The following is a 57671-nucleotide window of genomic DNA, read 5'->3' as shown; positions in this document are numbered from 1 at the left end:
CTCATGACCTGGTACGGGAACGTAACGGAAGTGATCGGCGTCCCGCAACCCGAGTCCGGATCGCGGGACGGCCGTCGGCCGACGCTAGGCGTTGCTGGCCGCCACCCAGCGCTCCAGTGTGCGCTTGGCCGAGCCCGAGTCGATGGACCGGGCCGCCTTCGCCATGGCGGCCCGGATCTGCTCGGCCAGCGGTGCGCCGGTCGGCTCCAGAGCGACCAGCGCGGCCGCCGAGTTGAGCACGACGGCGTCCCGGACGGGCCCGGGCTCGCCGTCCAGCAGGCGCCGGGCCACCTCGGCGTTGTAGGAGGCGTCGGCGCCGCGCAGGGCCTCCACGGGGGCCAGGTCGATGCCGACCTCCCGCGGGTCGAAGGTCTCCTCGGTGACCTTGCCCTCCCGGACGATCCAGACCCGGGACGTGGAGGTGATCGTCAGCTCGTCCAGGCCGTCGTCACCCCGGAAGACCAGGGAGGAGTTGCCGCGTTCGGCGAAGACGCCGGCGACGATGGGCGCCATCCTGGCGTCGGCGACGCCGACGGCCTGCGCCCGCACCTTCGCCGGGTTGGTCAGCGGGCCCAGCACGTTGAAGGTGGTGCGGATGCCCAACTGGCCGCGCGCGGCGGCCACATGGCGCAGCGCCGGATGGAACTTCACCGCGAAGCAGAAGGTGATCCCGGCCTCCTCGGCGACCTGGGGCACCCGGTGCAGCGGCAGGTTGAGGTTGACGCCGAGCTTCTCCAGCACGTCGGAGGCGCCGGAGGCCGAGGAGGCGGCCCGGTTGCCGTGCTTGACGACCTTCGCGCCCGTGCCGGCCACGACGATCGAGGACATGGTGGAGATGTTCACCGTCTTCGCGCCGTCGCCGCCCGTGCCGACGATGTCGACGGTGGGGCCGGGGACCTCGATGACGTTGGCGTGGTCGTACATCGCCCGGACCAGACCGGTGATCTCCTCGACCGTCTCGCCCTTGGCGCGCAGCGCGACCGCGAACCCGGCGATCTGCGCGTCGGTGGCCTCGCCGCGCATGATCTGGTCCATCGCCCAGGCGGTGTCCTCGGCGCTCTGGTCGTGGCCTTCCAGCAGGCTGTTCAGCACGCGGGGCCAGGAACGGCCCGCCGCGGTGTCGCCTCCAGCGGGGGTCACAGCGCTCATCAGCCGCTCCTGGTCGTCGTACGCATCGAATGACGTCTCCACCCTATCCAGCCCGGCGCACGGCGAAGGGCCCCGTCCGCACACCGGACGGGGCCCCGCCCACGCACGACAAGCCCGCCCGGGCCGCCGCCGCACGGCCCGACGCCCCCGGCCCCCGGCCTCCCTCCGGCCGGCTTATTGCCCCGCGACCGCACGCTCGGCCTCGCCGGACCAGCGCCACTCACAACGGCCCTCGCCGGACCACCGCTCCTCACGACGGCCGGCCGAAGACCGCCCGCGCACGGCGAAGGGCCCCGTCCGAACACCGGACGGGGCCCTTCGACCGTGGCGTGGCTGACGCAGCGATCAGTGGTGGCCGTGGCCGCTCGTGATCTCCCTGTACTCCTCGGCGGTCGGCTTCGGAATCTGCGCCTCCTCGCCGAAGTACGCCTCGCTGAGCTTGGCGCGCAGCTTCTCGGCGCCCTTCACCTTGCGCTCGACACCGTTCTCGTCGACCGTGGGGCCGATCTCGAGCGGCTTGTACTGCTCGTGCGCGGTGAGGGTGTGCAGCGCCTCCTGGCTGAGCGGCTCGTGGACCTCGATGAACTCACCGTGCGGCAGGCGCTTGATGGTGCCGGTCTCGCGACCGTGCAGCACCTTCTCCTTGTCCCGGCGCTGCAGGCCGAGGCAGATCCGCTTGGTGAGGAGGAAGGCCAGCACCGGGCCGACGAAGAAGCCGATCCGGACGAACCAGGTGACCGCGTTGATCGACAGGTGGAAGTGGGTGGCCCACAGGTCGTTGCCACCGCCGACCAGCGTGATCATGTAGATCGTGATCCAGGCGACACCGAACGCGGTACGCGTCGGGGCGTTGCGCGGACGGTCCAGGATGTGGTGCTCGCGCTTGTCGCCGGTGATCCAGGACTCGATGAACGGGTAGACCGCGATCGCCGCCAGGACCAGCGGGAAGAGCACCAGCGGGATGAACACGCCCAGGACCAGCGTGTGGCCCCAGAAGTTGACCTCCCAGCCCGGCATGAAGCGGATCAGACCCTCGGCGAAGCCCATGTACCAGTCCGGCTGGGCGCCCGTGGACACCTGGTCCGGCCGGTAGGGGCCCATGGCCCAGATCGGGTTGATCTGCGCGACCGCGGCGATGACCGCGATGACACCGAAGACCAGGAAGAAGAAGCCGCCCGCCTTCGCCATGTACACCGGAAGCAGCGGCATGCCGACGACGTTCTTGTTCGACTTGCCGGGACCCGCGAACTGGGTGTGCTTGTGGTAGAAGACCAGGATCAGGTGGGCCACCATCAGGCCCAGCATGATGCCCGGCAGCAGCAGGATGTGGATCGAGTAGAAGCGGGCCACGAAGTCGCCGCCCGGGAACTCGCCGCCGAAGAGGAAGAACGAGATGTACGTGCCGACGATCGGCACGGACAGGATCGCACCCTCCATGAAGCGGACACCGGTGCCGGAGAGCAGGTCGTCCGGCAGCGAGTAACCGGTGAAGCCGGTGAACATGCCCAGGACGAACAGCAGGAAGCCGAACAGCCAGTTGATCTCACGCGGCTTGCGGAACGCGCCCGTGAAGAACACGCGCATCATGTGCACGAACATGCCCGCGAGGAAGATCAGCGCGGCCCAGTGGTGGATCTGCCGGATCAGCAGACCACCGCGCACGTCGAAGGAGATGTGCAGGGTCGACCTGAACGCCTCGGACATCATCTGCCCCTGGAGCGGGACATACGTGCCGTGGTACTCGACCTCGTTCATCGACGGGTGGAAGAACAGCGTCAGATAGACACCCGTCAGGATGATGATGAGGAAGCTGTACATGCACACTTCGCCCAACATGAACGACCAGTGGTCGGGGAAGATCTTGCGCATGTTCGACTTGGCGAGGGAGTAGATCCCCAGCCGGCCGTCGGCCCAGTCGGCGACGCGTTCGCCGGCCGGTGCCTTCCCGCGAGAGCGGGGTGATCCGTTCGCTGCAGTACTCATCCGCGCTCCCAGAAAGCAGGACCGACGGGCTCTTCGAAGTCGCCGAGCGCCTCGAGGTAGCCCTCGTCGTTCACACCGATGCGCAGCTGCGGCAGGGCGTGACCGGCGGGACCGAAGATCACACGGGCACCGTCGGACAGGTCGAAGGTGGACTGGTGGCAGGGGCACAGCACGTGGTGCGTCTGCTGCTCGTACAGCGAGATCGGACAACCGACGTGGGTGCAGATCTTGGAGTACGCCACGATGCCCTCGTGCGACCACTCCAGCTCGCGCTTGTCCTTGATGTTCTCCGGCTGGAGCCGGACGATCATCAGGGCCGCCTTGGCGATCTCGGTCTGGAAGTCCTCGTCGTGCTCCTCCAGGCCCTCGGGCTTGGCGAAGGTGAGCGAACCGACCGCGACGTCCTCGGGACGCAGCGGCTCGTTCGTGTTCACGTTGACGAGGAGCTTGCCCTTGGACCACAGCGTGTGGCGCAGCTTCTCACCGGGCAGCGGACCGAGATCGCGCAGCAGGAACAGACCCGACAGCGGGACCAGGGTCAGCGCTCCGAACATCGTGTTGCGGATCAGCTTGCGCCGGCCGAGCGCCGACTCCTTGGCGCCCTGGCGGAAGTCCGCGTGGACCTTCGCCCGGACCTCCGGGGAGGCCTCGATCGGGTGCCGCTCGTCGGCGACCTCCACGTCGGACATCAGGGTGCGGGCCCAGTGGACCGCGCCCGCGCCGATGCAGAACAGCGCCGTGCCGAGGGTCAGACCCAGCGCGAAGTTCATCGCGCTGAGGTGGCCGATCGGGAAGACGAAGATCGACTTGTGATGCGGGATCGTCACGTACGCGGCGATGAAGCCGAGGGTGGCCAGCATCGACACCGTGAACAGCAGGGCCACCACACGCTCGGACCGCTTGGCGGCCCGCTCGTCGATGTCCTGGATCCGGTGCTCGTGGGGCGGCAGGCCGGGGTCGGCGAACGGGTTCTCGTCCGCGACGCCTACCGCGCCGTGCGCGTGGTCCTGCTCTGCGGGCAGGTTCTCTTCAGGAATGTCTTGGCTACTCATGACTTCTTGGCCTTTGCGGTCCGAGCGGCGACCCAGACGGCGACCGCGATCAGGGCGCCGAGGCCGAAGATCCAGGCGAACAGACCCTCGCTGACCGGCCCGAGGCCGCCCAGCTCGAGACCGCCCGGGTTCTCCGTCTCATCGCTGTTGACCGCGTGCAGGTACGCGATGATGTCCTTCTTGTTCTGCTCCGACATGGTGGTGTCGGGGAACGACGGCATGTTCTGCGGGCCCGTCTGCATGGCCTCGTAGATGTGCTTGGGGTCCACGCCCTCGAGCGTCGGGGCGTACTTGCCGTTCGTCAGCGCGCCGCCCTTGCCGGTGAAGTTGTGGCACTGCGCGCAGTTGGTACGGAACAGCTCGCCACCCTTGGCGATGTCCGCGCCCTCCGGGCCGTACTGCTGCTTCGTCGGGACGGCCGGGCCGGCGCCGAGCGAGGCCACGTAGGCCGCGAGCTGGTCGATCTGGGCCTGCGTGTAGATGTTCTTCTTGCTCGGGATCTGGGCCATCTGCGAGGTGGAGGCCGGCATACGGCCGGTTCCCACCTGGAAGTCGACCGCGGCGGCGCCCACGCCGACCAGGCTCGGACCGTCGGAGGTGCCCTGACCGCCGGTGCCGTGGCAGCTGGCGCAGCCCACGGTGTAGAGCTTCTTGCCCTCGTCGATGGCGAGGGACTGGGAGGAGTCGTCGGCCTGCGCCTTGCCCGCGGGCGCGAACGCGGCGTACAGACCCCCCGTGGCCGCCAGCGCGAAGAGTAGGACGACGACCGCCGCCAGCGGATGGCGTCGTCGTGCGGAAAGCTTTTTCACGGATTACCCCGGTGTCAGGATCTTCAGCGTCGATGCTTCTGGGTGGTGCGTTGCGAGAACGCGCGTGGGATCTTCTCGCTACTTGATCAGGTAGATCGTGGCGAAGAGGCCGATCCAGACGACATCGACGAAGTGCCAGTAGTAGGACACGACGATGGCGGCGGTCGCCTGCTCGTGCGTGAACCTCTTGGCCGCGTAGGTACGGCCGAGGACCAGCAGGAAGGCGATGAGACCGCCCGTCACGTGCAGGCCGTGGAAGCCGGTGGTCAGGTAGAACACCGAACCGTACGGGTCCGAGGACAGCGAGATGCCGTCCCTCTTCACCAGCTCGGTGTACTCGTAGATCTGACCGCCGATGAAGATCGCACCCATGATGAAGGTGACGATGAACCAGCCCCGGAGCTTCTTCACGTCACCGCGCTCGGCCGCGAACACGCCGAGCTGGCAGGTGAGGGAGGAGAGCACCAGGATCGTGGTGTTCGTCGCGGAGAAGGGCACGTTCAGGGCATGCGCCATCTCCTTCCAATGATCGGCACCCGTCACCGAACGCAGGGTGAAGTACATCGCGAAGAGGGCCGCGAAGAACATCAGCTCGGAACTCAGCCAGATGATGGTTCCGACACTGGTGAGGTTCGGCCGATTGACCGACGGGTGCGCGTGCCCGGTATCTACTGTCGTTGCTGTCGCCACGACCGACATTATGTCGGTCGCTTATCCCGCCCTCACTCCGGGGGGTGCCGTTCGGAGTGTTCCCCGCATGTGTACTGCCCGTATGGCCCATCGCAGAGGTGTTCCAACAGGTGTTGACGGGCTGCGCGAGGGAGTAGCATCCGCCGCAACGGGCTTGTCTCTACGACGCTGACGTCTCGGAGGAACCATGCGGCCGACCGCCACGGTGCTGGTCTACAGCGACGACTCCAACACACGGGAGCAGGTACGGCTCGCGACCGGGCGGCGCCCCGCGCCCGACGCCCCGGTGGTGGAATTCATCGAGTGCGCGACGCCCGAGGCGGTCCTGCGGGAGATGGACAAGGGCGGCATCGACGTCTGTGTGCTGGACGGTGAGGCCGTGCCGATGGGCGGCATGGGGATGTGCCGGCAGCTCAAGGACGAGATCTTCCAGTGCCCGCCGGTGCTGGTGCTGATCGCCCGGCCCCAGGACGCGTGGCTGGCGACGTGGAGCCGGGCCGATGCGGCGGTGGCGCTGCCGGTGGAGCCGGTCGAGTTCGCGTCGGCGTTGGCGTCCTTGCTGCGGCAGGAGCGGTTGCAGAGCGCCTAGGAGCTCGGGGCGCGAGGTGGTCGCGCGGGTGCGGGCCTTTGGCGGCCGGTCGCGCAGTTCCCCGCGCCCCTGGGTCGGTCAGAGTGCCCTGGGCTGGAGCCTTGCCGCATCCTGCGTCACCGTCGTGTTGGTCTTGGCTCCGGTGACGGCGCTGCCTGTGCGCCATTTCCTCCAGTCCAGGTTCCAGTCGCCGAAGCCGTTGCCGAAGGGTTCCATCGTCTCGCCGCCCGAGTTCACGACCTGGACGACGTCGCCCTCGCGGACGTGGTCGAAGAACCACTCGGCGTTGGCGGTGCTCATGCCGGTGCAGCCGTGGGAGACGTTGGCGTAGCCCTGGGAGCCGACGGACCAGGGCGCGGCGTGGACGTACTCGCCGCTCCAGGTCACCCGGGTGGCGTAGTAGACCGGCAGGTCGTAGGAGTCCGCGCTGCCCTCGGCGATGCCGATGGTGGTGCCGCGCATCCGTACGAAGTACTCCTTGCCGAGTACGACCTTGACGCCGTTACGGGTGTCGAAGCCGGGCTTGCCGGTGGTGACGGGGAACTGTTCGACCTCCTCACCGTTCTTGTAGTACGTCAGCGTGTGGGCCGCGGCGTCCGTGACCGCGATGACCCGGTCGCCCGTGGAGAGCTTCACGGAGGCGGACTTGCCGCCCCAGAGCCGGTCGCCGATCTTGATGCCGTCCAGGTTGCTGCGCACCTCGATGGTGGCGTGGGCGGGCCAGAACTCCTCGGGCCGGTAGTGGAGCTGCTTGTCGTCGACCCAGTACCAGGAGCCCTGCACCGCGGGGGTGGAGGTCACCTTCAGGGCGCGTTCGACGACGGCCCGCTGGTTCTTGTCCTTGATGGGCTGGCTCAGCTCGGCGGTGATGGGCTGTCCGACGCCGTAGGTGCCGGACTTGGGGCCGAACTTCACCGTGAGTGTCTTCTTGGAGGTGGGCTTGCCGGTGTCGAAGGAGAGGACCTTGCGCCCGGGGGCGCCGTCGTCGTCCTCGGTGCTCACCCGGACCGTGTAGTGGGCGCCTGCGGCCAGCGGCTCGGTGCTGTGCCAGCGGGTGCCGTCTGCGGAGAGTTCGCCCGCCACGAAGCGCCCTGTGGCGTCCACGGCGGTGACGTCCGTGATCCGGTCGTCGTCCTCGGCGGTGACTTCCAGTGGTTTGTCGGGGTCGGCCTTCTTCCCGTCCCCTGAGGGTCCGTTGAAGGCGATCTGGTCGGCCGCGTCGTAGGGGCGGTCGGCGAGCGGGTTGCCGTCCGAGCCACAGGCGGTGGCGGCCGCGCTCAGGGCGATCACCAGCAGCGTGCAGCCGACGGCTGTGCGGGGGCGGGAAGGCGTGCTCATGACTTCACGCTAGGAAGCTTCGTCAATGATGGCGCGCGGGGTCACTCCCCCGAGTGAAAAGGATTACGGCGAACGGACACTGGAACCGCTCCGAACGCGTGAGCCCGGACGCTCCGTGAGGAGTGTCCGGGCTCAGCGGCGTCCGGCGCGTGTTACTGGGTGCGGTTCTCACCGCGGTAGTACTCGAAGACCCAGCCCCAGATGCCGATCAGGATGATCGGGGCGGAGAAGTAGAGCAGCCACCAGCCGACCGCGACACCGAGGAAGGCGATCGCACCGCCGATGCCGAGGGCGAGCGGCTGCCAGCTGTGCGGGCTGAAGAAGCCCAGCTCGCCGGCGTCGTCCGCGACGTCGGCCTCCTTGTTGTCCTGCGCACCGGTGTCGACCCGCTTGGCCGTGAAGCCGAGGTAGAAGCCGATCATGATGGACAGGCCGAAGGCCAGGAAGAGCGCCGTGGTACCGGCCGGCTCCTTCGACCACACGCCATAGACACACGCCATGACGAGGATGAAGACGGCCAGCCAGATGAACATCTTGCCCTGGATCTTCACTTGCCGGCCTCCTTGCCGCCCGCGATGGCCTTCTCACCGTGGCCGGCGTGCGCCAGCTGGTCGAGCTCGGCGATCTCCGGGTGGTGCAGGTCGAACGCCGGGGATTCGCTGCGGATCCGCGGCAGGGTGAGGAAGTTGTGGCGCGGCGGCGGGCAGGAGGTGGCCCACTCCAGGGAGCGGCCGTAGCCCCACGGGTCGTCGACGCCGACCGGCTTGCCGTACTTGGCCGTCTTCCACACGTTGTAGAGGAACGGCAGGATCGACAGGCCGAGCACGAAGGAGGCGATCGTCGAGATCGTGTTCAGGGCCGTGAAGCCGTCCGCGGCCAGGTAGTCGGCGTAACGGCGCGGCATGCCCTCGGCGCCCAGCCAGTGCTGGATCAGGAAGGTGCCGTGGAAGCCGACGAACAGCAGCCAGAACGTGATCTTGCCGAGGCGCTCGTCGAGCATCTTGCCGGTCATCTTCGGCCACCAGAAGTGGAAGCCGGAGAACATCGCGAAGACGACGGTGCCGAACACGACGTAGTGGAAGTGCGCCACCACGAAGTACGAGTCCGAGATGTGGAAGTCCATCGGCGGCGAGGCCAGGATGACACCGGTCAGACCACCGAAGGTGAAGGTGATCAGGAAGCCGGTCGCCCACAGCATCGGCGTCTCGAAGGACAGGCTGCCCTTCCACATCGTGCCGATCCAGTTGAAGAACTTCACACCGGTCGGGACGGCGATCAGGAAGGTCATGAAGGAGAAGAACGGCAGCAGCACACCGCCGGTGACGTACATGTGGTGCGCCCACACCGTCACGGACAGACCGGCGATCGCGATGGTGGCCGCGATCAGACCCATGTAGCCGAACATCGGCTTACGCGAGAAGACCGGGATGACCTCGGAGATGATGCCGAAGAACGGCAAGGCGATGATGTACACCTCTGGGTGTCCGAAGAACCAGAAGAGGTGTTGCCACAGCAGTGCGCCGCCGTTGGTGGCGTCGAAGACATGGGCGCCGAACTTGCGGTCCGCCTCCAGGGCGAACAGCGCGGCCGCCAGGACCGGGAAGGCCAGCAGGACCAGGACACCGGTCAGCAGCACGTTCCACACGAAGATCGGCATGCGGAACATGGTCATGCCCGGAGCGCGCATGCAGATGATCGTGGTGATGAAGTTGACCGAGCCGAGGATGGTGCCGAAGCCCGAGAAGGCCAGACCCATGATCCACATGTCGGCGCCGATGCCCGGCGAGCGGACCGCGTCCGACAGCGGGGAGTAGGCGAACCAGCCGAAGTCGGCCGCACCCTGCGGGGTGAGGAAGCCACCCACGGCGATCGTCGAGCCGAACAGGTACAGCCAGTAGGCGAACATGTTCAGCCGCGGGAAGGCGACGTCGGGCGCACCGATCTGGAGCGGCATGATCCAGTTGGCGAAGCCCGCGAACAGCGGCGTCGCGAACATCAGCAGCATGATCGTGCCGTGCATCGTGAACGCCTGGTTGAACTGCTCGTTCGACATGATCTGCAGACCTGGACGGGCCAGCTCGGCGCGCATGAGCAGCGCCATGACGCCACCGATGCAGAAGAACACGAACGACGTGACCAGGTACAGCGTTCCGATGGTCTTGTGGTCGGTGGTGGTGAGCCACTTGACCACGACGTTGCCGGGCTGCTTGCGCCGCACCGGCAGCTCGTCCTCGTAGTACGGCTTGTCGGCCGCCGAGGAACCCTGGGGTTCGTTGACGATGCTCACAGGACGTTCGACTCCCGGTTCTTCTCGTGCCCCGTCTGCGCGATGCCGGCGGGAACGTAACCGGTCTGCCCCTTCTTGACGAGGTCCTTCAGGTGCTGCTCGTAGCGCTCGGGCGAGACGACCTTCACGTTGAACAGCATCCGGGAGTGGTCGACGCCGCAGAGCTCGGCGCACTTGCCCCGGAAGGTGCCCTCCGCGTTGGGGGTCACCTGGAACGCGTTGGTGTGGCCCGGGATGACGTCCTGCTTCATCAGGAACGGCAGCACCCAGAACGAGTGGATGACGTCCCGCGAGGTGAGGACGAACCGGACCGTCTTGCCCTTGGGCAGCCACAGGGTCGGGCCGGGGTTGTTGTTCTGCGGGTTCCGGGTGCCCGGCGTGCCGCAGTCGTAGACGCCTCCGGCGTTGGCCGGGAACGCCTTGGTGAACCGCTCCGGGATCGCGTTCAGTTCCGGGGCGGTCTTGGCGTCACCGGAGGAACCGTTGACGCTCTCGATGTAGTTGAAGCACCAGCTCCACTGGAAGCCGACCACGTTGACCGTGACGTCGGGCTTCTTGTCGAGGCTGAGCAGCTTCGACTCGTCGCGGGCCGTGAAGTAGAACAGCACCGAGACGATGAGGATCGGAACGACCGTGTAAAGGGCCTCGATGGGGAGGTTGTACCGGGTCTGCGGAGGAACCTCGATCTTGGTCCGGCTGCGCCGGTGGAAGAAAGCACTCCACAGAATCAGACCCCACACCAGCACGCCAACGGCGAGCGCGGCAGCCCAGGAGCCCTGCCACAGGGAGAGGATCCGCGGAGCCTCTTCCGTGGTCGGGGTGGGCATACCAAGGCGGGGGAAGTCCTTGTATGTGCAACCGGTTGCGGTCGCCAGGACCAGGCCCGCGGTCAGTGCCTGCAGCAGCTTCCGCCGCATCGGGCGCCGCGGCGAGCGGTCGGAGCCGTTGGGACTCACGTAGCGCCTTCCCGAGAGTCTCGCCCGCGCTGTTCGGCTGCGGCCTTCTCGCTGGTCGGTCGCCGCCCTGCGTCGGGCAGGGGTTTGGATGTTTATGCGGACCAAACCCTAGCCGACGCGTTTTGCGGCTGCGCGAGGAGGGGTGCCTACTGACTCGGGTGGTTCGCTGGATTGGCGGCTGCGGCATCGTCGTGGCTTGTCGCGCAGTTCCCCGCGCCCCTTATGTCGGTCGACCCACCCGGGGTTCTACCGTTGCACTGTGCCCTACTTCGACGCTGCGTCCGCCGTCCCCCTCCACCCTGTCGCCCGTCAGGCGCTGTTGGCCTCTCTGGATGAGGGGTGGGCGGATCCTGCGCGGCTGTACCGGGAAGGGCGCAGGGCGCGGATGCTGTTGGACGCCTCACGGGAGGCGGCTGCCGAGGTCGTGGGGTGCCGGGCCGACGAGCTGGTGTTCACCTCGTCGGGAACCCGGGCCGTCCATGCGGGTGTCGCGGGGGCCCTGGCCGGGCGGCGGCGGGTCGGACGTCACCTGATCGTGTCCGCCGTCGAACACTCCTCCGTCCTCCATTCGGCCGAGGCGCACCAGGCGGACGGGGGCACGGTGACCGAGGTGCCCGTGAACCGGGGCGGGCGGGTGGACGCTTCTGCGTACGCCGCGGCCCTGCGGGAGGACACTGCCCTGGCCTGTCTGCAGACGGCGAACCACGAGGTGGGGACCGCGCAGCCGGTCGCCGAGGTGGCCGGGGCGTGCCGGGCGGCCGGGGTGCCGTTGCTGGTGGACGCGGCCCAGTCACTGGCGTGGGGGCCCGTCGAGGGCGACTGGTCGCTGCTGGCGGCGAGCGCGCACAAGTGGGGCGGGCCGTCCGGGGTGGGGCTGCTCGCGGTGCGCAAGGGGGTGCGGTTCGCGGCGCAAGGGCCGGTGGACGAGCGGGAGTCGGGGCGGGCGGCCGGCTTCGAGAACATTCCGGCGATCGTGGCGGCGGCGGCCTCCCTGCGGGCCGTGCGCGCCGAGGCGGCCCAGGAGGCGGTACGACTGCGGGAGCTGACGGAGCGGATCCGGGCGGCGGTGCCGCGGCTGGTGCCGGACGCCGAGGTGGTCGGCGACGGGGAGCGGCGGCTGCCGCACATCGTCACCTTCTCCTGTCTCTATGTGGACGGAGAGGCGCTGCTGCACGCATTGGACCGGGCCGGCTTCTCCGTCTCGTCCGGTTCGTCCTGCACGTCGAGCACGCTGACGCCGAGCCATGTCCTGAAGGCGATGGGCGTACTCAGCGAGGGCAACGTCCGGGTGTCGCTGCCGCCGGGGACGCGGGAGGAGGACGTCGAACGGTTCCTGCAGGTGCTGCCGGAGGCGGTGGCGGGGGTACGGGAACGGCTCGGGGCGCCGACGCCGGCCGCGGCGGCGGTGGCCGGGGACGAACTGGTCGTCGACGCCCTCGGCAAGCGCTGCCCCATCCCGGTGATCGAGCTGGCCAAGGTCATCGGCACCGTGCCGGTGGGCGGCACGGTCCGCGTCCTGTCCGACGACGAGGCGGCCCGCCTGGACATCCCGGCCTGGTGCGAGATGCGGGGTCAGGAGTACGCGGGCGAGGAGCCGGCGGAGAAGGGGACGGCATACCTGGTGCGCCGGGTGACCTGAAGGCGGTCCGGGGGCGCGGCCCCCGAAGGGGCGCGGGCCGTGTCGGTCTGCGGCTCCGCCGCGCGGGCGCGGCCGGCCCCCGCAAACCCGCACCCGGCGACGACGGAACCTGGGCGGACGAGGAGCCGCCCACCCAGGTCACCCCAGGTGCTTCTGGACCTCCGAGGCCGCCTCGTCGCCGTACGCCTTGGTGAACCGCTCCATGAAGTGCCCGCGCCGCAGCTGGTACTCCTGCGTACCCACCGTCTCGATGACGAGAGTCGCCAGCATGCAGCCCACCTGCGCGGCCCGCTCCAGGGACACGCCCCACACCAGTCCCGACAGGAAGCCCGCCCGGAACGCGTCGCCGACACCGGTCGGGTCGGCCTTGCGGTCCTCCTCCGGGCAGCCGACCTCGATCGCGTCCTCGCCGGCCTTCTCGATGCGCACGCCGCGCGCGCCGAGCGTGGTGACGCGATGGCCGACGCGGGAGAGGATCTCCTCGTCGCTCCAGCCGGTCTTGCTCTCGATGAGGCCCTTCTCGTACTCGTTGGAGAACAGGTACGTCGCGCCGTCCAGCAGTATCCGGATCTCGTCGCCGCTCATCCGGGCGATCTGCTGCGAGAAGTCGGCCGCGAAGGGGATCGCGCGGGAGCGGCACTCCTCCGTGTGGCGCAGCATCGCCTCGGGGTCGTCGGCGCCGATGAGGACGAGGTCGAGGCCGCCGACGCGGTCGGCGACGGTCTTGAGCTCGATGAGGCGGGCCTCGCTCATGGCGCCGGTGTAGAAGGAGCCGATCTGGTTGTGGTCGGCGTCGGTGGTGCACACGAAGCGGGCGGTGTGCAGGGTCTCGGAGATGCGGACGGAGCCGGTGTCGACGCCGTGCCGGTCCAGCCAGGCGCGGTACTCGTCGAAGTCGGCGCCGGCCGCACCGACGAGGACGGGCCGGGTGCCGAGCTGGCCCATGCCGAAGGCGATGTTCGCGCCGACCCCTCCGCGCCGTACGTCCAGCTGGTCGACCAGGAAGGAGAGGGAGACCGTGTGCAGCTGGTCCGCGACCAACTGGTCGGCGAAGCGGCCGGGGAAGGTCATGAGGTGGTCGGTGGCGATGGAGCCGGTGACTGCGATGCGCACGGCGTGGACGCTCCTGTGTGGAGGGGGATTGACAGTTCACGCTACCCGCTGGAGGACCGCCTGCGCAGCGGACGAAACTACCCGATAGTAGATCTTTCCCGGCCGCGCGGCCGGTGCCTACGGTTCCGCTATGACGAACCTCGAGCTCTCGCGGACCGCGCCGGCCGACCCGGAGGGCGGCCTGGCCTCGCTGATCGCTGACAGCGCCCGGATGGCTCCGCACTGGACGGCCCCCGAGCGGGCCGCGTCCCGTCCGGTACCGCCGTCGCACATCCACGGCGTGCGGGTTCCGGACACCTCCGCCAGGCTGCTGGAGGCGATGCCGGACTACGGCGACTGAACGCGCGGGGCCCTGCGCGACCGGTGCGGCGTACGGCCGCGACCCGTACGGCGTACGGAAGGGAACCGTACGCTCCCCCGCTGCGTCCCATCGCTGTCCCCCAGGAAGGGGACGAGCGGTACGACTCTGGAGCAGGCGGCTTTGACAGGGCCTGGTCACGGGTTGAGGGACAGCTTGCAGCCGAAGGAGCGATGCGGTGAACACCGAGCGACCCGACAACGACGACGCGCCGGCCGGGCCCGAGGAGCACGGGGCTGCCGGGGAGCGGGGTGCCGCGCGACGGCGGTCTCCGCTGGCCGTCGCCTCCGTGGCGGCCGCCGTGCTGCTGGTCGGGGGCGGCGGGGCGTACATGGCGGCGAACGCCGCCGGTGGCTCGCACGGGGCCGGCGCGTCCGGCAAGAACGGCTCGCCGACGCCCCTGGCGCTCGACGACTACGCGGCCGGTACGGGTCCGGGGTCCACGGGACCCGGCGGGACGAACGGGATCGCGCCCGGGGAGCCCAATCCGTACGGCGTGACCTATCGGGCCGGCGGCAAGCTGCCGGCCGGGCCCGGTTCGGCCCCGGCGTACCGGGCGACGGGCGAGGTGTCCCGCCAGGACGTGGCCCGGCTGGCGAAGGCGCTCGGCGTGGACGGGGCGCCGGTGGCCGAGGGGCAGACCTGGCGGGTCGGCACCGGCAAGGACGGCGCCGGACCGATGCTCCAGGTGAACCGGCAGGCGCCGGGGACATGGACGTTCACCCGGTTCGCGCCGGGCACCGACAACTGCAAGGGCACGGTGTGCGCCCCGGGTCCGGCCGATACCTCCGGGGACCCGGTGAGCGTGGCGGTGGCCGAGAAGGCGGCCGCGCCCGTGCTGAAGGCGGTCGGCCAGGACGACGCGAAGCTGGACGCGAGCCAGGTGATGGGCGTCCGCCGGGTGGTGAACGCCGATCCGGAGATCGGCGGGCTGCCCACCTACGGCTGGACGACAGGGGTGATCGTCGACGCGCAGGGGCAGGTGGTCGGCGGCAGCGGGATGCTGCGCACGCCGGTCAAGGCCGACACGTATCCCGTGCTGAGCGCGGAGCGGACGCTGGCGCTGATGAACGCGGCGCCGGGCACGAGCACCGAGCACCGGATGGGCATCGGCGGCTGCGCCAGTCCCATGCCGCTGAAGGACCGGCTGGAGACGCCTTGCGGGCGGTCCTCCGGCGCGGGGCAGCGGGAGGTGGTCACCGTGCGCAAGGCGGTGTTCGGGCTGGCCACGCACTACTCCGCCGGACGGCAGGTGCTGGTGCCGTCCTGGCTGTTCGAGGTGCGGCCGCCGGGCGCCAAGGCGGACTTCACGGTGACGTATCCGGCGCTCGACCCGAAGTACCTGACCTCGGCCCGGCCGTCGACGCCGCCGTCGGCACCGCCCGGTGAGCCGACCGGGCGGCCGAGCCCCCGGCCGACGGGTCCCGCGAGCGGCTCGGCTCCGGCGCCGTACGGCGTGCGGGCCGACGGCTACACGGCCGAGGGCAGGGAGCTGACCGTGACGTTCACGGGCGGGGTGTGCGCGTCGTACGAGGTGAAGGCGCAGGAGAGCGCCGACCGGGTCACGGTGACGGTGACCGCGCATCCGGGGAAGGACAAGATCTGCCCGATGATCGCGAAGTTCTACCACCGCACGGTGCAGCTGAAGGAGCCGCTGGGCGATCGCAGGGTGGTCGGGCCGGACGGCCGGGGCATTGCGCTGGTCAAGCCCGGGGCGCGGCTGCCGGCCGACCCGCGGTAGCCGGTTGCCGGTGCATTACCGGCACAGGTGCGTTACCGGTACAAAGGAAGGCGGCGACCCCCTGTCCGGGGGTCGCCGCCTTCCACTGTGTCAGCTGTGCGGGTGCGGCTCAGCTGAAGGAGTCACCGCAGGCACAGGAGCCGGTGGCGTTCGGGTTGTCGATCGTGAAGCCCTGCTTCTCGATGGTGTCCACGAAGTCGATGGTGGCGCCGCCGAGGTACGGAGCGCTCATCCGGTCGGTGACGACCTTGACCCCGTCGAAGTCCTTCTCCACGTCGCCGTCGAGGGACCGCTCGTCGAAGAAGAGCTGGTAGCGCAGGCCGGAGCAGCCGCCGGGCTGGACGGCGACGCGCAGCGCGAGGTCGTCGCGGCCTTCCTGGTCGAGCAGGGCCTTGACCTTGGACGCGGCGGCGTCGGTCAGGACGATGCCGTCGGTCACGGTGCTGGTCTCGTCCGATACGGACATCTACATCTCTCCCGGGTTGTACGGAGACTGCTTGCCGACGTGTGCAACCGGCAGGGCCGCGGATTCATTCCGGGTGCCCCCGGTGCTTTCGTCCTCGGCTCTTTTCATGCTCGCACACGCGCCGGTGAGCGCACAGCGGCCCGGGACGCGAGAGACAGCCGGGCACCGGGATTCATGTCACATCGACACGATGGCCGTCGTCAAAGTGACGTGAAGCCGTTATGATATATAGCGTCAGTTCGACGAAAAGTAGAAAGGGTGCGTGTCGTGACCACCGCCCAGACCCCGGAGCTCGACGTGCAGCCGACTCCCCTCGCCCTGCTGCTGCTCGGCCGCGAGGCCGACCCGAAGAGCGAGCGGGGCGTCGAGTGCCCCGGCGACCTGCCGTCTCCCTCCGACCCCGACCTGGTCGAACGGGCCCGTGCCGCCAAGGCCCGGCTCGGTGACAAGGTCTTCGTGCTCGGTCACCACTACCAGCGTGACGAGGTGATCCAGTTCGCGGACGTCACGGGCGACTCCTTCAAGCTGGCCCGCGACGCCGCCGCCCGGCCGGAGGCCGAGTACATCGTCTTCTGCGGTGTGCACTTCATGGCGGAGTCCGCGGACATCCTCACCTCCGACGACCAGAAGGTGGTCCTGCCCGACCTCGCCGCCGGCTGCTCGATGGCCGACATGGCTACGGCCGAGCAGGTGGCCGAGTGCTGGGACGTACTGACCGAGGCCGGGATCGCCGAGCAGGTGGTGCCCGTCTCGTACATGAACTCCTCCGCCGACATCAAGGCCTTCACCGGCAAGCACGGCGGCACCATCTGCACTTCGTCGAACGCGCAGCGGGCCCTGGAGTGGGCCTTCGAGCAGGGGGAGAAGGTCCTCTTCCTGCCGGACCAGCACCTGGGCCGCAACACCGCGGTGCGGGACATGGGCATGTCGCTGGACGACTGCGTGGTCTACAACCCGCACAAGCCGAACGGCGGGCTGACCGCCGAGGAGCTGCGCGCGGCGAAGATGATCCTGTGGCGCGGCCACTGCTCGGTGCACGGCCGCTTCAGCCTGGACTCGGTCAACGACGTGCGCGAGCGCGTCCCCGGCGTGAACGTGCTCGTCCACCCCGAGTGCCGGCACGAGGTCGTCGCCGCCGCCGACTACGTCGGCTCGACCGAGTACATCATCAAGACGCTGGAGGCGGCCCCGGCCGGCTCCAAGTGGGCCATCGGCACGGAGCTGAACCTGGTCCGCCGCCTGGCGAACCGTTTCGCCTCCGAGGGCAAGGAGATCGTCTTCCTCGACCGCACGGTCTGCTTCTGCTCCACGATGAACCGCATCGACCTGCCCCACCTCGTGTGGGCGCTGGAGTCCCTCGCCGACGGCAATCTCGTCAACCGCATCGAGGTCGACAAGGAGACCGAGACGTTCGCGAAGCTGGCGCTGGAGCGGATGCTGGCGCTGCCGTAGCGGCTGCCGCCGGACCGGGTCACTTCGCCGCACCGGTGCGGTCGGGGTGGCCCGGTTCGAGGGAGAAAACGGTGCCGTCCGGGGTGTCGACGACCTGGGCACCGTCGTTCACCACCACCTCGGGCTCGCTCCAGCCCTCACCGACGACACGGTCCGCCTGCGCCTCGGACTCCCCCAGCAAGGCGCCGCTGCGGGGCTTGAGGTCGCGGTGCACCACCCCGGCGCGGTGGATGTCCCGCAGCGCCTCCACCAGACCCAGCGCCAGGCTCCGCAACGCCGGCCCCGGCACCGTGCCCTGACTGCGGATCAGCCGGGCCAGCGAGGGCCCCGGCACATACTGCGTGGCCATCCACGGCCGCGCGGCCTCCGGGTCGGCGTCCACCACGGGCGCGGTGAACGCGCCGCTCACCCTGCGGACGGCCGCGATCTCCTGCCGGAAACGGGCCCGGAACACGCCGTCCGCGGCGTACTGGGCGTGCGCCACCTTGACGGCGACCTCACGGCCCGAACGCGACCGGCCGCGGTAGACGGCACCCATGCCCCCGCCCCGAGCCGGTCGACGATCCGGTACCCGCCGACCGACCTGGGGTTCGTCCTTGCGCAGTGGCACCGCTCCCCCGACTCCCCTTCCCCGTAGAGCAGTTCAGGGTCACAGGACAGGCAGCGGTGCCGCGGCGACGGCCGCGGATCAGACCCCGGCCGGCTCCAGCGTCTCCTGCGCCTTCGCCTCCCGCCTGGCCGCGCGCTTCTTCGCGCGGCGCTCCTTGCGCAGTTCCAGCATCGCGTAGAGCGTCGGGACGAGGAGAAGGGTCAGCAGGGTGGAGGTGATCAGGCCGCCGATGACGACCACGGCGAGCGGCTGGGCGATGAAACCGCCCTCGCCGGTGACGCCGAGGGCCATCGGGAGCAGGGCGAAGATCGTCGCCAGTGCCGTCATCAGGATGGGGCGCAGGCGGTGCCGGCCACCCTCGATCACGGCCTCGACGACGCCGTATCCCTGACCGCGGTACTGGTTGATCAGGTCGATCAGGACGATCGCGTTCGTCACCACGATGCCGATCAGCATCAGCATGCCGATCATCGCGGGGACGCCCATCGGGGTGCCGGTGACGATCAGCAGGCCGAGCGCGCCCGTGGCCGCGAACGGGATGGACACCAGCAGGATCAGCGGCTGGGCCAGCGAACGGAACGTCGCGACCAGCAGCATGAACACGATCGCGATCGCGGCGAGCATGGCCAGGCCGAGGTTCTTGAACGCGTCGTCCTGGTCCTGCGTCACGCCGCCGATCTCGGCCGTCGCCCCCGCCGGGAGCCTCAGCGCCCTGATCTTCGACTGCAGGTCCGCGCTGACCGCGCCGGTGTTGTCGGCGGTCGGCTTGGCGGTGACGGTCGCCGCGCGCTGCCCGTCGATCCGGGTCATGGAGACCGGTCCGTCCACCAGCTTCACCTCGGCGATGTCACCGAGCTTCACCGGGCCGAGGCGCAGGTTGCGCAGTTCGTCGAGGGTCCGCGCCGGCTTGGCGGATGTGATGACGACGTCCCGCTCGGTGTCGCCCAGGACCGCCTTGGCCGCCGGGGTGCCGCGTACGGCCTGCCCGACCGCCGCGCCGAGCGTCTGGTCGTCGAAGCCGGCCGCGGCCGCCTTGGCGTTCGCCTTCACCGAGATGCGCGGCACGCTCTGCGAGAGGTCGCTGGTGACGTCGGTGACGTCGTCCAGGGCGGCGACGGTCTTGCGGACCTGCTCCGCCGCGGTGCGCAGCGCACCGGCGTCGGCCGCCTTCACGACCACGCTGAGGTCCTGGCTGCCGAAGCCGTCGCCGGCGGAAACGGTGGTCGTGCCGATGCCGTGGAGCTTCTTCAGGCCGGCCTCGATGCGGTCCTGTACGTCGTCGTACGTCGCGGAGTCCTCCAGCATGACCTGGTACGAGGCCTGATTGCTGTCGGTGCTGCCGCCGAAGGCCGCCATGAAGCCGGAGGAGCCGACGGTGACCTGGTAGTCCTTGACGCCCTCGGTGGAGCCGAGCAATCGCTCGACCTTCTTCGCCTGCGCGTCGGTGGCGGCCAGGCTGGTGCCCGGCTGCAGCTTCTGCTTGAGGGTGAGGACCTTCTGGTCGCCGGAGTCGAAGAAGTTCGTCTTCAGCAGCGGCGCCATGCCGAAGGTGGCGACGAGGACGACGACGGCGATGGCCACGCTGGTGAGGCGGCGGCGGGTGGCGAAGCGCAGGACGGGGACGTAGAAGCGCTGGAGGCGGCTGTTCGCCTCCTTCTCCTCGGCCTTGCGGCGGGCCTCCTCGGCGTCCTCCGGCGTGCCCTTCGGGGGGCGCAGGAACCAGTACGACAGCACCGGTACGACCGTCAGCGAGACCACGAGCGAGGCCAGCAGGGCCGCCGTCACCGTGATGCTGAACGAGCCGAACAGCGCGCCCACCATGCCGCCGACCAGGCCGATCGGCAGGAACACCGCGACCGTGGTGAGCGTCGAGGAGGTGACCGCGCCGGCGACCTCGCGCACCGCGTTCAGGATCGCGTCCTGGCGCTCCTCGCCGTAGCCGAGGTGGCGCTTGATGTTCTCCAGGACCACGATCGAGTCGTCGACGACCCGGCCGATGGCGATGGTCAGCGCACCCAGGGTGAGCATGTTCAGGGACAGGTCGCGCGTCCACAGCACGATCAGGGCCAGGACGACGGAGAGCGGGATGCTGACCGCCGTGACCAGGGTGGAGCGGATCGACGCCAGGAAGACCAGGATCACGAGGACCGCGAAGAGCAGGCCGAGCACGCCTTCGGTGGTCAGGCCGGAGATGGACTTGGACACCGCCGGGCCCTGGTCGCTGACGACGGTGATCTTCGCGTCCTTGCCGAGGTCCTCGCGGAGTTGCGGGAGCTTGTCGGCCACGGCGTCGGAGATCGCCACCGCGCTGCCGTCGTGGTCCATGGTGGCCATCACGGCGAGGCTGGGCTTGCCGTCGGTGCGGGTGATGGAGTCCGCGGGGGCCTCCTGCTGCTGCACCGTCGCCACGTCGCCGAGCCGGGCCGGCCGGTGGCCGTCCCGGGCGGGGATCGTCAGGTTCTGGATCTGCTCGACGGACGTGAAGCCGCCGCCGACCTGGACGGTGCGGTTGCGGCCGCCCTCGTCGAAGGCACCGGCCGGCATGGTGGCGCCGCCCGCCTGGAGCGCCTGCGCGAGGGACTGCACGGTCAGGCCCGCCGCGGCCAGCTTGGCGTCGTCCGGGGTGACGGCGACCCGGAGGTCGCGCACGCCGCTGACGGTGACCTGGCCGACGCCGTCGATGTCCTTCAGCGCCGGTACCACCGTCTTGTCGAGCTGGTCGGCGAGGGCCTGCTGGTCCTTGCCGGAGGTGACGGCGAGGACGACGGTCGGCATGTCGTCGGTGGAACCGGCGACGACCTGCGGGTCGACGGCGTCCGGGAGCTGGACGCGGGCGCGGTTCACGGCCTGCTGGACGTCGGCGACGATCCGCTTGGTGTCGTTGCCGTAGTCGAAGGACGCCATGATCACGGCGTTGCCCTCGCCGGCCTTGGAGGTGACGCCGGTGATGCCGTCGACGCCGTTCAGGCGGTCCTCGATCGGCTCGACGACCTGCTTCTCGACGACGTCCGGGGAGGCGCCCTGGTAGGGAGCGATGATGGAGACCATCGGCAGTTCGATGGTGGGCAGCAGCTGCTGTTTCAGCTGCGGGACGGCGATCGCGCCGAACACGAGCGCGATGAGGGATATCAGGCCTATCAGGGCACGTTGTGCCAGGCTGAATCGGGACAGCCAGGACATGGGCGTCAGGGTCTTCCTTCTGTGAGCCGGCAGAAGCGTGGCCCTTTCACCCTGTGCCATGCCGGGTGCCGTTCCGTAGGCCCCAGGTCCCGTTTCCTTGCCCGGCACATACTCCGGGTGCAGTACGAGCGGGTTGAGCTCACTCCACCCTCGGACGGACCAGGCCGGATTCGTAGGCGATCACCACGAGCTGGGCGCGGTCGCGGGCGCCGAGCTTGGCCATGGCACGGTTGACGTGCGTCTTCACGGTGAGCGGGCTGACCTCGAGGCGCTCGGCGATCTCGTCGTTGGAGTGGCCTCCTGCGACCTGCACCAGCACCTCGCGCTCGCGGACCGTGAGGGCGGCGAGGCGGTCGGCGCGGACGGGGTCGCGGTCGCCGTCGTCAGGGTCGCCCTGGGCGAGGAAACGGGCGATGAGGCCGCGGGTAGCGGCCGGGGAGAGCAGGGCCTCGCCGGCGGCGGCGACGCGGATGGCGTTGAGCAGTTCGTCGGGTTCGGAGCCCTTGCCGAGGAAGCCGGAGGCTCCGGCGCGCAGGGACTGCACGACGTAGTCGTCGACCTCGAAGGTCGTGAGGATCACGACGCGGACGCCGGCCAGGTCGGGGTCGGCGCTGATCAGGCGGGTGGCGGCGAGGCCGTCGGTGCCGGGCATGCGGATGTCCATGAGGACGACGTCGGCGCGGTGCTGCTTGGCGAGGGTCACGGCTTCGGCGCCGTCGGATGCCTCGCCGACGACCTCCATGTCGGGCTCGGAGTCGACGAGCACGCGGAAGGCGCTGCGGAGCAGGGCCTGGTCGTCGGCGAGGAGGACGCGGATGGGGGTCGTCATGGGGGAAGGATCGCATGGGGGCCGGGGGGTGGGGGTGCCTGCGGCGGCCTGTCCGGGTTGCGTTGTGGCTGGTCGCGTCCAAGCTCTTCGAGCAGGGGGGACCCCCAGGGCGGCACGGGAGGGCGCGGCGGCGCAGGGGGACACGTCACCCGGGGTCAGAGGTCCCTGGCGGCTCCAGCGGCAGCGTGGCGTGCACTCGGAAGCCTCCTCCGTAGCGGGGGGCCGTGGTCAGGGTGCCGCCCAGGGCCGTTGTGCGTTCGCGCATGCCCAGGAGGCCGTGGCCGCCTTCGGAGGCGGGGGCCGTGGTGTCCTTGCCCGCGCCGTCGTCGAGGACCGTGATTTCGATGCGGGGGCCGACCCGGACCACGCTGACCTCGGCCTTCGCCCCGGAACCCGCGTGTTTGTGGACGTTGGTGAGGGCTTCCTGGATGACCCGGTAGGCGGCCAGGCCGACGGCGGCGGGCAGGGTGGTGTCCTGGTCCGCGCGGACCACCTCCACGCGCAGGCCCGCGCTGCGGAACGTGCCGGCGAGTTCGTCGAGGCGGTCCAGGCCGGGCGCCGGCTCGGTCGGGGCCTCGGGGTCGCCGGACTGCCGCAGCAGCCCGACCGTGGCGCGGAGTTCGTTCAGCGCGCTGCGGCTGGCCTCGCGGACGTGGGACAGGGCTTCCTTGGCCTGGTCGGGGCGCTTGTCCATGACGTGGGCGGCGACTCCGGCCTGGACGTTGACCAGGGCGATGTGGTGGGCGACCACGTCGTGCAGGTCGCGGGCGATGCGCAGGCGTTCCTCGGCGACGCGGCGGCGGGCTTCCTCCTCGCGGGTGCGTTCCGCCCGTTCGGCCCGCTCCCGGATCGCGTGGACGAAGGCGCGCCGGCTGCGCACCGCGTCGCCTGCGGCCGCGGCCATGCCGGTCCAGGCGAAGATGCCGAGGTTCTCCTGGGCGTACCAGGGCAGCGGGCCGGCGAGCATCGCCGCGCCGGTGAGGACGGTCATCGTCAGCAGGCCGACCCGCCAGGTCGTGGGGCGGTCCGTGGTGGAGGCGACCGTGTAGAGGGCCACTACCGCGGACATCGCGACGGGGGCGCGCGGGTCGCCGGTGACGCATTCGACGACCGCGACCGTGCCCGTGACGAGCAGGACTCTCATCGGGGCCCGGCGGCGGGCAACCAGCGCCGCCGCACCGACGGTCATGAGCAGCAGGCTGAGCGGGCCGGGGCTTCGCACGCCCCAGGTCACGCCGTTCTCGCCGTGCGGGTCCACGAAGGATCCGGCGACCATGCAGATCAGCACCCCGGCGGCCAGCGCCGCGTCGAACGCCGCGGGGTGCGCCTTGAGCCGGCATCGGGCGCGGTCGAGGGTACGCGGGGTGCTCACGCCTGAGTACGGTACGGCGTCCCGGTGCCGGGCGGCAGCGGGACGCCGTGGCCGGTCGTCGTCAGCCGGGGATCAGGCCGTCGTCGCTGAGCAGCTCGCGAACCTCCTCCAGCGTCGCCTCGGCCGCGGGCAGGATCAGGTCCGACGGCTCCAGGGACTCGTCGGGCAGCGGTGTGCCCAGCTCGCGCACCTTGGTCAGCAGGGCCGTCAGGGTGCGGCGGAAGCCGGGCCCGTCGCCGTTCTCCATCTCGGCCAGGAGCTCGTCGTCCAGCTTGTTGAGTTCGGCGAGGTGGCTGTCCGCCAGCCTCACCTGCCCCTCCCCCATGATCCGTACGATCATGTCGGCCATGTCGCCCTCCGGGCTCTCGGCGCTCACCTACTGCTTGTCGAAGCGCGGGGTGTCCTGCGGCTGCTGCTGGGGCTGCGCCTGGCCGCTGCCGCCCTCGAGCGCCTGCCGGTCGGCGGACGTGCCGCCGGCCAGTTCGGCCTTCATGCGCTGCAGCTCCAGCTCTACATCCGTACCACCGGAGAGCCGGTCCAGCTCGGCCTGGAGGTCGTCCTTGTGCATGCCCGAGGGGTCGTCCAGCGCGCCGGAGGCCATCAGCTCGTCGAGCGCGCCGGCGCGGGCCTGCAGCTGCGCGGTCTTGTCCTCGGCCCGCTGGATGGCCAGGCCGACGTCGCCCATCTCCTCGGAGATGCCGGAGAACGCCTCGCCGATCCGGGTCTGGGCCTGGGCGGCGGTGTAGGTGGCCTTGATGGTCTCCTTCTTGGTGCGGAAGGCGTCGACCTTGGCCTGCAGGCGCTGGGCCGCCAGGGTGAGCTTCTCCTCCTCGCCCTGGAGCGTCGCGTGCTGGGTTTCGAGGTCCGTCACCTGCTGCTGCAGGGCGGCCTTGCGGGACAGCGCCTCACGGGCGAGGTCCTCGCGGCCCAGGGCGAGCGCCTTGCGGCCCTGGTCCTCCAGCTTGGTGGACTGCTGCTGCAGCTGGTTGAGCTGGAGTTCCAGGCGCTTGCGGGAGGTGGCCACGTCGGCGACGCCGCGGCGGACCTTCTGCAGCAGCTCCAGCTGCTTCTGGTACGAGTAATCGAGGGTCTCGCGCGGGTCCTCGGCCCGGTCAAGGGCCTTGTTCGCCTTCGCGCGGAAGATCATCCCCATACGCTTCATGACACCGCTCATGGGCTTCGCGCGCCCCCTTCTGACGGACTCCGGCTCCAGCTCTGCGACAAGACCCACAGTACGGGCCCTGCCTCCATTGACGCACTGTTCGGGGACGGATGCGCTCATCCCCAAGGACGACTGCGGCCGACTCCGCTCCGGCGGAGGGAGGAGAGCGGACCCCGACCGCGGCGCCCCACGGCGCCCCTTCTGTCCTTGTAGAGACGTCTGGCGTTGCGGGATCGTTCCCCGCCGGGCTGGGGTCCATGCGGGTCATGCCCTTACCCTTGGTTTTTGTGTTCCGTAGCCGTGCCAAGGAAGAGAAGGCCCCCGGCGCCGATCAGGCGGCGGTAGACCTCTCCAAGCAGCCCCGCGACCCGCAGGCCCCGAAGGGCAGGCCCACTCCCAAGCGGAGTGAGGCCCGTTCCCAGCGCCGCAGTGTCGCCACCACGCCGACGAATCGCAAGGAGGCCGCCAAGCGGCAGCGCGAGGAGCGCCGCGTCACGATGGAGCGCCAGCGCCAGGCGCTGGCCAGCGGTGACGAGCGCTATCTGCCGGCCCGGGACAAGGGCCCGGTGCGTCGTTTCGCGCGCGACTTCATCGACTCCCGCTTCAACATCGCGGAGTTCTTCCTCCCGATGGCCGTGGTCATCCTCGTGCTGAGCATGGTGCGCGTGGGGGCCCTTCAGAGCATCGCGCTGCTGCTCTGGCTGATCGTGATCGTGCTGATCGTGCTCGACTCGATCGTCACGGGCTTCCGGCTGAAGAAGCGGCTGGCCGAGCGCTTCCCCGACCAGAACAAGCGCGGCGCGGTGGCCTACGGGCTGATGCGCTCGCTTCAGATGCGCCGGCTCCGGCTGCCCAAGCCGCAGGTCAAGCGCGGAGAGCGGCCCTGAGCACGACACCGTTCACCGGGGGCGCGGCCGAGGCCTGGCTGAGCAAGCTGGGCGGGCTGCGGGACGTCGTCCGCCAGGAACTGGTGGCACGGCAGCTGGACGAGCAGATAGCCGGGCGGTTCCCGATCGGGCAGCGGCTGCGGGTGCTCGACGTGGGGATGGGGCAGGGCACGCAGGCGCTGCGACTGGTCCGGGCCGGGCACAAGGTGACCGGTCTGGAGCAGGACCGCACGATGATCGCCGCGGCCCGGGAGATGCTCGCCGGTGAGCCGGAGGGCATCCGGGAGCGGATGCGGATCATCGAGGGCGACGGCCGGGACACCGGCGTGCACTTCCTGCCCGGCAGCTTCGACGTGGTGCTGTGCCATGGCGTGCTGATGTACGTCGAGGAGCCCGACCCGCTGGTGGCGGGGCTGGCCCGGATGCTCGCCCCGGGCGGGCTGCTGTCGCTGCTGGTGCGCAACGGCGACGCGCTGGCGATGCGGCCGGGGCTGTCCGGCGACTGGGCCGGGGCGCTGGCCGCGTTCGACACGACCGCCTATCGCAACCGCCTCGGCATGGACGTACGCGCCGACCGGCTGGCGACGCTGACGGCCACGCTCGCCGGGATCGGCGCGCCCCTGCACAGCTGGTACGGGGTGCGGGTCTTCACCGACACGGCGGCGGACGGCGCCGAGGCGCCCGCCGACCTCGACACCCTCCTCACGGTCGAGGAGAAGGCCGGCCGCACGGACCCCTACCGGGGCGTCGCGGCGCTGCTGCATCTGTGCGGGGTGCGCGGCTGACGGTTTCGGTCCGTTGCGTCGGGTGGGCCGCTCGTTCGGGTGAGCTGCGCGGGCCGGGGGGCCGCCCGGGCGTGAGACTCGGGCCATGGACGTTTCCCGTGCCGCTGCCGCCCGTCTCCGGTTCGCAGTCGCCGTCTGTGTGTGCGGCGTCCTGCTGTTGTCCGGGTGCTCCGGCGTCACCTCGTCCCGCGAGGAGAACGCGACGGCACAGGCGGCGCAGCCCGCCGCGGCCGGCCGGGCGGGGACCGACCTCCAGTCCGCCTATCTGAAGGTGATCCGGGAGGTACTGCCCTCCGTCGTGCAGATCCAGGCGAGCAACGACCTCGGCTCGGGCGTGGTGTACGACGACAAGGGGCACATCGTCACCAACGCGCACGTCGTCGGCGACGAGAAGACCTTCAAGGTGACGACGGCCAACAGCGGCGAACCGCTCACCGCGACCCTGGTCTCCTCCTACCCGCAGCAGGATCTCGCCGTCGTCAAGCTGGACAAGGTGCCGGCCGGGCTGCGGGCCGCGACGTTCGGCGACTCGGCCAAGGTGGAGGTGGGGCAGATCGTGCTCGCCATGGGCTCGCCGCTCGGTCTGTCGTCCAGCGTGACGCAGGGCATCGTCTCGGCGACCGGACGGACCGTCACCGAGAACAGCAGCGGCGGGGGTACGGGCGCCACCATCGCCAACATGGTGCAGACGTCGGCGGCCATCAACCCCGGCAACAGCGGCGGCGCGCTGGTCAATCTGGAGGGTCAGGTCGTCGGCATCCCGACGCTGGCCGCCGTCGACCCGCAGCTCGGCGGCAGTTCGGCGCCCGGCATCGGCTTCGCGATCCCCGCGTCGATGGTGAAGACGATCGCGGGTCAGATCGTCAGCAGCGGCAAGGTGACCGACTCGGGCCGCGCGGCGCTGGGCATCACGGCCCGCACGTTCGTCGACGACAGCTTCCAGCCCGCCGGGGTCGTGGTCGTCGACGTCGTCAGCGGCGGCGCCGCCGACACGGCGGGCCTGCAGGCCGGGGACGTCATCACCAAGGTGGGCACCACCACCATCACCACCATCACCTCGCTCGCCGAGGCGCTGGCCACGGACAAGCCGGGCCAGAAGACGACGGTGACGTACAAGCGGGAGGGCCGTGAGAAGACGGTGGACGTGACGCTCGGCGAGCAGTGACACGGCGCCCGGGGGCGGTCGGCCCGCCCCCCGGGCGCCGCTTTCCTACGACTCGTCCGCGTGCAGGCTCATCGGGCCGTAGATCTCCGTGGCGTCCTCGAACAGCCGAACCTGGTCCGCGCCGCCCTCCGCCAGGGCCTTCCAGTTCTCCCCGATCCAGGACTCCGCGTCGCCCTGGGTGGTGAACTCCTCCGGCTGCACCGCGGGCTGGACCTCCGTCCCGTCGGCCTTCTCGAACCGCCACGTCCATGCCGCCATGTACGCCTCCCGGGTGTGAGTACCTGCTCCGGCGGACGCCGGATCTTGGTCCGGCTCCTGCCCGCAGCGTATGCGCTCCGCCGGGTGAGCCGCCAAGAGACCGCAGGTGATTGGTCAAAATGCGGGTGGTGGGCTGGTCTCGCCCACGCGGCCGAGCCGCGTATCGAGCGGGCCCCGAGCCCCCTGGGGGGCTCCGTGACGCGAGCCGGGCGAAGACCGGAGAAAATCATGGCGTGGACGTGACTCTGCTCGGTACCGGTGCCCCCGCGGGACTGCCCCGCCCCGACTGTCCCTGCGCCGGCTGCGCGACCTCGCTCGGCGGCGACGCGCGGGCGGCGACCGCTGTCCTGGTGAACGGCACCCTGCTGCTGGATCTCACCCCGGGCGCGGCGTTCGCGGCGGCCCGGGCCGGGCATTCGCTGGGCGGGGTACGGCAGGTGCTGCTGTCGCATCCGCACGACGGGCCGCCGGTGGAGGTGCCGGCCGGGCTGCCGCAGCCCGGGCGGGTGCCGGACGGGCGGGAGCTGGCGCTGCTGACGGGGCATCGGGTGCGGGCGCTGGCGATGGACACGCCGGGCACGGGATACGCGGTGACCGGTCCCGAGGGGCAGCGGCTGCTGTATCTGCCGCCGGGCTGCGCGCCGGCCGGGCTGGAGGCGGCTTCCGGTCCGGCGGCGCCGTACGACATGGTGCTGGCGGACGTCGTGGGGCGGCCGGACGCGCTGGCGCGGCTGCGGGCGGTGGGCGCGGTGGGGCCGACCACGGACGTCGTCGCGGTCCACCTCGACCACGATGTGCCGCCGGGCCGCGAGCTGTCGCGGCGGCTCGCGGCGGCGGGCGCGCGGGCGGTGCCGGACGGGACGACGCTGGTGGTCGGGGCGTACGAGGACGTACCCGACGTACCGCGGCGGACGCTGGTGCTGGGCGGGGCCCGGTCGGGCAAGTCGGTGGAGGCGGAGCGGCGTCTGGAGGCGTTCCCGGACGTGCTGTACGTGGCGACGGGCGGCGCCCGGGACGGGGACGCGGAGTGGGCGGCGCGGGTGGCGCTGCACCGGGAGCGGCGGCCGGGGTCGTGGCGCACGGCGGAGACGGTCGACCTGGTGCCGCTGCTGCAGGAGGGGGGGCCGCCGGTGCTGATCGACTGTCTGTCGCTGTGGCTGGCCCACGCGATGGACTCGGTCGGGGCGTGGGAGGACGGGACGTGGGCCGGTGGCGGTGAGCGGGCCCTGCGTGAGCGGGTGGCGGCGCTGGCTCGGGCGGTGCGCACGGCGCGGCGGACGGTGGTACTGGTGTCCAACGAGGTCGGCTCCGGCGTGGTGCCGGCCACGGCGTCGGGGCGGCGCTACCGGGACGAACTGGGCCGGCTGAACGCGGCGGTCGCCGGCGAGTGCGAGCAGGTGGTGCTGGTCGTGGCCGGGCAGGCGCTGGTGCTGCGCGGCTGAGCCCGGGTCAGTTCTTCCGGGCGATGACGCGGTACGTCGGTGACCAGGCGCGGGGTCTCTTCGTCAGCAGGGTGCAGCCCCGGTCCGTCAGTTCGGTGTGCACGTCGGCGGGTCTGAAAGGGCTGTTGCGGGTGTGGAGTTCGACGACGAGGTGGCCACCGGGGCGCAGGGCGGTGAGGGCGGCGGTCAGTTCCCGGCGCGGGTCGGCGCTGTGTTCCAGGTGGTGGAGCAGGGTGACGACGTCGTAGCGGCCGGTCAGCCCGGTGTCGGTGAGCCGGCCGACGTAGGCTTCCTCGACGCGTTCCGCGGCGCGCGCCCACAGCACGCGGGGGGCGGGGCCGACGCCGTCGAAGGAGGTGTACGGGAAGAACTCCCGTGCCGCGTCCGGGAACGCGCCGTCGCCGGTGCCCACGTCGAGCCAGCTCTCGGGCTCCGCGACGAGGCGGGCGAGGCGGCGGGCCAGAGCCCGCAGGCGGTGCCGGCCGGTCAGCAGCGCCGAGCCGCACCACGGGCACTGCGCGCGCGGTGCCGGTGGCTGCAGCGGGGTGGGCGGGAGGCTCGGCATGGGTGGAACGGCCGGCAGGGGCGGAACGGTCGACATCGGCGCCTCCCAGACGACAATCCGTGGCAAAACGGAACGTACGGGACCGCCTTCCGGGGTGCAACGACGCCATGCCCGCGGGGTCACGGCGTGGCGCGGTCGTGTTCGACCGGTGCCGGTACTGTTCGGCGAATGAGCTCGCTTAATCTCGACGACTTCACCGATCTCATCGAGCGCCCCGACGGCGGGGTGCGCCGCGACGCGGAGGCCCGCCGCGAGCGTCAGATCGTGCCGGCCGGAGCGCTGGGACGCCTGGACGAACTGGGCGAGTGGCTGGCCGCGGCGCAGGGCGTCGTGCCGGTGCGCCCCGTCGCACATCCCCGGGTCGTGCTGTTCGCCGGCGACCACGGGATCGCCGGGCTGGACGTCTCGGCGCGCCCCGCCGGTACCGCGGCCGCGCTGGTGCGGGACGTGCTGGAGGGCGCCCGGCCGGTGTCGGTGCTGGCCCGGCAGCTCGGCGTCCCCGTGCGGGTGGTCGACATGGCGCTGGACTGCGCGCCGGAGGAGCTGCCCGCGGACGTCGTACGGCACCGGGTGCGGCGCGGCAGCGGCCGGATCGACGTCGAGGACGCGCTCACCCTCCAGGAGGCGGAGGCCGCTTTCCGGGCCGGTGTCGCGGTGGCCGACGAGGAGGCCGACTCCGGTACGGATCTGATCGTGCTCGGCGACGTCAGCGTCGGCGGGACCACGGCGGCCGGGGTGCTGATCGCGGCGCTGTGCGGGACCGACGCGTCGGTGGTGACCGGGCGGGGCGGGCTGGCCATCGACGATCTGGCGTGGATGCGCAAGTGCGCGGCGATCCGGGACGCGCTGCGCCGGGCCCGGCCGGTGCTGGGCGACCAGTTGCAGTTGCTGGCGACCGTGGGCGGCGCCGACCTGACGGCGATGACGGGCTTCCTGCTGCAGTGCGCGGTGCGCAAGGTGCCGGTGATCCTGGACGGCGTGGTGACCGCGGCGTGCGCGCTGGTCGGGCAGCGGATCGCGTTCCGGGCGCCGGACTGGTGGCTGGCCGGGCACACCGGCGGGGAGCCGGGGCAGGCCAAGGCGCTGGACCGGATGGCGCTGGAGCCACTGCTGGACCAGGGCGTGCGGGTCGGCGAGGGCGCCGGCGGCCTGCTCGCGCTGCCGCTGGTGCAGGCCGCGGCGGCCCTCGCGGCGGAGCTGCCGGAGAAGGACATCAAGGAAGACGGCGAAGACGACACCGTCAACGCAGAGAACGCAGGCGCAAACAACGCAGACATCTAGACAACGCCGAAAGGTCCGCTTCGGTGGACGAAAGCGACGCGGAGTAGCGACCACCCCGGGCAGAGCAAATGGGGCGGTTTACCCCAATAGCGGCCATATGATCCCCGGTCATGGGAGAGAGCCGCATCGCACGTCGGGCCGCCGCCTTCGCCGTCTGGTATCTGCGCGCCGTCGCCTTCGTCAACTTCCTGAGCGCGGTGTGGGTCTCCCTCGGGCAGGACGTACGGCGGCACAACCAGGAGAACCTCTTCACGCCCTACCTGCTGACGGCCGGGTTCGCGTCGGGTGTCTTCACCGCGTTCCTGGCCGTCACCATGCGGCGGCGCAAACGGGCCGCGTGGATCTTGAACCTGGTGCTCGGCGGGGCGTTCCTCGCGCTGTTCGTTCTGGCCATGGCGCTGCTGCCGGAGATCCGGCGCTCCGCTCAGAACTGGGTGTCGCTGGCCCTGACCGCGGCCTTCGTCGCCGCGCTGCTCGCCGGCCGGCGTGAGTTCTACGCCAAGGGCGACCGGTCCAACCCCCGGCTCGCCGCCGTGGTCGCCGCCGGTGGCGGGCTCGCCGCGTCGCTGCTGGCGGCGCTGCTGGTGACGGTCACCAACCAGGCGGCGGACGCCGGCCGTTCGACGTTCGCCTCCCGCTGGCGGTACGGCACGCTGCGGCTGGTCTCGGTCGCCGCGGACGACTCCCGCTTCCCCGGCCTGTCGACGCCCACCTGGGTGGACGTGGCGGTCAACGTGCTCAGCACGGCCCTGGTGCTCGCCGTCCTGTACGCCGCCTTCCGCTCCCGGCGCGCCGTCGACCCGCTCACCGCGGAGGACGAGAAGGGGCTGCGGGAACTGCTGGAGCGGCACGGGGAGCGGGACTCGCTCGGCTACTTCGCGCTGCGCCGCGAGAAGAGCGTGGTGTGGTCGCCGACCGGGAAGGCGGCCGTCGCCTACCGGGTGCTCGGCGGGGTGTCACTGGCGTCCGGGGATCCGCTGGGCGATCCGGAGGCGTGGCCGGGGGCGATCGAGCCGTGGCTGGCGCAGGCCCGCGCGCACGGCTGGATCCCGGCGGTGATGGGGGCGAGCGAGGAGGCCGGGACCGTGTACGCGCGGCACGGCCTGGACGCGCTGGAACTCGGCGACGAGGCGGTGGTCGAGGCCGCCGAGTTCACCCTGGAGGGGCGGGCCATGCGCACGGTGCGGCAGGCCTGCAACCGGGTGCGGCGGGCCGGGTACACGGTGCGGATCCGGCGGCACGAGGAGATCCCGGCGGACGAGATGACGTATCTGGTACGCCGCGCCGACGACTGGCGGGACGGGGCCACCGAGCGGGGCTTCAGCATGGCGCTGGGGCGGCTCGGGGACGGCGACGACGGCCGGTGCGTGATGCTGGAGTGCCATGACGCCGAGGGCCGGCTGAGGGCGCTGCTGTCCTTCGTGCCCTGGGGTCCGAAGGGGCTCTCCCTGGACCTGATGCGACGGGACCGGGACTCCGACAACGGCCTGATGGAGTTCATGGTCATCGAACTGCTGCGGCGGGCCGGCGAGATCGGGATCACCCAGGTCTCTCTCAACTTCGCGATGTTCCGCTCGGTCTTCGAACGTGGCGCACGTCTCGGCGCCGGGCCGGTGCTGAGGCTGTGGCGGTCGCTGCTCAGCTTCTTCTCCCGGTGGTGGCAGATCGAGTCGCTCTACCGCGCCAACGCGAAGTACCGGCCCATCTGGGAGCCCCGGTTCCTGCTCTTCGAGAAGAGCGCGGACCTGCTGCGCATCGGCCTCGCCTCGGCGCGCGCGGAAGGCTTCCTGGAGGCGCCGGGGCTGCCGAAGTGGCTGCACCGTACGCATTTGGAGACCCGCAGATGAAGCACCTCGCCCGCTGGGCCCGCGCCGAATGGGGACTGCTGTACGTCACCGTGCGCGAGCCGCTGCTCAAGCGGCACTGGCGGGCGGCTCCGATGACGTCGGCGGCGGTGTGCCTGACAGCCGTGCTCCAGTTCGTGCAGAACCAGCCCTGGGGCTTCGGCGTCGTGCAGGCCGCCGGCGCCGTGCGTGCCGAGGACCCCCTCTGGCTGGCCCTGCTGCGCACGCCCCTGTCCCTGTACGTGCCCGCGCTCGACCTGCCCGTATGGGGCGCGCTGGCCCAGATCCTGCTGGTGTTCGGCATCGCCGAGCTGTGCCTGGGCTGGTGGCGGACCCTGGTCATCGCCTACGCCGCGACCCTGGCCGGCACCCTCTACGCCCGCCTCGGCATCTGGCTCGGCCCGCACAGCCCGCTCGGCCTGCCCGCCTCCGACGCCCAAGTGGTCGACACGGGCCCGTCGGCGGCCGTGGTGTGTCTCGCGGTGTACCTGTGCTGGCGCTACGGGGCCCATGTCACGGCCGCAGCGGTGACCGTGGCGATGATCGCCGAGGTGCTGGTGAAGGAGAACCTGGCCGGCAAGGAGCACCTGGCCGCGCTCGCGGGCGTGGTGGTGCTGTGCGCGGCGGCGCAGTGGCGGCGGCGTCACCGGCGTTCGACGGTCCGGGCCGGCTCGGGATCCGGTTTGCCGCCGAGCCAGTCCTGGACGGCACGGCGGGGCCGGGACCAGCGCAGGTCGTGGCGGTACGCGCGCAGTCCGGCCTTGGCCCGGGCGCGGGGACGGCGGCGGTAGAGGCGCTTGGCCCACAGAGAGCCGGGACGGGCCAGCCGTACGGCGCCGATCAGCGCGATGAAGGGGATGATCACGCCGATGACGGCCATGCGGCCCTTGCCCTTGGCGAGGGCGATCAGCGAGAAGAGGAAGTTCACCCCGACGGTCAGGATGACCTGCCCCCGGTCCTGCAGCTCCCCCTGGCTGAGGTCGTTGACGCCGAAGGGTGCGAAGCCGACGAGGACCAGCCCGACCAGCGCGGCGGTGAAGACGACGAGTTCGACGCTCTGGCGGCCCGCCTCGCTCCAGTAGACGTCGTCGAGGTGCAGGATCAGCGCGAACTCGTCCAGGACCAGCCCGGCGCCGATGCCGAAGACGACCGCGGCGAGGCCCGAGCCGAAGCCGTGCTGCCCACCGGCGACCGCGCCGAAGCCTCCCACGACGGTGAGGACGACCCCGGGGACGACGTGGTGGACGTGCACCCCGCCCGCCTTCACATTGCCGAAGGGGCCCTTGCCTGCCCGGATCAGCCGGGTGATGAGCCGGGTGACCAGAAAGGTCAGCACGAAGGCTGTCAGGGCGAGGAGCAGGGGCAGCTTGCCCGGCTCCACGACGTTGCGCACCCACCAATGCCCCATATCCGCACTTTAGTCGCGCCCGCCCCCGGCCGCCGTCCGTGCCCGCGCGCCCCCCGGATACCCTGCGCCGGTGTCCACGACCCCCTCCCCCCTCGACGGCCTGCGGTTCGCCTTCGGCACGCTCACCGTCCTGCCGGTCACCGTCACCCGCTGGGACCGCGGAGCCGCGCGCGGCGGCATGCTGGCCGCGCCCGTCGCCGGCCTGGTCGTCGGCGCCCTGGCCGCCGGCTGCGCGCTCGCCCTGCTGGCCCTGGGCGCCGGCGCGCTGCTCGCCTGCGCCGCCGCGGCCGCCGTCCCCGCCGTACTGACCCGGGGACTGCATCTGGACGGGCTCGCCGACACCGCGGACGGGCTGGGCAGCGGCAAGCCCGCCGAGGACGCGCTGCGGATCATGAAGCAGTCGGACATCGGGCCGTTCGGCGTGCTCACGCTGGTCTTCGTGCTGCTCGTCCAGGTCGCGGCGCTCGCGCAGCTCTACGGCGGCTCCTGGGGCCGTGGCACGCTGGCCGCCCTCGTCTCGGCCGCCGCCGCCCGGCTGGCGCTGACGCTGGCCGCCCGGCGAGGAGTCCCGGCCGCCCGTCCCGAGGGCCTCGGCGCCGCCGTGGCCGGGGTCGTACCGGCGGGCGGCGCGGCGGGCGCCGCCGCCCTGGTCACCGCTGCCGCCGCGGCGGGCGGCGCCCTCCTCGGCGCATACGACGCGCTGCGCGCCGCTCTCGCGGTGCTGCTCGCGCTCGCCGCCGCCGAACTCCTGCTGCGGCACTGCGTCCGCCGCTTCGGCGGGGTCACCGGTGACGTGTTCGGCGCGCTGGCGGAGACGGCCGCAACGGTCGCCCTGCTGGTGCTGTGCCTGGGTCGGTAATCTCTTCCGCCGTACACGGATGGTGATCGATCGGGGGACCGTCATGCCCAAGCTGCGCCGTGCCGTGGCCTGGTTCATCGACTTCGCGCTCGTCGTCGCGGCGGCGTCGGCGCTCGCGGTGCTCACCTTCCACCGGATATCCGCGCTCGTCACCGACGTGCCCGAACTGGCCACCCGCGGCGGCCTGGATCTGCTGACCTCGCGCGGCGACGTGCTCGGCGCCTCCGAGCACCTCGGGTCGTCGCTGTGGCACAAGGTGGTGCTGTACATGGAGCAGGCCTTCGCGGTGCTGGTGCTCGCCACGTTCGCCTACCAGTGGGCCTGCCTCGCCCTCCTCGGGCGCACCGTCGGCAAGGGCGTGCTCGGTCTGAGGGTGGCGGAGGCCGCCCCGCGCCGGGCCGCGCTGCGCGCCGCCGTCACCACGGCCGCCGACGTCGCCGTGTACGCGGTGGCCTGCGTGCTGCTGATCGAGGGGCACTTCGCACTGTCGTTCCTGGTGTGGGCGCTGGCGGTGCTGCTGTTCCTGGTCAACGCGCTGCCGGTGTTCTCCCCCAGCCGGCGTTCGCTGGCCGACCGGATCGCGGGGACGGCGGTGACGGGACTGGGTCTCAGCAGGGCCGGCGTCACGCCCCCGGCTCGTACTTCTTGAGCATCGAACTCGGCCCCAGGCGGCGCGACGCCGCGCAGAAGCGGCTCGTCGGCAGGTCCCCGACGGCCTCGCGCACCCCGCCGACGTCCGTCGAGACGGTCGTACGGCCGCAGGACATGGCCTCGATGAGCGAGAACGGGAAGCCCTCGGAGGTGGAGGACAGCATCACGACGCGGCCGGCGGCGTAGGCGCGCAGGAGGGTCTCCAGGTCCTTGATCGGGTCGATGCGGCCGCACCGGCTGAGGGTCGACGCTCGTGTACGGGATGCCGGTGCTCCTGAGCTGGCCGGTGATGGCCGCGACGGAGCTGCTCCCGTCGTCCACGACCAGCACCTTCCAGGTCGATGCGCGGCGTGGTGGCCGCCGCGGCGCCGGGCGCCGCCGGCCCCAGTGCCGTCGTGGCCGCCGCCGTCACCAGGGCAGCCGTGGTTCTGCGCGCACTGTGCGCCATGCCGCGCTCTCCCCCCAAGGGCCCCCCGCTCGTTGTGACCGGGACGCGGAGGATCCGTGGAAATGATGCGAAGCGATGAGGTCGGTACTCACCGCAACCCGATGAGTGTGACTCAGGTCATCAGGTGCGAGGATCGGGAAATGGCCATGACGCCACCGACAGGTGAACGCTCGCAGGAGTGAGCGAACGGGCCCGCGAGCGTAGGCTCCCTCCAGGTGTCCCGCCGGTCCGCCGCGCCGGTCAGGACACCCCGGTGGGGACCGCCTCCCGGACCCGGATCTAGTGTCGGCCGTCGGGTCCGGTCGAACCCACACCACTCGGCCGCAGGAACTTCACATCGGAAGCGAGATATCACCACCGTGACTGCTCTCACTCTCAGCACCGCCGCGGCGTCCGGTCTGCGGGCCGACGCGATCGTGATCGGTGTCGCCAAGGGCACCCGATCCAAGTCCGGCGACCTGGTCGTCGCACCGGGCGCCGAGGCCGTGGACAAGGCCTACGACGGGCGGCTCGCCGCCGTCCTGGAGACCCTCGGGGCCTCCGGTGCCGAGGGCGAGGTGACGAAGCTGCCGGCGCCGGCCGGGTTCAAGGCACCGCTCGTGATCGCGGTGGGCCTGGGCACGGAGCCGGAGAAGGACGAGACGTACGACGCCGAGGCGCTGCGCCGGGCCGCCGGCGTGGCCGCCCGCACCCTGACCGGGACGAAGAAGGCCGCGTTCGCGCTGCCGCTGACCGACGCCGCCGACGCCGGCGCCGTCGCGGAGGGCGTGCTGCTCGGCGCGTACTCCTTCGACGTCTACAAGCAGAACGGCCGTCAGGCCAAGAACGACGCGAAGGCCAAGAACGGCAAGGCGCCGCTCGCCGAGGCCGTGCTGCTCGGCGGCAAGCCGCGCGACGCCGCGTACAAGGGCGCGCTGGCCCGCGCCACCGCGGTCGGCGAGGAGCTGAACCGCGCCCGCGACCTGATCAACACCCCGCCGAACGACCTCACCCCGCAGTCCTTCGCCGCGATCGCGCAGACCGCGGCCAAGGAGCACGGCATCAAGGTGCAGGTGCTCGACGAGAAGGCGCTCACCAAGGGCGGCTACGGCGGCATCCTCGGCGTCGGAGGCGGCTCCGCGGCCGCTCCGCGCCTGGTGAAGCTGTCCTACACCAGCTCCAAGGCCAAGAAGCACCTCGCCTTCGTGGGCAAGGGCATCACCTACGACTCGGGCGGCATCTCGCTGAAGCCGGCCGGTCACAACGAGACCATGAAGTGCGACATGAGCGGTGCGGCGGCCGTCTTCGCCGCCGTCGTCGCCGCCGCGCGCCTCGGCCTGGAGGTCAACGTCACCGGCTGGCTGGCGCTGGCCGAGAACATGCCCTCCGGTTCCGCCGTGCGCCCCGGTGACGTGCTGCGCATGTACAGCGGCAAGACGGTCGAGGTGCTCAACACCGACGCCGAGGGCCGGCTGGTGCTGGGCGACGCCCTGTGGGCGGCGTCGGAGGAGAAGCCGGACGCGATCATCGACGTGGCCACGCTGACCGGCGCGATGATGCTGGCGCTGGGCAGCCGGACGTTCGGCGTCATGGCCAACGACGACGCGTTCCGCGCCGCGGTGCACGAGGCCGCGGAGGAGGTCGGCGAGCCGGCCTGGCCGATGCCGCTGCCGGAGCACCTGCGCAAGGGCATGGACTCCCAGGTCGCCGACATCGCCAACATGGGTGAGCGGATGGGCGGCGGCCTCGTCGCCGGTCTCTTCCTGCGCGAGTTCGTCGGCGAGGACATCCCGTGGGCGCACCTCGACATCGCCGGTCCGGCGTTCAACGAGGGCGGGCCGTTCGGCTACACGCCGAAGGGCGGCACGGGCACGGCGGTGCGGACGCTGGTCCGGGTCGCGGAGCTGGCCGCGGCCGGTGACCTCGGGTGATGTCCGGTTCGTAGGTCGCCTGTCGGCGCCGTACGACGCACTCCGCCGCGTTGGGCTGATCGCGCCCACGCGGCGGAGCCGCATGTCGATCCGGCCCCGCGCCCCTCTGCGTCGGCATCCGCCCCGTCGCTCACCAGGGAACGTGGGACGTCTCACACACCGGCCCGGCGTCTCGATCCCGTCCGACAAGTGCAAAGATGGAGCCCGGCAGGACAGGGCCCCTACCCGAGGGCCGAAGAACGAGCGGCCGGACACCAGCCGCCTGCCGGTCATCGACGACCGGCGTACGGCGCACATGCATGGAGGACGTGACGTGGCGAACGACGCCAGCACCGTTTTCGACCTAGTGATCCTCGGCGGTGGTAGCGGTGGTTACGCCGCGGCCCTGCGCGGGGCTCAGCTGGGCCTGGACGTCGCCCTGATCGAAAAGGACAAGGTCGGCGGTACCTGCCTGCACCGGGGTTGCATCCCCACCAAGGCCCTGCTGCACGCCGGTGAGATCGCCGACCAGGCGCGCGAGAGCGAGCAGTTCGGTGTCAAGACCACCTTCGAGGGCATCGACATCGCGGGTGTGCACAAGTACAAGGACGACGTGATCTCGGGCCTGTACAAGGGCCTGCAGGGTCTGGTCGCCTCCCGCAAGGTGACGTACATCGAGGGTGAGGGCCGCCTGGCGTCGGCCACCTCCGTCGACGTGAACGGTCAGCGCGTCCAGGGCCGCCACATCCTGCTCGCGACCGGCTCCGTGCCGAAGTCGCTGCCGGGCCTGGAGATCGACGGCAACCGGATCATCTCCTCCGACCACGCCCTCGTCCTGGACCGCGTGCCGAAGTCCGCGATCGTCCTGGGCGGCGGCGTCATCGGCGTCGAGTTCGCCTCCGCGTGGAAGTCCTTCGGCTCGGACGTCACGATCATCGAGGGCATGAAGCACCTCGTCCCGGTCGAGGACGAGAACTCCTCCAAGCTGCTCGAGCGCGCCTTCCGTAAGCGCGGCATCAAGTTCAACCTGGGCACCTTCTTCCAGAAGGCCGAGTACACCCAGGACGGCGTCAAGGTCACCCTCGCCGACGGCAAGGAGTTCGAGGCCGAGGTCCTGCTGGTCGCGGTCGGCCGCGGGCCGGTCTCCCAGGGCCTGGGCTACGAGGAGGCCGGCGTCGCCATGGACCGCGGCTACGTCCTGGTCGACGAGTACATGCGCACCAACGTTCCGACCATCTCCGCCGTCGGTGACCTCGTCCCGACGCTCCAGCTCGCACACGTCGGCTTCGCCGAGGGCATCCTGGTGGCGGAGCGGCTGGCCGGTCTGAAGACCGTCCCGATCGACTACGACGGTGTCCCGCGGGTGACCTACTGCCACCCGGAGGTCGCCTCCGTCGGCATCACCGAGGCCAAGGCCAAGGAGATCTACGGCGCGGACAAGGTCGTCGCTCTGAAGTACAACCTGGCGGGCAACGGCAAGAGCAAGATCCTGAAGACCGCGGGCGAGATCAAGCTCGTCCAGGTCAAGGACGGTGCCGTGGTCGGCGTCCACATGGTCGGTGACCGTATGGGCGAGCAGGTCGGCGAGGCCCAGCTGATCTACAACTGGGAAGCGCTGCCGGCCGAGGTCGCCCAGCTCGTCCACGCCCACCCGACGCAGAACGAGGCGCTCGGCGAGGCCCACCTGGCACTGGCCGGCAAGCCGCTGCACGCGCACGACTGATCAGCCCTCGGGCGCGACGACACAGACTTTCCGCAACTCGTAAGGAGCAACCGAAACCATGGCGGTTTCCGTAACCCTTCCGGCGCTCGGTGAGAGCGTCACCGAGGGCACCGTCACCCGATGGCTGAAGGCCGAGGGTGAGCGCGTCGAGGCCGACGAGCCGCTGCTCGAGGTCTCCACCGACAAGGTCGACACCGAGATCCCCTCTCCCGCCGCGGGTGTCCTGGCCTCCATCAAGGTCGCCGAGGACGAGACGGTCGAGGTCGGCGCCGAGCTGGCCGTCATCGACGACGGCACCGGTGCCCCCGCTGCCGCCCCGGCTCCGGCCGCCGAGGAGGCTCCGGCCCCGGCCCCCGAGCCCGCCGCGGCCGCGCCGTCCACCGAGCAGGCCGCCCCGGCCCCGGCCCCGTCCGCCGAGGCCACCTCCGGCGCCTCCTCCGCACAGGGCACCGACGTGGTCCTCCCGGCGCTCGGCGAGTCCGTCACCGAGGGCACCGTCACCCGCTGGCTGAAGTCGGTCGGCGACTCGGTCGAGGCCGACGAGCCGCTGCTCGAGGTCTCCACGGACAAGGTCGACACCGAGATCCCGGCGCCCGCCTCCGGCGTGCTGCTGGAGATCGTGGTGAACGAGGACGAGACCGCCGAGGTCGGCGCCAAGCTCGCCGTCATCGGCGAGGCGGGTGCCGCTCCGGCCGCCGCCCCGGCCCCGGCTCCGGCCCCCGCCGCCGAGGCCCCGGCCGCCCCCGCGGCCCCGGCCCAGCCCGCCGCCCCTGCCCCGGCCCCCGCCGCTCCGGCCGCGCCCGCCGCTGCCGCCCCGGCTCCGGCCGCCCCCGCGGCTCCGGCGCCCGCCCCGGCCCCGGTGACCCCGGCCCCGGCCGCTCCGGCCGCCGCCCAGCCGGCCGACGACGGCGCCTACGTGACCCCGCTGGTGCGCAAGCTCGCCGCCGAGAACGGCGTCGACCTGGCCACCGTCAAGGGCACCGGTGTCGGCGGCCGTATCCGCAAGCAGGACGTCGTGGCCGCCGCCGAGGCCGCCAAGGCCCCCGCCGCCGCCCCGGCCCCGGCCGCGGCTGCTCCGGCCGCCGCCAAGAAGGCCCCGGCGCTGGAGGTCTCCCCGCTGCGCGGTCAGACCGTGAAGATGCCGCGGATCCGCAAGGTCATCGGCGACAACATGGTCAAGGCCCTGCACGAGCAGGCCCAGCTGTCCTCGGTGGTCGAGGTCGACGTCACCAAGCTGATGCGGCTGCGCGCCCAGGCGAAGGACTCCTTCGCCGCGCGTGAGGGCGTCAAGCTCTCCCCGATGCCGTTCTTCGTCAAGGCCGCCGCGCAGGCGCTGAAGGCCCACCCGGTCATCAACGCCAAGATCAACGAGGCCGAGGGCACGATCACCTACTTCGACACCGAGAGCATCGGTATCGCGGTGGACTCCGAGAAGGGCCTGATGACCCCGGTCATCAAGCACGCCGGCGACCTCAACATCGCGGGCATCTCCAAGGCCACGGCGGAGCTGGCCGGCAAGGTCCGCGCCAACAGGATCACCCCGGACGAGCTGTCCGGCGCGACCTTCACCATCTCCAACACCGGTTCGCGTGGCGCGCTGTTCGACACGATCATCGTGCCGCCGGGCCAGGTCGCGATCCTCGGCATCGGTGCCACGGTCAAGCGACCGGCCGTCATCGAGACCGCCGAGGGCACGGTCATCGGCATCCGCGACATGGTCTACCTGACCCTGTCCTACGACCACCGCCTGGTGGACGGCGCCGACGCCGCGCGTTACCTGACCACGGTCAAGGCGATCCTGGAAGCGGGCGAGTTCGAGGTCGAGCTCGGCCTCTGAGCTCTGTGATCCAGGCAGTACGGCGCCCCGCCCGGAGTCTTCCGGGCGGGGCGCCGTCTTTGCTGCGCGGAGCGGCTGCACCCCCGAGGGGCGCGGGGCTGTATCGACATGCGGCTGCGCCGCGTGGGCGCGACCAGCCACATACGACCCGCACCCGCCCGAGAGGGGACGAACCCGAGCCAGTGGGCGCCCCCGCCGCACCCACGGCGTGTAACCCTCATCTCACCTGCGCAAAGACACCCCCACACGCCCTTCCCGCGGAGCGAAGCCGCCGTATTGTCTAAATGTCAGCCCTCCCTAAGGAGCCCTCATGACCGCGCCCGTCGTCCACTCGCTGCGCGAACAGATCCGCGAGCACATCGTGGAGGGAATCGTCAGCGGGCGCTGGCAGCCGGGCGAGCGGATCGTGGAGCGCCGTATCGCCACCGAGCTGGAGGTCAGCCAGACCCCGGTCCGCGAGGCGCTGCGTGAGCTGGAGTCGCTGCGGCTGATCGAGTCGGCCCCGAACAAGGGCGTGCGGGTACGCAACCTGACCGCGGCCGACCTGGAGGAGAGCTACCCAGTGCGGGCCGGCCTGGAGGCCATCGCGGCCGAGCTGGCCGCGGAGAAGCTGGCGGTGGACTGCTCGGTGCTGGAGCCGCACGTCACCGCGCTCTACGCGGCCGACCGCAACGCCGACGGCACGGCCCAGGTCCGGCACACCGTGGGCTTCCACCGCGAGCTGGTCCGCGCAGCCGACAACTCCGTGCTGCTGCACACCTGGGAGGGCCTCGGTATCGAGGTCTTCACGGCCCTGTCGATCCGCTGGCTGGGCACGGTCCAGCAGTCGTACGCGGAGGAGCACGAGGAGCTGGTGCAGGCCTTCCAGCGCCGCGATCCCCGGATCGCGGAACTGGTGAAGGCCCACGTCCTGGGCTGCGCGCCCCGCGCCTAGGGCGTATCGCCCCGCCGCCCCCGCACTTCCCGCCCCCGAAGGCGCCCCCGAGAGGGGCGCGGGGAACCGCGCGATCAGCCACGGCGCGACCCGCACCCGCCACCCCACCGCACCACCCGAGCTCTCCTGCGCCCCACCGCGCTCACCTGCACAAACAGCCCACCAGCACCGTCACCCCGTGCCACCGCCGGAGGCACCCCGTGCCGACTTTCTCGTGATCAAGAGGTTTTCCGCCTCAACCCTTTGATCGATCATCGATCACGGAGTTAGAGTCACCGACGGACTTCCACCGAAGTTCTCGAGCCCTGTCCTGCCAAAGACCTAGGGCACCCCCGAACCCTTCGCTGTGAGGGAACCCCCCTTCGACTGAGGAAGGCGGCGACATGACCGACCCCAACGCCATCCAGCCGAGCGAGCTCGACCAGCTCCCGGACCGTGACCCCGAGGAGACCGCCGAGTGGCAGGCCTCCCTGGACGCCGTCGCCAAGGCGGCCGGGCCGCACCGGGCCGCGTACCTGATGCGCCGCACGCTGGAGCGCGCCGAGGGCGCCGGCATCGCCCTGCCGAAGCTCCTCGAGACGGACTACGTCAACACCATCCCCACCTCCGCGGAGCCGGGCCTGCCCGGTGACCCGGAGCTGGAGGCCCGCATCACCGCCTGGAACCGCTGGAACGCGGCCGCCATGGTGACCCGCGGCAGCAAGCACGGCGTCGGCGGCCACATCGCCACCTTCGCCTCCGCGGCCTGGCTCTACGAGACCGGCTTCAACCACTTCTTCAAAGGCAAGGACTCCGGAGAGGCCGCCGGCTCCGGCGACCAGCTGTACATCCAGGGCCACGCCTCCCCCGGCATCTACGCCCGCGCGTTCCTGGACGGCCGCCTGACCGAGGCCCACCTGGACAACTTCCGCCAGGAGGCCGGCGGCAACGGCCTGCCGTCCTACCCGCACCCGCGCCGCCTGCCCTGGCTGTGGGAGTTCCCGACCGTCTCCATGGGTCTCGGCCCGCTGTCGGCGATCTACCAGGCGCGGTTCAACCGCTACCTCACCAACCGCGGCATCAAGGACGTCTCCGCCTCGCACGTGTGGGCGTTCCTCGGCGACGGCGAGATGGACGAGCCGGAGTCGACGGCGGCCCTCGCGCTCGCCGCCCGTGAGGAGCTGGACAACCTCACCTTCGTCATCAACTGCAACCTGCAGCGCCTCGACGGCCCGGTCCGCGCCAACTTCAAGATCGTGCAGGAGCTGGAGGCCCAGTTCCGCGGCGCCGGCTGGAACGTCATCAAGACGCTGTGGGGCTCCACCTGGGACGAGCTGTTCCAGCTCGACACCACCGGCGCGCTGGTACGCCGGCTGCGCGAGGTACCGGACGCGCAGATCCAGACGTACCAGACCCGCGACGCCGCGTACATCCGCGAGGACTTCTTCGGCAAGGACCCGGCGCTCGCCGAGATGGCGAAGCTGCTGAGCGACGACAAGATCCTCGACTGCTTCCACCTCTCCCGCGGTGGTCACGAGCCGCGCAAGGTGTACGCCGCGTACAAGGCCGCCGTCGAGCACAAGGGCGCGCCGACCGTGATCCTGGCCCAGACGGTCAAGGGCCACACCCTCGGCGAGGGCTTCGCGTCGAAGAACGCCAACCACCAGATGAAGAAACTCTCGGTGGACGAGTTCAAGGCGATGCGCGACCTGCTGGAGCTGCCGATCAAGGACAGCGACTTCGTCGACGGCGTGGTCCCCTACGGCCACCCGGGCGCCGACTCCCCCGAGGTCCGCTACCTGCAGGAGCGCCGCGCGGCGCTCGGCGGCCCGGCCCCGGTCCGTCGAACGCACCCGCTGCCGGCGCTGCCCGCCCCGGCCGAGAAGGCGTTCGCCGCCTTCGACAAGGGTTCCGGCTCGCAGAGCGTGGCGACCACGATGGCGTTCGTCCGCCTGGTCAAGGACCTGGTCCGAGACAAGGAGACCGGCAAGCGCTGGGTGCCGATCGTCCCCGACGAGGCGCGCACCTTCGGCATGGAGTCGCTCTTCCCGTCCCTCGGCATCTACTCGCCCAAGGGCCAGACGTACGAGCCGGTCGACCGCGACCAGTTGATGTACTACAAGGAGGCCGAGAACGGCCAGATCCTCAACGAGGGGATCACCGAGGCCGGTTCGATGGCCGACTTCATCGCCGCGTCCACCGCGTACGCGACGCACGGCGAGGCGATGATCCCGTTCTACATCTTCTACTCGATGTTCGGCTGGCAGCGCACGGCCGACCAGATGTGGCAGCTCGGCGACCAGCTGGGCCGCGGCTTCCTGGTCGGCGCCACGGCGGGCCGCACCACGCTGACCGGTGAGGGCCTGCAGCACGCCGACGGCCACTCGCCGGTGATCGCCGCGACCAACCCGGCCGCGCTCAGCTACGACCCCGCGTTCGCCTACGAGATCGCGGTGATCGTGCGTGAGGGTCTGCGCCGGATGTACGGCGAGGCCAAGCCGGGCGAGGACCAGAACGTCTTCTACTACCTGACGGTCTACAACGAGCCGATGCCGCAGCCGGCGAAGCCGCAGGGCCTCGGCATCGACGAGGGCATCGTCAAGGGCCTGTACCGCTTCAACACGGCGGAGTCCGCGGGCGTCACCGTCCCGGCGAACGCCCCGCGCATCCAGCTGCTGGGCTCCGGTACGGCGATCCACTGGGCGCTCAAGGCGCAGCAGCTGCTCGCCGAGGAGTGGGGCGTGGCCGCCGACGTGTGGTCCGCGACCTCCTGGACGGAGCTGCGCCGGGACGCGCTGGAGGCCGACGCGGCGCTGCTGCGCGGCGAGGAGCGGGTGCCGTTCGTCCGGCGGGCGCTGCAGGGCGCCGAGGGTCCGGTGCTGGCCGTCTCCGACTACATGCGCCAGGTCCCGGACCAGATCGCGCAGTGGGTGGAGCAGGACTGGTCCTCGCTGGGCGCCGACGGCTTCGGTCTGTCGGACACCCGTGAGGCCGCCCGCCGCCACTTCGGCGTCGACGCCGAGTCGATCGTCGTCGCGGCGCTGGCCCAGCTCGCCGGCCGTGGCGAGGTCAAGGCGGCGTCGGTGAAGGAAGCGCGCGAGAAGTACGGCCTGTAAGTCACTCGGGTCCAGGCGAAGGGGTACGGCGTCCGCCGTGCCCCTTCGCTGTCGGTGGGCCCCGGCATGATGGCCGTATGCGTGCCGCCCGGTTGATCAAGATGGTGCTCCTGTTGCAGTCCCGGCCCTCGATGACCGCCGCCGAGCTGGCGCGGGAGCTGGAGGTGTCGGAGCGGACCGTCACGCGGGACGCGCAGGCGCTGAGCGAGGCGGGCGTCCCGGTGTACGCGGACCGGGGCCGGGCGGGCGGCTACCGGCTGATCGGCGGGTACCGCACCCGGCTGACGGGGCTGGCCCGCGGCGAGGCGGAGGCGCTGTTCCTGTCGGGGGTGCCGGGGGCGCTCAGGGAGATGGGCCTGGAGGACGCCGCCTCCGCCGCCCGGCTGAAGGTCTCCGCCGCGCTGCTGCCGTCGCTGCGGGACGCCTCCCGTACGGCGGCGCAGCGCTTCCATCTGGACGCGCCGGCCTGGTTCCGGGAGCCGGAGACACCTCGGCTGCTGCCTGCGGTCGCGGAGGCGGTGTGGGACGACCGCCGGGTCACGGCGCGCTACCGGCGGGGCGAGCGCGAGGTGGAGCGGGTGCTGGAGCCGTACGGCCTGGTGCTGAAGGCCGGGGTCTGGTACCTGTGCGCGCGGGTCGCGGAGGACGGGGCGTACCGCACGTACCGTATCGACCGGTTCTGCGCCGTCGCGGCCGGTGAGGACCGCTTCGTGCGGGACGAGGACTTCGACCTGCCGGGCTTCTGGGCGGAGCACTCCGAGCGGTTCGCCCGCTCGCTGCTGCGCACCGAGGTCGTCCTGCGGCTGTCCCCCGAGGGCGTGCGCACCCTTCGGTGGGCCGTGGACACGCTGTCCGCGCGGGAGGCGCTGGCGGCGGCCGGGGAACCGGACGGCGAGGGCTGGGTGACGATGACGCTGCCGGTGGAGTCCGAGGAGGTCGCGCACACCCAGTTGAGGGCGCTCGGGCCGGAAGCGGAGGTGCTGGCCCCGGCGGCCCTGCGCGCGCGGTTCGCCGGGGACGCGGCACGGCTGGCGCGGCTGTACGGCGGCGCGGGTGAGGCGGCGAGCGCCCTGCCGTGACGAACCGGCGCACTCCGCGTGCGCCCCCGTCCCCGACGCAGGATGCTGGACCCGTGATGGACGAGACGGAGTTCTGGGAGCTGATCGACGCCACGCGCGAGGCCGCCGAGGGCGACCCGGAGGAACAGGCGGACCTGCTCGTCGACCGGCTGCTCCGGCAGGACCCCGAAGCGGTGCTCGACTTCGCCCGTCACTTCGAGGTCCGCTACAACCGCGCCTACCGCTGGGACCTGTGGGGCGCGGCCTGGGTGCTGCTGGACGGGGCCAGCGACGACGCCTTCGACTTCTTCCGCTGCTGGCTGATCGGCCAGGGCCGGGAGGTGTTCGAGGGCGCCCTGCACGATCCGGACGCGCTCGCGGACCTGCTGGACGCCTTCGACGAGGAGATCGACGGCGACGGCGAGGAGCTGGGCTACGCCGCCGACGAGGCCTACGAACAGCTCACCGGAACGGTCGCCCCCGACCTGGGCATCCCGCCGGCCCCGTCGGAACCGGAGGGCGCGCCGGTCGACTTCGAGGACGAGGGCGCGCTGGCGGAGCGCTATCCGAAGCTGTGGTACCGCTTCCGGGAGTGAGCCGGCTCCGTCCGCGCGGGCGGTCCGTCCCGGCGGCATCCTCGGGCCGGCTGCTCCCTCATCGGGGCGGCCGGCCTTGCAGTGCCGCGGCCCGCTGCCGCATCTCCGGCAGGCGGGCGATCAGGGCTGCGCCCGGGCAGGTGGTCTCGTAGGCGTCGCGGTGGGCGGCGACCGCCGGAAGCGCGGTGGTGGCCCCGCGCGGGAAGCGGCTGCCGCTGTTGGTGGAGGTGAGGCGGGCGGTGCCGCGCGGGTCGACGTCGGCCGGGCCGAGCTTCCAGGCGACCAGGGCGGCGATCGCGTCGGCCATGGCGCGCGGCACCGGCGTGCCCCCGGTGAAGGTGCCGATGGCGGCGATGCCGGCGGTGCGGTGGTTGAAGCCCTGGGTGTGGGCGCCGGTGACCGGGCGGTCGACGCCGCCCGCGCGGCCCTCGTAGATGGTGCCGCAGCGGTCGACGAGGAAGTTGTAGCCGATGTCGTCCCAGTCGCGGCCGCCGGTCTGGCCGGTGTAGACGTCCCGGATGATGCGGGGGGTGTCGGCGCAGTCGTAGGCGCTCGGGGTGTCGGTGTGGTGGACGAAGACGGCGACGACCTCGTCGTCGTAGCGCGGGGGCGGCTGGCTGGGCCGGACGCCCGGGCCGAGCCAGGCGGTGCGGGGCACGATCCGCGGCGGGGGCGCGGTGTGCGGCGCGGGGCGTGCGGCGAGCGGCCGGGAGGCGGGACGAGTGGCGTCGGCGGCACGCTCGACACCGTTCGCGCACAGCACCAGGGCGACGGCGGCGGCCAGGCCCGGCAGGCAGGCGGCCGCGGCGAGGGCTGGGCCGGGTATCCGGGGGCGGGCGCGGCCGGCTGCCCGGGGTGAACGCGGGGAGACGCGGGCGGCTGCCCGGGCGCCGCCGCGGGCCCGGGCGGCTTCGCGCGCTCTTCGCACGACACGCATGTGTCCCACTGTGGGCGCGCCGCGCCCGGTCCGCGATGTGTGGTGTGCCACCCGGTGGAACCATCGTCCCGGTCCGGGGCGTTTCCCGGGGTACCGAGGCGGTGAGGGGTTCGGTGGACGGCTGATCATCCGGCCCCCGGCGCGCGTACCCAGGGGTGCCCCTGGCCCGCACGTCCGGAGGGCGAGAGAAAGGCGGCTTCGTGGACCTGCTCGACATCGTGCTGCTGCTGGTGATCCTGGCGTACGCGGGCTCCGGTTACCGGCGCGGGCTGGTGGCCGGGTGCGTCTCGCTGGCCGGGTTCGTGGGCGGCGCGGCGATCGGCGTGTGGGTCCTGCCGTGGGCGATGCGCCTGGTGTCGCCGGGGACGACCGCGGCGACCGTCGTGGCGGTGTGCACCGTGCTGGTGCCGGCCGTGGTGGGGCACGAGCTGGCGGGGCGGCTCGCGCTGCGGCTGCGGCGGGAGCTGGACCGGGGCCCGCTCAGGGTGGCCGACGGCGTCGGCGGGGCGACGGCCAACGCGCTCGCCGTGCTGCTGGTGGCGTGGGTCGCCGCGAGCGTGCTCGGCGCGTCCTCCACCCCCGTCGTGACGAGCGCGATACGCGACTCGCGGCTGCTCGGCGCGGTGCAGGACGCGATGCCCGACACCACGCCGGCGTGGTTCTCGCGGGCCACGTCCGCGCTCACCGAGGCGGGCTTCCCGCAGGTGTTCAACCCGTTCGAGAACGAGTCGACGGCCGAGGTGCCCCGGCCCACCGGGGACAGCGTCACGGCGGCCGCCACGAACGCGGCCAAGCTGAGCACGGTGAAGATCGAGGGCGCCGCGGGCACCCAGGGCCGCGAGGGCAGCGGCTTCGTGTACGCGCCCCGGCATGTGATGACCAACGCCCACGTGGTGGCGGGCATCGACCGCCCGGGTGTGCGGGTGGGCGGCGCCGGCCGGACCTACGACGCGCGGGTGGTGCTGTTCGACCCCGACCGGGACGTGGCGGTGCTGTACGTGCCGGACCTGAGGGCGCCCGTGCTGCGCTTCGACGACGGCGCCCGGCGCGGCGACCGGGCGGTGGTGGCCGGCTATCCGCAGGACGGCGACCTGAACCTGCAGGCCGCGACGGTCGCGGGCCGTGTGCGCGCGACCGGCCAGAACATCTACAACGACGCCACGGTGACCCGCGAGATCTACTCCATCCGCTCGACGGTGCGCCCGGGCAACTCCGGCGGCCCGCTGCTGACCACCGACGGCCGGGTGTTCGGCGTGGTCTTCGCCCGCTCCACCTCGGACGACGAGACGGGCTACGTCCTGACGACGGCCGAGGTGGCCGAGGACGCCCGGCAGGGGAGGAACGCCACGGAGGCGGTGGACACGGGCGACCTCGTCACATCGTGACCGCGGGGGTGCGTCAGAGGAGCCGCTTGCCCATCATCACGTCGTCGACGTAGACGCCGTCCAGGAAGAACTCCTCCGGCTGCAGCCCCTCGACGACGAAGCCCTCCGACTCGTACAGGGCGCGTGCCCCGGTGTTGTGCCCGAGGACGCGCAGGGTGATCCGTCGGAAGCCCTTGCCGCGGGCCTGGGCCACGGCCGCCCGCAGCAGGGCCCGCCCGACGCCCTTGCCGCGGGCCTCCTCGGCGACGGCGAGGCCGCGGATGTAGCGCACGTGCGCGTTCGAGGGCAGCGGGGTGGGCGTGCCGAGGCGGACGTATCCGACGACGCGGCCGTCGATCTCGGCGACCAGGTGGGCTTCGGGCCCGGCGTCCTTCGGGAAGAAGGGTGCGTCCGGCGCGGGCGGCCCCGCGACGGAGTGCATGAAGGACCACACGGCGCGGTCGAGCCGGCGCAGTGCATCCTCGTCCTCGGCTCGGGCGGTACGTATGAACGACGGGTTCGGCTCGGACATGCCGGTCACCCTACGGCGGACAGCACACGCGTCTCACCGCGATTTTCGCGCGGGCGCCGGAGAGGATGTGGGTCATGCACCCTGCACGCATCGCGGTGGCCGGCGCGTCCGGCCTCATCGGCAGCGCCCTGGCCCGTTCCCTGAACGCGGAGGGGCACCGGGTGGTACGCCTGGTGCGCCGCGACCCGGCCGGACCGGACGAGGTCCGCTGGGACCCCGAGCGCTCGTCGGTGGACAGCGCGGGGCTGGAGGGCTGCGACGCCGTGGTCAACCTCGCCGGGGCCGGGATCGGCGACCGGCGCTGGAGCGCGGCGTACAAGGCGCGGATCCGCTCCAGCCGGGTGCAGGGCACCCGCACGCTGGCGCGGGCGCTGGCGTCCCTGGACACGCCGCCGCGGGTGTTCGTGAACGGCAGCGCGATCGGCATCTACGGCGACACGGGTGAGCAAGCGGTGGACGAGGACGCGCCGCCCGGCACCGGCTTCCTGCCCGAGCTGTGCGTGGAGTGGGAGGCGGCCACGGAACCGGCGCGCGCGGCCGGGGTGCGGACGGTGCTGCCGCGGACCGGCCTGGTCGTGTCGCGGTCGGGCGGGGCGTGGGGCCGTCTCTTCCCACTGTTCCGGGCGGGACTCGGCGGCAGGCTGGGGGACGGCCGGCAGTACTGGTCGTACATCGCGCTGCACGACGAGGTGGCCGCGATCCGCCACCTGATGGACCGCACGGACCTGTCGGGCCCCGTCAACCTCACCGCACCGCGGCCGCTGACCAACGGTGAGATCACCGAGGCCATGGCCCGCGTCCTGCACCGCCCGGCCCCGCTGCCGGTCCCGGCCGCGGCGCTGCGCCTGGCCCTCGGTGAGATGGCGGGTGACGTCCTGGGCAGCCAACGGGTCCTTCCCACGCGCCTGCTGCGGTCGGGCTTCACGTTCGCCTTCCCGGACATCGAGGACGCGATCCGAGCGGCGTGAGACAGAACCGGGGACGGATGTGACCGTATGCGACCGGCGTGCGCCCGTGCCCTGTCCATGCGCGACTGTCCCTGACCGATCACCGCCCTACTCTCGACCCGAACTCGGGTATCCGGGACGCCCGTTGGGGGCATGACGTCTCCACCGGCCGCGCAACCTCGAGGAGGGGCACGTGCTTGAGCCCGCGTACCAGGCAGACGTCGTCGTCGTGGGAGCCGGGGTTGCCGGACTCTCGGCAGCGCATCGGCTGACCAGCGCAGGAATCACCACCGCGGTACTGGAGGCCGCCCCCTGCGTGGGCGGCCGCATGGCGACGGAGAAGGTCGACGGCTTCCGGCTCGACCGCGTCGGCCAGCTGCTGTCCACCGCGTATCCCGAACTACGCCTGACCCCGGAACTGGGCGCACTGGCCGTGCGCCCCTTCGCCCCCGGCGTCCTGCTGCACAGCGACGGCCGGCATCATCACGCGGGCGCCACCGCGGCCGGTCGGGGCGCACGGAGCACTGGGGGCGCACGCGGCGCACTTCACGTAGTGCGCGCTCTGGCGAGTGCGCCCCGCACGGCCGCCGCGCCCCGGGTACGCGCGAGCGCCCCGCTGGGCACGCCGGTCGACCAGGCCCGTCTGGTCCCGGCCTTGACCCGGCTGGCCAACCTGCCGATCGACGAGGTCCTCGCCCGCCCGGAGACGCACGCCGGCCGGTCCCTCACCGCGCGCGGCCTGCCCGCCCGCACCGTCGAGGGCTTCCTGCGCCCACTGCTGGCCGCCCTGTTGTGCGACCCGGAGCTGACCACGTCCAGCCGCTGCGCCGACCTGGCGCTGCGCGCGTTCGCCGCGGGCCGGCTGTGCCTGCCGGAGGGCGGCGCGGACGTCCTGCCGGAGCTGCTGGCCCGCACCCTGCCGCCGGGCACCGTGCACACGGGCGTACGCGCCACGTCGGTCGCCACGACCTCCGTGACGACCGCGGAACACGGTGTCTTCCGCTGCCGGGCGGTCCTGGTCGCCACGGACGCCCGCACCGCCGCCGAGCTGCTGCCGGGGCTGCGGGTGCCGGACTTCCACCCGGTGACGGTCGTCCACCACACGACGGACGACCCACCGCGCACCGGCGCCTCCCTGCTGCTGGACGCCGACCGCGGCGGCCCGGTCGCCCATACGGCGGTGATCAGCCGCGTCGACCCGACCCGCGCTCCGGCGGGCCGCGCCCTGATCTCCTCCACGGTCCTCGGCACCCCGCCCCCGGACGTGGACGCCGCCGTCCGCCTCCATCTGGCCCGCCTCTACGGCGTGTCGACGGGCCGCTGGGAGACCCTGGCCGTCCACCACACGCCCGACGCGGTCCCGGCGATGCGCCCCCCGCACGACCTGCGCAAACCGGTACGCCTGCTGGCGGGCCTCTACATCTGCGGCGACCACCGCGACACGAGCACCGTCCAGGGAGCCCTGCACTCGGCCCACCGAGCAACCACGGCACTCCTGACCGACCTGGGCCTCACAGGCTCCCTCCACCGAGCAGACCCCGCCTCCTCGATGGGGAGGGCGGCGTAGCGGCGGCACCTGAACGAGGCTGGTCGTGGCCGGCCGCGGGTGCCTGCCCGCGAGCCGGCTCAGGGGCGCGGGGAACTGCGCGACCAGCCACGACGCACCCGCCGACGCCCGCACCCCTAAGCCAGCGCAGCGACCCGCTCCCGATACCCCCGGACAGCCGCGGCATCGCGATACGGCTCCAACCGCCGCTCGAAGTCCCGCACATACTCCACCGCCCGCACGGACCGCATCTCCGCGGCCGCCCCCGCCGCCTCGGCCCCCAGCCGGCACGCCTGCTCCAGCTCACCCAGCCCCAGCCGCGCCGTCGCCAGCACCACCGTGCAGAACAGCCGGCTGCGCGCGTACCCGCTCCCCCGCAGCAGCAACGACCGCTCCGCATGCTGCGCCGCCGCCCGGAACTGCTGCAGATCCCGGTGACAGTGCCCGAACTCGTCCGCCAGCTGCGCCTCGTCGAAGAACCGCGCCCAGTGCGGCACCTCGTCCCCGCCCCTCGCCGCCTCCAGCGCCCGCTCGGCCCGCACCAGGGAGGCGGTGCAGGACCGCACCTCCCCCAGCACCCCGTGCCCGCGCGCCTCCGCCGCGTGCAGCAGCGCCTGCACCACCGGCGGCACCCCGGTCCCCACCCCCTGCTGCGCCACCCGCGCCAGCTGCACGGCCTCCCGCCCGTGCCCGAGGTAGACGGCCTGCCGGCTCATCGTCACCAGCACATACGCCCCGTACGCCCGATCCCCCGCCGCCTGGGTGAGCCGCAGCGCCTGCACGAAGTACCGCTGCGCGAGCCCGTGCGCCGCGATGTCGTACGACGTCCACCCCGCCAGCCGGGTCAGGTCGGCCGCCGCGGCGAACAGCCGGCGCCCGGTCTGCTCCCCGTACACCCCGCGCAGCATCGGCTCGCACTCGTGCTCCAGGTACCGCACCAGCGCCTGCCGGGCGTGCCCGCCCCCGTAGGTGTCGTCCAGCGTGCGGAACAGCTCGGCGACGGACCGCAGCGCCGCGATGTCCCCGGCGGAGACCCGCACGGCGGGCTGCCGCTCGGCCCGCCCCCGCTGCTGCGGCACCACCGACCGCCCCTGCACCGGCACTCGCATCGGCGGCTCACCGCGCGCGACCTTGTCGTCGGACCGCCCGATCAGCCAGTCCCGGCTGGGCACCACGAGCCCCGCCGGTGTGAAGGCGATCTTCCGCAGCTCGGCGTGGTTACCGGAGTCCTTGCGCCACAGGCCGCTGACGATGTCGATCGCCTCGTCGGGGGTCGCGGCGAATTCCAGCCCGGCGTACACGGGGGCGCACGCGTCGAGGCCGAGATCCTGGGCGGTGAGCCGCCGCCCGAGCCGCCGGGTGAACACCTCGGCGATCAGCGCCGGGGTCGTCCCGCGCGGCTGCTGCCCCCGTAGCCACCGCGTCACGGACGTCTTGTCGTATCTGAGGTCCAGCCCGTGTTCGAGCCCGAGCTGGTCCACGCGACGCGCGAGACCCGCGTTGGAGAACCCCGCTTCTGCGATGAGCGCGGCGAGCTGTCGGTTGGGAGTGCGCTGCGCGGGTCGTTCCGTCATCTGCGGTGCGGTCTCCTGCCTTCCAGGCCTGCGAGGTGCCGGATTGCCTGTGAGCAGCCCTTATGGCCTCTTGGACGGCGCGAATGTAGCGGAGCGTGAACAGGTGATCGCACACTTCCCCACCCATTCATCCGATCGTGTGAGGATTGCCCGCAGGGCTGACGCGTCCGAGGCAGTCGTACAGTGGCGTGGGCGCGTTTCATGCCTTACGACTTCGAGGAGGCGCTTGCCGTGAGTGAGCTGCGGTTCGTCCGCATGGGGTTCGGCGCGGATGCCGTCGAGTACCAGGAGGCGTGGGACGAGCAGCGCCGGGTGCACGCGGCGCGGTTCGCGGACGAGATTGAGGACACGGTCCTGCTGCTGGAGCACCCTCCGGTCTACACGGCGGGCCGGCGCACGGAGGACAGCGAGCGCCCTCTGGACGGCACGCCGGTGATCGACGTGGACCGCGGTGGCAAGATCACCTGGCACGGCCCGGGTCAGCTGGTGGGCTACCCGATCCAGAAGCTGCCCCGCCCGGTGGACGTGGTCGCCCATGTCCGGCGCCTCGAGGAGGCGCTGATCCGCACCTGCGCGGAGTTCGGCCTGGAGACCACCCGCGTCGAGGGCCGCAGCGGCGTGTGGGTGCTCGGCGACCCGGTCGAGCAACGCCCCGCGCTCGGCGGTCTGTCGCTGGACTTCGACCCCCGGCTGCACGACGAGGAGTTCGACCCGCGGCTGAACGGCCCGGACTACGCCCCCTCCAACGCCGGTCAGCGCCGCGAGGACCGCAAGATCGCCGCGATCGGCATCCGGGTGGCCAAGGGCGTCACCATGCACGGCTTCGCCCTGAACGTGAACCCGGACAACGTCTGGTTCGACCGGATCATCCCGTGCGGCATCCGGGACGCGGGCGTCACCTCCCTGGCCAACGAGCTGGGCCGGGACATCACCATCGAGGAGGTGCTGCCGGTCGCCGAACGGCACCTGCGCGACGTACTGGAGAACGCGGAGCTGAGGCCCCGGGTGATCGAGAAGGCGTCCGCCTGAGGGAATGCGCCCCCGCGAGCGGGGGTTGGCCCACACGGTGGGCGTACCGAATAACGGGCGTACCCTTGTGTACGCCGAAGAATCGAAGCTACAGGGAGCCGATGTGTCCGCAGTCGCACCCGACGGACGCAAGATGCTGCGCCTGGAGGTCCGCAACAGCCAGACCCCCATCGAGCGCAAGCCCGAGTGGATCAAGACCCGGGCGAAAATGGGTCCCGAGTACTCGAAGATGCAGAACCTCGTGAAGAGCGAGGGCCTGCACACGGTCTGCCAGGAAGCCGGCTGTCCGAACATCTACGAGTGCTGGGAGGACCGCGAGGCGACCTTCCTCATCGGCGGCGACCAGTGCACCCGGCGCTGTGACTTCTGCCAGATCGACACGGGCAAGCCCGAGGCGCTCGACCGCGACGAGCCGCGCCGCGTCGGCGAGTCCGTCGTCACGATGGATCTGAACTACGCCACGATCACCGGCGTCGCCCGCGACGACCTGGAGGACGGCGGCGCCTGGCTGTACGCCGAGACCGTGCGCCAGATCCACCAGCAGACCGCGGAGCGCGAGGGCGGCCGCACCAAGGTCGAGCTGCTGGCCCCCGACTTCAACGCCGTCCCGGAGCAGCTGGCGGAGGTCTTCGCCTCCCGCCCCGAGGTCTTCGCGCACAACGTCGAGACGGTCCCGCGGATCTTCAAGCGCATCCGCCCCGGCTTCCGCTACGAGCGCTCGCTGAAGGTCATCACCGAGGCCCGCGACTTCGGCCTGGTCACCAAGTCCAACCTGATCCTCGGCATGGGCGAGACCCGCGAGGAGGTCAGCGACGCGCTCAAGCAGCTGCACGACGCGGGCTGCGAGCTGGTCACCATCACGCAGTACCTGCGTCCCTCCGTGCGGCACCACCCGGTGGAGCGCTGGGTGAAGCCGCACGAGTTCGTGGAGCTGAAGGAGGAGGCCGAGCAGATCGGTTTCTCCGGCGTGATGTCCGGCCCGCTGGTCCGCTCCTCCTACCGCGCCGGCCGCCTGTACCAGATGGCCATCGAGAAGCGTGGGGAGTTCATCGCCGCGCAGGCGGTGTGATCGCCGGGCGGTGTGCGCGCAGACAGCGCGAGAGCCAACCGTGTGAACTCACGCACAAGTTACTACTGGCCAGTAGTGGCCGATTCGACGCGGTCCCGACCGTCCTCGCTGATGAGGACGTACGTCGGGGCCGCGTCGTCGTTCGCACGTCCCGCTCCTGGGTTTCATCCGCGTTTGACCGGTCGGTCACGCCCTGGTAACACCAAACAGTGACTCTTGTATCACGCCCCGTACACCCATCCCGAGGGGGGACCTCGACGATGCAGGCCGCGCCCGTCAACGACGTCATGCCGCACGGCACCCGCGCCACCGCCATCCCGTCCTTCACCGACGCGCTGCGGGCCGTGGAGTCGCTGCTGATGAGCAGCGGCCAGCGCACCGCCCGGCGCAACGCCTGGACCTCCGTCCTGGAGGACCGCCGCCGCGCCAAGGACCGGGTCGAGGCCGAGCGCGTCCTGCGGCAGACCCCCACCGCCCGCCCCTGACCGGCCCCGCGCCGCGGTCGCCGGGCACTGCCGTCGTAGCCGCTCCCGGGGCCACGTAGACTTCGTGGCATGGCGAGGAAGGAAAACGCAGCGGACGCTGCGAACGCAGGGCGACTGAAGCAGATCGCCCTCACGTACAAGATGACCCGTCGGGCCGACAAGACGATCGGTCTGGTACTCGCGGCTGTCGGCATCATCACCTTCGGTGTCTTCCTCGCGATCGGTTTCCTGATCGGTCACCCCATCTATCTCGGCATCCTGGGCCTGCTGCTCGCCTTCCTGGCGTCGGCGATCGTCTTCGGCCGCCGCGCCGAGCGGGCCGCCTTCGGGCAGATGGAGGGCCAGCCCGGCGCCGCGGCGGCGGTCCTGGACAACATCGGCCGGGGCTGGACGACGACTCCCGCAGTGGCGATGAACCGCAACCAGGACGTGGTGCACCGCGCGGTCGGCAAGGCCGGCATCGTGCTGGTGGCCGAGGGCAACCCGAACCGGGTGAAGACGCTGCTGGCCGCGGAGAAGAAGAAGATGAACCGCATCGTGGCGGATGTCCCGGTGCACGACGTGATCGTGGGCGCCGGCGAGGGCCAGGTGGAGCTGAAGAAGCTGCGCACCACCATGCTGAAGTTCCCGCGCGTGCTCACCGGCCCGCAGGTGACCGCGACCAACGACCGACTGCGCGCCCTGGGCG

At 71.7% G+C, this 57671-nt stretch carries 49 protein-coding genes, 2 pseudogenes and 1 riboswitch (2 of these 52 cut by a window edge); of the genes and pseudogenes, 27 read left to right on the top strand and 24 right to left on the bottom strand.

From position 1 onward, the window contains the following. Positions 1–9, bottom strand: a riboswitch (SAM riboswitch); it reaches 108 nt to the left of the window's first position. 75 nt (positions 10–84) lie between these two features. The 5 genes from trpD to ACF1GV_RS04530 form a co-directional block, all read right to left on the bottom strand. Continuing rightward, entirely contained in the window at positions 85–1149 is a 1065-nt protein-coding gene (gene trpD / locus ACF1GV_RS04550) for an anthranilate phosphoribosyltransferase (RefSeq protein WP_391677774.1), read from the bottom strand. A 345-nt stretch (positions 1150–1494) separates the two neighbouring features. Beyond that, positions 1495–3132, bottom strand: a complete 1638-nt coding sequence (locus tag ACF1GV_RS04545; RefSeq protein WP_391677771.1) for a cytochrome bc complex cytochrome b subunit — start codon at positions 3130–3132, stop codon at positions 1495–1497. Continuing rightward, positions 3129–4184 (bottom strand): Rieske 2Fe-2S domain-containing protein, encoded by a 1056-nt coding sequence (locus ACF1GV_RS04540; protein WP_391677770.1) that lies wholly within the window; start codon positions 4182–4184, stop codon positions 3129–3131. The genes ACF1GV_RS04545 and ACF1GV_RS04540 overlap by 4 nt, the downstream gene beginning before the upstream one ends. Next, positions 4181–4993, bottom strand: coding sequence for a c-type cytochrome (locus tag ACF1GV_RS04535; RefSeq protein WP_391677768.1), 813 nt, complete (start codon positions 4991–4993; stop codon positions 4181–4183). Before ACF1GV_RS04535 ends, ACF1GV_RS04540 begins: the two co-directional genes overlap by 4 nt. Before the next feature lie 78 nt (positions 4994–5071). Beyond that, entirely contained in the window at positions 5072–5692 is a 621-nt protein-coding gene (locus tag ACF1GV_RS04530) for a heme-copper oxidase subunit III (protein WP_363267112.1), read from the bottom strand. Positions 5693–5870: 178 nt separating this feature from the next. On the opposite strand from ACF1GV_RS04530, the gene ACF1GV_RS04525 reads away from it, so the two are divergent. Then, positions 5871–6272: a hypothetical protein gene (locus ACF1GV_RS04525; protein ID WP_391677765.1), complete on the top strand. Its 402-nt coding sequence runs from the start codon at positions 5871–5873 to the stop codon at positions 6270–6272. 78 nt (positions 6273–6350) lie between these two features. Here ACF1GV_RS04525 and ACF1GV_RS04520 read toward each other — a convergent pair whose 3' ends face one another. From ACF1GV_RS04520 to coxB, 4 genes are all read right to left on the bottom strand, one after another. Continuing rightward, positions 6351–7610, bottom strand: a complete 1260-nt coding sequence (locus ACF1GV_RS04520; protein ID WP_391677764.1) for an Ig-like domain-containing protein — start codon at positions 7608–7610, stop codon at positions 6351–6353. Positions 7611–7762: 152 nt separating this feature from the next. Beyond that, a complete protein-coding gene (locus tag ACF1GV_RS04515) occupies positions 7763–8161 on the bottom strand; it encodes a cytochrome c oxidase subunit 4 (protein ID WP_391677762.1) in 399 nt (132 codons plus the stop codon). Next, positions 8158–9897, bottom strand: a complete 1740-nt coding sequence (gene ctaD, locus ACF1GV_RS04510) for a cytochrome c oxidase subunit I (protein WP_363267107.1) — start codon at positions 9895–9897, stop codon at positions 8158–8160. Before ctaD ends, ACF1GV_RS04515 begins: the two co-directional genes overlap by 4 nt. Beyond that, positions 9894–10853, bottom strand: coding sequence for a cytochrome c oxidase subunit II (gene coxB / locus ACF1GV_RS04505; RefSeq protein WP_363267106.1), 960 nt, complete (start codon positions 10851–10853; stop codon positions 9894–9896). Before coxB ends, ctaD begins: the two co-directional genes overlap by 4 nt. Before the next feature lie 259 nt (positions 10854–11112). Here coxB and ACF1GV_RS04500 point away from each other — a divergent pair, with 259 nt between their 5' ends. Further along, the gene (locus tag ACF1GV_RS04500; protein WP_391677759.1) at positions 11113–12492 is read left to right on the top strand and encodes a cysteine desulfurase/sulfurtransferase TusA family protein; all 1380 of its coding nucleotides are present in this window, start codon (positions 11113–11115) and stop codon (positions 12490–12492) included. 138 nt (positions 12493–12630) lie between these two features. Here the strand turns inward: ACF1GV_RS04500 and ACF1GV_RS04495 are convergent, their stop codons facing one another. After that, positions 12631–13605 (bottom strand): carbohydrate kinase family protein, encoded by a 975-nt coding sequence (locus tag ACF1GV_RS04495; RefSeq protein ID WP_391677757.1) that lies wholly within the window; start codon positions 13603–13605, stop codon positions 12631–12633. 130 nt (positions 13606–13735) lie between these two features. Here ACF1GV_RS04495 and ACF1GV_RS04490 point away from each other — a divergent pair, with 130 nt between their 5' ends. Next, complete coding sequence (locus ACF1GV_RS04490) at positions 13736–13945, top strand: hypothetical protein (protein ID WP_391677755.1); 210 nt, start codon at positions 13736–13738, stop codon at positions 13943–13945. A 196-nt stretch (positions 13946–14141) separates the two neighbouring features. Further along, the gene (locus ACF1GV_RS04485; protein WP_391677752.1) at positions 14142–15704 is read left to right on the top strand and encodes a hypothetical protein; all 1563 of its coding nucleotides are present in this window, start codon (positions 14142–14144) and stop codon (positions 15702–15704) included. A 109-nt stretch (positions 15705–15813) separates the two neighbouring features. Here ACF1GV_RS04485 and erpA read toward each other — a convergent pair whose 3' ends face one another. After that, positions 15814–16170, bottom strand: coding sequence for an iron-sulfur cluster insertion protein ErpA (gene erpA / locus ACF1GV_RS04480; RefSeq protein ID WP_019756460.1), 357 nt, complete (start codon positions 16168–16170; stop codon positions 15814–15816). Positions 16171–16437: 267 nt separating this feature from the next. Between erpA and nadA the strand changes: the two genes are divergently transcribed. Further along, positions 16438–17622 (top strand): quinolinate synthase NadA, encoded by a 1185-nt coding sequence (nadA, locus tag ACF1GV_RS04475; RefSeq protein WP_391677750.1) that lies wholly within the window; start codon positions 16438–16440, stop codon positions 17620–17622. Between the two features lie 189 nt (positions 17623–17811). Here nadA and ACF1GV_RS04470 read toward each other — a convergent pair. The 6 genes and pseudogenes from ACF1GV_RS04470 to ACF1GV_RS04445 form a co-directional block, all read right to left on the bottom strand. Continuing rightward, a pseudogene (locus ACF1GV_RS04470) lies at positions 17812–18232 on the bottom strand (protein kinase); the annotation flags it as partial. A gap of 78 nt (positions 18233–18310) precedes the next feature. Further along, a complete protein-coding gene (locus ACF1GV_RS04465) occupies positions 18311–21412 on the bottom strand; it encodes an efflux RND transporter permease subunit (protein ID WP_391677748.1) in 3102 nt (1033 codons plus the stop codon). 139 nt (positions 21413–21551) lie between these two features. After that, positions 21552–22241 carry a response regulator gene (locus ACF1GV_RS04460; RefSeq protein ID WP_391677745.1) on the bottom strand — a complete coding sequence of 230 codons (690 nt, stop codon included), beginning with the start codon at positions 22239–22241 and terminating at the stop codon, positions 21552–21554. Between the two features lie 145 nt (positions 22242–22386). After that, on the bottom strand, positions 22387–23613 hold the full coding sequence (locus tag ACF1GV_RS04455; RefSeq protein WP_391677742.1) for a sensor histidine kinase: 1227 nt from the start codon (positions 23611–23613) through the stop codon (positions 22387–22389). Between the two features lie 61 nt (positions 23614–23674). Then, positions 23675–23953, bottom strand: a complete 279-nt coding sequence (locus ACF1GV_RS04450; RefSeq protein WP_391678489.1) for a hypothetical protein — start codon at positions 23951–23953, stop codon at positions 23675–23677. 36 nt (positions 23954–23989) lie between these two features. Further along, a complete protein-coding gene (locus ACF1GV_RS04445) occupies positions 23990–24775 on the bottom strand; it encodes a PspA/IM30 family protein (RefSeq protein WP_391677739.1) in 786 nt (261 codons plus the stop codon). 257 nt (positions 24776–25032) lie between these two features. Between ACF1GV_RS04445 and ACF1GV_RS04440 the strand changes: the two genes are divergently transcribed. The 3 genes from ACF1GV_RS04440 to ACF1GV_RS04430 all read left to right on the top strand — a co-directional run bounded on the left by ACF1GV_RS04440 (position 25033) and on the right by ACF1GV_RS04430 (position 27612). After that, the gene (locus tag ACF1GV_RS04440; protein ID WP_391677737.1) at positions 25033–25662 is read left to right on the top strand and encodes a DUF3043 domain-containing protein; all 630 of its coding nucleotides are present in this window, start codon (positions 25033–25035) and stop codon (positions 25660–25662) included. 83 nt (positions 25663–25745) lie between these two features. Beyond that, complete coding sequence (locus ACF1GV_RS04435) at positions 25746–26447, top strand: methyltransferase domain-containing protein (RefSeq protein WP_363268316.1); 702 nt, start codon at positions 25746–25748, stop codon at positions 26445–26447. 85 nt (positions 26448–26532) lie between these two features. Next, complete coding sequence (locus ACF1GV_RS04430) at positions 26533–27612, top strand: S1C family serine protease (protein WP_391677735.1); 1080 nt, start codon at positions 26533–26535, stop codon at positions 27610–27612. 45 nt (positions 27613–27657) lie between these two features. Here ACF1GV_RS04430 and ACF1GV_RS04425 read toward each other — a convergent pair whose 3' ends face one another. After that, positions 27658–27870: a hypothetical protein gene (locus ACF1GV_RS04425; protein ID WP_363268318.1), complete on the bottom strand. Its 213-nt coding sequence runs from the start codon at positions 27868–27870 to the stop codon at positions 27658–27660. 233 nt (positions 27871–28103) lie between these two features. On the opposite strand from ACF1GV_RS04425, the gene ACF1GV_RS04420 reads away from it, so the two are divergent. Then, positions 28104–29312, top strand: a complete 1209-nt coding sequence (locus tag ACF1GV_RS04420) for a bifunctional adenosylcobinamide kinase/adenosylcobinamide-phosphate guanylyltransferase (RefSeq protein ID WP_391677733.1) — start codon at positions 28104–28106, stop codon at positions 29310–29312. Between the two features lie 7 nt (positions 29313–29319). Here ACF1GV_RS04420 and ACF1GV_RS04415 read toward each other — a convergent pair whose 3' ends face one another. Further along, positions 29320–29877 carry a class I SAM-dependent methyltransferase gene (locus tag ACF1GV_RS04415; RefSeq protein WP_391677730.1) on the bottom strand — a complete coding sequence of 186 codons (558 nt, stop codon included), beginning with the start codon at positions 29875–29877 and terminating at the stop codon, positions 29320–29322. Positions 29878–30045: 168 nt separating this feature from the next. Between ACF1GV_RS04415 and cobT the strand changes: the two genes are divergently transcribed. Then, positions 30046–31158 carry a nicotinate-nucleotide--dimethylbenzimidazole phosphoribosyltransferase gene (gene cobT / locus ACF1GV_RS04410; protein ID WP_391677728.1) on the top strand — a complete coding sequence of 371 codons (1113 nt, stop codon included), beginning with the start codon at positions 30046–30048 and terminating at the stop codon, positions 31156–31158. A gap of 110 nt (positions 31159–31268) precedes the next feature. Then, positions 31269–33005, top strand: a complete 1737-nt coding sequence (locus ACF1GV_RS04405; RefSeq protein ID WP_391677726.1) for a phosphatidylglycerol lysyltransferase domain-containing protein — start codon at positions 31269–31271, stop codon at positions 33003–33005. 640 nt (positions 33006–33645) lie between these two features. Here ACF1GV_RS04405 and ACF1GV_RS04400 read toward each other — a convergent pair. Continuing rightward, a complete protein-coding gene (locus tag ACF1GV_RS04400) occupies positions 33646–34410 on the bottom strand; it encodes a hypothetical protein (protein WP_391677724.1) in 765 nt (254 codons plus the stop codon). Positions 34411–34480: 70 nt separating this feature from the next. Here ACF1GV_RS04400 and ACF1GV_RS04395 point away from each other — a divergent pair, with 70 nt between their 5' ends. Both ACF1GV_RS04395 and ACF1GV_RS04390 read left to right on the top strand, forming a co-directional pair. Next, positions 34481–35269 (top strand): adenosylcobinamide-GDP ribazoletransferase, encoded by a 789-nt coding sequence (locus tag ACF1GV_RS04395; protein WP_391677722.1) that lies wholly within the window; start codon positions 34481–34483, stop codon positions 35267–35269. 43 nt (positions 35270–35312) lie between these two features. Further along, positions 35313–35918 (top strand): RDD family protein, encoded by a 606-nt coding sequence (locus ACF1GV_RS04390; protein ID WP_391677720.1) that lies wholly within the window; start codon positions 35313–35315, stop codon positions 35916–35918. 55 nt (positions 35919–35973) lie between these two features. On the opposite strand, the pseudogene ACF1GV_RS04385 reads toward ACF1GV_RS04390, so the two are convergent. Continuing rightward, positions 35974–36264: pseudogene (locus ACF1GV_RS04385) on the bottom strand (glycosyltransferase); the annotation flags it as partial. 463 nt (positions 36265–36727) lie between these two features. Here ACF1GV_RS04385 and ACF1GV_RS04380 point away from each other — a divergent pair. From ACF1GV_RS04380 to ACF1GV_RS04350, 7 genes are all read left to right on the top strand, one after another. Then, on the top strand, positions 36728–38278 hold the full coding sequence (locus ACF1GV_RS04380) for a leucyl aminopeptidase (protein ID WP_391677718.1): 1551 nt from the start codon (positions 36728–36730) through the stop codon (positions 38276–38278). Positions 38279–38591: 313 nt separating this feature from the next. Continuing rightward, positions 38592–39980, top strand: coding sequence for a dihydrolipoyl dehydrogenase (gene lpdA / locus ACF1GV_RS04375; protein ID WP_391677716.1), 1389 nt, complete (start codon positions 38592–38594; stop codon positions 39978–39980). 58 nt (positions 39981–40038) lie between these two features. After that, positions 40039–41817, top strand: a complete 1779-nt coding sequence (gene sucB, locus ACF1GV_RS04370; protein ID WP_391677714.1) for a 2-oxoglutarate dehydrogenase, E2 component, dihydrolipoamide succinyltransferase — start codon at positions 40039–40041, stop codon at positions 41815–41817. Positions 41818–42127: 310 nt separating this feature from the next. Beyond that, positions 42128–42751 carry a GntR family transcriptional regulator gene (locus ACF1GV_RS04365; protein ID WP_363268331.1) on the top strand — a complete coding sequence of 208 codons (624 nt, stop codon included), beginning with the start codon at positions 42128–42130 and terminating at the stop codon, positions 42749–42751. A 383-nt stretch (positions 42752–43134) separates the two neighbouring features. After that, positions 43135–45846 (top strand): pyruvate dehydrogenase (acetyl-transferring), homodimeric type, encoded by a 2712-nt coding sequence (gene aceE, locus ACF1GV_RS04360; protein ID WP_391677712.1) that lies wholly within the window; start codon positions 43135–43137, stop codon positions 45844–45846. A gap of 77 nt (positions 45847–45923) precedes the next feature. Further along, entirely contained in the window at positions 45924–46925 is a 1002-nt protein-coding gene (locus ACF1GV_RS04355) for a helix-turn-helix transcriptional regulator (protein ID WP_391677709.1), read from the top strand. A gap of 56 nt (positions 46926–46981) precedes the next feature. Next, on the top strand, positions 46982–47500 hold the full coding sequence (locus ACF1GV_RS04350; RefSeq protein WP_391678486.1) for a DUF4240 domain-containing protein: 519 nt from the start codon (positions 46982–46984) through the stop codon (positions 47498–47500). Positions 47501–47558: 58 nt separating this feature from the next. Here ACF1GV_RS04350 and ACF1GV_RS04345 read toward each other — a convergent pair whose 3' ends face one another. Further along, entirely contained in the window at positions 47559–48437 is an 879-nt protein-coding gene (locus ACF1GV_RS04345; protein WP_391677707.1) for a peptidoglycan recognition protein, read from the bottom strand. A gap of 200 nt (positions 48438–48637) precedes the next feature. Between ACF1GV_RS04345 and ACF1GV_RS04340 the strand changes: the two genes are divergently transcribed. Beyond that, positions 48638–49822, top strand: a complete 1185-nt coding sequence (locus tag ACF1GV_RS04340) for a MarP family serine protease (RefSeq protein ID WP_391677704.1) — start codon at positions 48638–48640, stop codon at positions 49820–49822. 13 nt (positions 49823–49835) lie between these two features. On the opposite strand, the gene ACF1GV_RS04335 is transcribed toward ACF1GV_RS04340, so the two are convergent. Further along, on the bottom strand, positions 49836–50333 hold the full coding sequence (locus ACF1GV_RS04335) for a GNAT family N-acetyltransferase (protein ID WP_391677702.1): 498 nt from the start codon (positions 50331–50333) through the stop codon (positions 49836–49838). 74 nt (positions 50334–50407) lie between these two features. Between ACF1GV_RS04335 and ACF1GV_RS04330 the strand changes: the two genes are divergently transcribed. Both ACF1GV_RS04330 and ACF1GV_RS04325 read left to right on the top strand, forming a co-directional pair. Continuing rightward, positions 50408–51301, top strand: a complete 894-nt coding sequence (locus ACF1GV_RS04330; protein WP_391677699.1) for a TIGR01777 family oxidoreductase — start codon at positions 50408–50410, stop codon at positions 51299–51301. A gap of 172 nt (positions 51302–51473) precedes the next feature. Beyond that, positions 51474–52847 (top strand): NAD(P)/FAD-dependent oxidoreductase, encoded by a 1374-nt coding sequence (locus ACF1GV_RS04325; protein WP_391677697.1) that lies wholly within the window; start codon positions 51474–51476, stop codon positions 52845–52847. Between the two features lie 116 nt (positions 52848–52963). Here ACF1GV_RS04325 and ACF1GV_RS04320 read toward each other — a convergent pair whose 3' ends face one another. Continuing rightward, the gene (locus ACF1GV_RS04320) at positions 52964–54400 is read right to left on the bottom strand and encodes a regulator (protein WP_391677694.1); all 1437 of its coding nucleotides are present in this window, start codon (positions 54398–54400) and stop codon (positions 52964–52966) included. 231 nt (positions 54401–54631) lie between these two features. On the opposite strand from ACF1GV_RS04320, the gene lipB reads away from it, so the two are divergent. The 4 genes from lipB to ACF1GV_RS04300 form a co-directional block, all read left to right on the top strand. Beyond that, entirely contained in the window at positions 54632–55429 is a 798-nt protein-coding gene (lipB, locus tag ACF1GV_RS04315; protein WP_391677692.1) for a lipoyl(octanoyl) transferase LipB, read from the top strand. Positions 55430–55532: 103 nt separating this feature from the next. Next, positions 55533–56498: a lipoyl synthase gene (gene lipA, locus ACF1GV_RS04310; protein WP_391677691.1), complete on the top strand. Its 966-nt coding sequence runs from the start codon at positions 55533–55535 to the stop codon at positions 56496–56498. Positions 56499–56758: 260 nt separating this feature from the next. Further along, complete coding sequence (locus ACF1GV_RS04305) at positions 56759–56983, top strand: hypothetical protein (RefSeq protein ID WP_391677689.1); 225 nt, start codon at positions 56759–56761, stop codon at positions 56981–56983. Between the two features lie 69 nt (positions 56984–57052). After that, a protein-coding gene (locus tag ACF1GV_RS04300) for a DUF4191 domain-containing protein (protein ID WP_391677686.1) crosses the window boundary here: on the top strand, positions 57053–57671 show its 5' portion. The gene runs 80 nt beyond the window's last position; only the first 619 of its 699 coding nucleotides appear in the window; its start codon is at positions 57053–57055; its stop codon lies beyond the right edge, outside the window.

This window comes from Streptomyces sp. NPDC014006, assembly GCF_043088925.1.
Classification (GTDB): domain Bacteria; phylum Actinomycetota; class Actinomycetes; order Streptomycetales; family Streptomycetaceae; genus Streptomyces.
Note: the sequence above shows the minus strand (reverse complement) of the source record. Positions and strands in the feature narration are given on the sequence as shown.

Coding starts and splice junctions, on each gene's coding strand:
- trpD (WP_391677774.1), bottom strand. CDS start 1,149: ATGAGCGCTGTGACCCCCGCTGGAGGCGACACCGCGGCGGGCCGTTCC.
- ACF1GV_RS04545 (WP_391677771.1), bottom strand. CDS start 3,132: ATGAGTACTGCAGCGAACGGATCACCCCGCTCTCGCGGGAAGGCACCG.
- ACF1GV_RS04540 (WP_391677770.1), bottom strand. CDS start 4,184: ATGAGTAGCCAAGACATTCCTGAAGAGAACCTGCCCGCAGAGCAGGAC.
- ACF1GV_RS04530 (WP_363267112.1), bottom strand. CDS start 5,692: ATGTCGGTCGTGGCGACAGCAACGACAGTAGATACCGGGCACGCGCAC.
- ACF1GV_RS04525 (WP_391677765.1), top strand. CDS start 5,871: ATGCGGCCGACCGCCACGGTGCTGGTCTACAGCGACGACTCCAACACA.
- ACF1GV_RS04520 (WP_391677764.1), bottom strand. CDS start 7,610: ATGAGCACGCCTTCCCGCCCCCGCACAGCCGTCGGCTGCACGCTGCTG.
- ACF1GV_RS04490 (WP_391677755.1), top strand. CDS start 13,736: ATGACGAACCTCGAGCTCTCGCGGACCGCGCCGGCCGACCCGGAGGGC.
- erpA (WP_019756460.1), bottom strand. CDS start 16,170: ATGTCCGTATCGGACGAGACCAGCACCGTGACCGACGGCATCGTCCTG.
- ACF1GV_RS04465 (WP_391677748.1), bottom strand. CDS start 21,412: ATGTCCTGGCTGTCCCGATTCAGCCTGGCACAACGTGCCCTGATAGGC.
- ACF1GV_RS04460 (WP_391677745.1), bottom strand. CDS start 22,241: ATGACGACCCCCATCCGCGTCCTCCTCGCCGACGACCAGGCCCTGCTC.
- ACF1GV_RS04450 (WP_391678489.1), bottom strand. CDS start 23,953: ATGATCGTACGGATCATGGGGGAGGGGCAGGTGAGGCTGGCGGACAGC.
- ACF1GV_RS04445 (WP_391677739.1), bottom strand. CDS start 24,775: ATGAAGCGTATGGGGATGATCTTCCGCGCGAAGGCGAACAAGGCCCTT.
- ACF1GV_RS04440 (WP_391677737.1), top strand. CDS start 25,033: ATGCGGGTCATGCCCTTACCCTTGGTTTTTGTGTTCCGTAGCCGTGCC.
- ACF1GV_RS04430 (WP_391677735.1), top strand. CDS start 26,533: ATGGACGTTTCCCGTGCCGCTGCCGCCCGTCTCCGGTTCGCAGTCGCC.
- ACF1GV_RS04425 (WP_363268318.1), bottom strand. CDS start 27,870: ATGGCGGCATGGACGTGGCGGTTCGAGAAGGCCGACGGGACGGAGGTC.
- ACF1GV_RS04415 (WP_391677730.1), bottom strand. CDS start 29,877: ATGCCGAGCCTCCCGCCCACCCCGCTGCAGCCACCGGCACCGCGCGCG.
- cobT (WP_391677728.1), top strand. CDS start 30,046: ATGAGCTCGCTTAATCTCGACGACTTCACCGATCTCATCGAGCGCCCC.
- ACF1GV_RS04405 (WP_391677726.1), top strand. CDS start 31,269: ATGGGAGAGAGCCGCATCGCACGTCGGGCCGCCGCCTTCGCCGTCTGG.
- ACF1GV_RS04400 (WP_391677724.1), bottom strand. CDS start 34,410: ATGGGGCATTGGTGGGTGCGCAACGTCGTGGAGCCGGGCAAGCTGCCC.
- ACF1GV_RS04390 (WP_391677720.1), top strand. CDS start 35,313: ATGCCCAAGCTGCGCCGTGCCGTGGCCTGGTTCATCGACTTCGCGCTC.
- sucB (WP_391677714.1), top strand. CDS start 40,039: ATGGCGGTTTCCGTAACCCTTCCGGCGCTCGGTGAGAGCGTCACCGAG.
- ACF1GV_RS04365 (WP_363268331.1), top strand. CDS start 42,128: ATGACCGCGCCCGTCGTCCACTCGCTGCGCGAACAGATCCGCGAGCAC.
- aceE (WP_391677712.1), top strand. CDS start 43,135: ATGACCGACCCCAACGCCATCCAGCCGAGCGAGCTCGACCAGCTCCCG.
- ACF1GV_RS04355 (WP_391677709.1), top strand. CDS start 45,924: ATGCGTGCCGCCCGGTTGATCAAGATGGTGCTCCTGTTGCAGTCCCGG.
- ACF1GV_RS04350 (WP_391678486.1), top strand. CDS start 46,982: ATGGACGAGACGGAGTTCTGGGAGCTGATCGACGCCACGCGCGAGGCC.
- ACF1GV_RS04345 (WP_391677707.1), bottom strand. CDS start 48,437: ATGCGTGTCGTGCGAAGAGCGCGCGAAGCCGCCCGGGCCCGCGGCGGC.
- ACF1GV_RS04335 (WP_391677702.1), bottom strand. CDS start 50,333: ATGTCCGAGCCGAACCCGTCGTTCATACGTACCGCCCGAGCCGAGGAC.
- ACF1GV_RS04330 (WP_391677699.1), top strand. CDS start 50,408: ATGCACCCTGCACGCATCGCGGTGGCCGGCGCGTCCGGCCTCATCGGC.
- ACF1GV_RS04320 (WP_391677694.1), bottom strand. CDS start 54,400: ATGACGGAACGACCCGCGCAGCGCACTCCCAACCGACAGCTCGCCGCG.
- ACF1GV_RS04305 (WP_391677689.1), top strand. CDS start 56,759: ATGCAGGCCGCGCCCGTCAACGACGTCATGCCGCACGGCACCCGCGCC.